Origin of the sequence: Microbacterium sp. (assembly GCF_031178445.1) — a bacterium.
Classification (GTDB): Bacteria; Actinomycetota; Actinomycetes; order Actinomycetales; family Microbacteriaceae; genus Microbacterium.
The window spans coordinates 112,065-169,735 of sequence record NZ_JAPSIY010000008.1; the positions used below are offsets into that span (position 1 = coordinate 112,065).

General features: G+C 69.2%; 51 protein-coding genes (2 of these 51 cut by a window edge). 4 read left to right on the forward strand and 47 right to left on the reverse strand.

Annotated features, from left to right (window positions below; genetic code table 11):
* The 28 genes from RIN43_RS12430 to pyrR all read right to left on the reverse strand — a co-directional run.
* Positions 1 to 696, reverse strand: partial view of an alpha/beta hydrolase gene (locus RIN43_RS12430; RefSeq protein ID WP_309129235.1) — the 5' portion only. 105 nt of this gene lie to the left of the window's left edge; the window shows 696 of its 801 coding nt (coding positions 1-696); the start codon lies at positions 694 to 696; its stop codon lies off the left edge, out of view.
* Positions 697 to 773: 77 nt separating this feature from the next.
* On the reverse strand, positions 774 to 2,222 hold the full coding sequence (gene pyk / locus RIN43_RS12435; RefSeq protein WP_309129236.1) for a pyruvate kinase: 1,449 nt from the start codon (positions 2,220 to 2,222) through the stop codon (positions 774 to 776).
* 58 nt (positions 2,223 to 2,280) lie between these two features.
* Positions 2,281 to 3,747, reverse strand: a complete 1,467-nt coding sequence (locus tag RIN43_RS12440; RefSeq protein ID WP_309129237.1) for a glutamate synthase subunit beta — start codon at positions 3,745 to 3,747, stop codon at positions 2,281 to 2,283.
* A complete protein-coding gene (gene gltB / locus RIN43_RS12445) occupies positions 3,740 to 8,260 on the reverse strand; it encodes a glutamate synthase large subunit (RefSeq protein ID WP_309129291.1) in 4,521 nt (1,506 codons plus the stop codon). The genes RIN43_RS12440 and gltB overlap by 8 nt, the downstream gene beginning before the upstream one ends.
* Positions 8,261 to 8,401: 141 nt before the next feature.
* The gene (gene lgt, locus RIN43_RS12450; RefSeq protein WP_309129238.1) at positions 8,402 to 9,421 is read right to left on the reverse strand and encodes a prolipoprotein diacylglyceryl transferase; all 1,020 of its coding nucleotides are present in this window, start codon (positions 9,419 to 9,421) and stop codon (positions 8,402 to 8,404) included.
* Positions 9,422 to 9,431: 10 nt separating this feature from the next.
* Entirely contained in the window at positions 9,432 to 10,235 is an 804-nt protein-coding gene (gene trpA / locus RIN43_RS12455) for a tryptophan synthase subunit alpha (RefSeq protein ID WP_309129239.1), read from the reverse strand.
* Positions 10,232 to 11,440 carry a tryptophan synthase subunit beta gene (trpB, locus tag RIN43_RS12460; protein ID WP_309129240.1) on the reverse strand — a complete coding sequence of 403 codons (1,209 nt, stop codon included), beginning with the start codon at positions 11,438 to 11,440 and terminating at the stop codon, positions 10,232 to 10,234. Before trpB ends, trpA begins: the two co-directional genes overlap by 4 nt.
* Positions 11,437 to 12,246: an indole-3-glycerol phosphate synthase TrpC gene (trpC, locus tag RIN43_RS12465; protein WP_309129241.1), complete on the reverse strand. Its 810-nt coding sequence runs from the start codon at positions 12,244 to 12,246 to the stop codon at positions 11,437 to 11,439. The genes trpB and trpC overlap by 4 nt, the downstream gene beginning before the upstream one ends.
* On the reverse strand, positions 12,246 to 12,476 hold the full coding sequence (locus tag RIN43_RS12470) for a DUF6704 family protein (protein WP_309129242.1): 231 nt from the start codon (positions 12,474 to 12,476) through the stop codon (positions 12,246 to 12,248). The genes trpC and RIN43_RS12470 overlap by 1 nt, the downstream gene beginning before the upstream one ends.
* Positions 12,477 to 12,519: 43 nt before the next feature.
* Positions 12,520 to 13,110, reverse strand: coding sequence for a Trp biosynthesis-associated membrane protein (locus tag RIN43_RS12475; RefSeq protein ID WP_309129243.1), 591 nt, complete (start codon positions 13,108 to 13,110; stop codon positions 12,520 to 12,522).
* Positions 13,107 to 13,460, reverse strand: a complete 354-nt coding sequence (gene hisI / locus RIN43_RS12480) for a phosphoribosyl-AMP cyclohydrolase (RefSeq protein ID WP_309129244.1) — start codon at positions 13,458 to 13,460, stop codon at positions 13,107 to 13,109. Before hisI ends, RIN43_RS12475 begins: the two co-directional genes overlap by 4 nt.
* Positions 13,457 to 14,218: an imidazole glycerol phosphate synthase subunit HisF gene (hisF, locus tag RIN43_RS12485; protein ID WP_309129245.1), complete on the reverse strand. Its 762-nt coding sequence runs from the start codon at positions 14,216 to 14,218 to the stop codon at positions 13,457 to 13,459. The genes hisI and hisF overlap by 4 nt, the downstream gene beginning before the upstream one ends.
* Positions 14,218 to 15,060 carry an ATP phosphoribosyltransferase gene (gene hisG / locus RIN43_RS12490; protein ID WP_309129246.1) on the reverse strand — a complete coding sequence of 281 codons (843 nt, stop codon included), beginning with the start codon at positions 15,058 to 15,060 and terminating at the stop codon, positions 14,218 to 14,220. The genes hisF and hisG overlap by 1 nt, the downstream gene beginning before the upstream one ends.
* Positions 15,061 to 15,098: 38 nt before the next feature.
* Positions 15,099 to 15,362, reverse strand: coding sequence for a phosphoribosyl-ATP diphosphatase (locus tag RIN43_RS12495; RefSeq protein ID WP_309129247.1), 264 nt, complete (start codon positions 15,360 to 15,362; stop codon positions 15,099 to 15,101).
* Positions 15,359 to 16,063: a ribulose-phosphate 3-epimerase gene (rpe, locus tag RIN43_RS12500; RefSeq protein ID WP_309129248.1), complete on the reverse strand. Its 705-nt coding sequence runs from the start codon at positions 16,061 to 16,063 to the stop codon at positions 15,359 to 15,361. The genes RIN43_RS12495 and rpe overlap by 4 nt, the downstream gene beginning before the upstream one ends.
* A gap of 4 nt (positions 16,064 to 16,067) precedes the next feature.
* Positions 16,068 to 17,498 (reverse strand): transcription antitermination factor NusB, encoded by a 1,431-nt coding sequence (locus RIN43_RS12505; protein WP_309129249.1) that lies wholly within the window; start codon positions 17,496 to 17,498, stop codon positions 16,068 to 16,070.
* Complete coding sequence (gene fmt / locus RIN43_RS12510; protein WP_309129250.1) at positions 17,495 to 18,427, reverse strand: methionyl-tRNA formyltransferase; 933 nt, start codon at positions 18,425 to 18,427, stop codon at positions 17,495 to 17,497. The genes RIN43_RS12505 and fmt overlap by 4 nt, the downstream gene beginning before the upstream one ends.
* Positions 18,428 to 18,451: 24 nt before the next feature.
* Positions 18,452 to 20,398, reverse strand: coding sequence for a primosomal protein N' (locus RIN43_RS12515; RefSeq protein WP_309129251.1), 1,947 nt, complete (start codon positions 20,396 to 20,398; stop codon positions 18,452 to 18,454).
* A gap of 7 nt (positions 20,399 to 20,405) precedes the next feature.
* Positions 20,406 to 21,602: a methionine adenosyltransferase gene (gene metK, locus RIN43_RS12520; protein ID WP_309129252.1), complete on the reverse strand. Its 1,197-nt coding sequence runs from the start codon at positions 21,600 to 21,602 to the stop codon at positions 20,406 to 20,408.
* A 105-nt stretch (positions 21,603 to 21,707) separates the two neighbouring features.
* Complete coding sequence (gene rpoZ / locus RIN43_RS12525) at positions 21,708 to 21,962, reverse strand: DNA-directed RNA polymerase subunit omega (protein WP_309129253.1); 255 nt, start codon at positions 21,960 to 21,962, stop codon at positions 21,708 to 21,710.
* 64 nt (positions 21,963 to 22,026) lie between these two features.
* Complete coding sequence (gene gmk, locus RIN43_RS12530; protein ID WP_309129254.1) at positions 22,027 to 22,935, reverse strand: guanylate kinase; 909 nt, start codon at positions 22,933 to 22,935, stop codon at positions 22,027 to 22,029.
* Positions 22,928 to 23,791, reverse strand: a complete 864-nt coding sequence (gene pyrF, locus RIN43_RS12535; RefSeq protein ID WP_309129255.1) for an orotidine-5'-phosphate decarboxylase — start codon at positions 23,789 to 23,791, stop codon at positions 22,928 to 22,930. The genes gmk and pyrF overlap by 8 nt, the downstream gene beginning before the upstream one ends.
* Entirely contained in the window at positions 23,788 to 27,075 is a 3,288-nt protein-coding gene (carB, locus tag RIN43_RS12540) for a carbamoyl-phosphate synthase large subunit (protein ID WP_309129256.1), read from the reverse strand. Before carB ends, pyrF begins: the two co-directional genes overlap by 4 nt.
* On the reverse strand, positions 27,075 to 28,247 hold the full coding sequence (gene carA / locus RIN43_RS12545) for a glutamine-hydrolyzing carbamoyl-phosphate synthase small subunit (protein ID WP_309129257.1): 1,173 nt from the start codon (positions 28,245 to 28,247) through the stop codon (positions 27,075 to 27,077). The genes carB and carA overlap by 1 nt, the downstream gene beginning before the upstream one ends.
* Positions 28,244 to 28,750: a hypothetical protein gene (locus RIN43_RS12550; RefSeq protein WP_309129258.1), complete on the reverse strand. Its 507-nt coding sequence runs from the start codon at positions 28,748 to 28,750 to the stop codon at positions 28,244 to 28,246. Before RIN43_RS12550 ends, carA begins: the two co-directional genes overlap by 4 nt.
* Entirely contained in the window at positions 28,747 to 30,069 is a 1,323-nt protein-coding gene (locus RIN43_RS12555) for a dihydroorotase (RefSeq protein ID WP_309129259.1), read from the reverse strand. The genes RIN43_RS12550 and RIN43_RS12555 overlap by 4 nt, the downstream gene beginning before the upstream one ends.
* Entirely contained in the window at positions 30,066 to 31,028 is a 963-nt protein-coding gene (locus RIN43_RS12560; RefSeq protein ID WP_309129260.1) for an aspartate carbamoyltransferase catalytic subunit, read from the reverse strand. Before RIN43_RS12560 ends, RIN43_RS12555 begins: the two co-directional genes overlap by 4 nt.
* A complete protein-coding gene (gene pyrR / locus RIN43_RS12565; protein WP_309129261.1) occupies positions 31,025 to 31,555 on the reverse strand; it encodes a bifunctional pyr operon transcriptional regulator/uracil phosphoribosyltransferase PyrR in 531 nt (176 codons plus the stop codon). The genes RIN43_RS12560 and pyrR overlap by 4 nt, the downstream gene beginning before the upstream one ends.
* 169 nt (positions 31,556 to 31,724) lie before the next feature.
* Between pyrR and RIN43_RS12570 the strand changes: the two genes are divergently transcribed.
* Positions 31,725 to 32,318 (forward strand): histidine phosphatase family protein, encoded by a 594-nt coding sequence (locus RIN43_RS12570; RefSeq protein WP_309129262.1) that lies wholly within the window; start codon positions 31,725 to 31,727, stop codon positions 32,316 to 32,318.
* Between the two features lie 79 nt (positions 32,319 to 32,397).
* On the opposite strand, the gene RIN43_RS12575 is transcribed toward RIN43_RS12570, so the two are convergent.
* From RIN43_RS12575 to RIN43_RS12645, 15 genes are all read right to left on the reverse strand, one after another.
* Positions 32,398 to 33,975: a Rieske 2Fe-2S domain-containing protein gene (locus RIN43_RS12575; protein WP_309129263.1), complete on the reverse strand. Its 1,578-nt coding sequence runs from the start codon at positions 33,973 to 33,975 to the stop codon at positions 32,398 to 32,400.
* Between the two features lie 97 nt (positions 33,976 to 34,072).
* Entirely contained in the window at positions 34,073 to 37,327 is a 3,255-nt protein-coding gene (locus RIN43_RS12580) for a DEAD/DEAH box helicase (protein WP_309129264.1), read from the reverse strand.
* 43 nt (positions 37,328 to 37,370) lie between these two features.
* A complete protein-coding gene (gene nusB / locus RIN43_RS12585; RefSeq protein WP_309129265.1) occupies positions 37,371 to 37,781 on the reverse strand; it encodes a transcription antitermination factor NusB in 411 nt (136 codons plus the stop codon).
* Between the two features lie 2 nt (positions 37,782 to 37,783).
* Complete coding sequence (gene efp / locus RIN43_RS12590) at positions 37,784 to 38,347, reverse strand: elongation factor P (RefSeq protein ID WP_309129266.1); 564 nt, start codon at positions 38,345 to 38,347, stop codon at positions 37,784 to 37,786.
* 100 nt (positions 38,348 to 38,447) lie between these two features.
* Positions 38,448 to 38,888 (reverse strand): type II 3-dehydroquinate dehydratase, encoded by a 441-nt coding sequence (locus tag RIN43_RS12595; RefSeq protein ID WP_309129267.1) that lies wholly within the window; start codon positions 38,886 to 38,888, stop codon positions 38,448 to 38,450.
* Complete coding sequence (gene aroB, locus RIN43_RS12600) at positions 38,885 to 39,964, reverse strand: 3-dehydroquinate synthase (protein ID WP_309129268.1); 1,080 nt, start codon at positions 39,962 to 39,964, stop codon at positions 38,885 to 38,887. Before aroB ends, RIN43_RS12595 begins: the two co-directional genes overlap by 4 nt.
* Positions 39,961 to 40,497: a shikimate kinase gene (locus RIN43_RS12605; protein ID WP_309129269.1), complete on the reverse strand. Its 537-nt coding sequence runs from the start codon at positions 40,495 to 40,497 to the stop codon at positions 39,961 to 39,963. Before RIN43_RS12605 ends, aroB begins: the two co-directional genes overlap by 4 nt.
* Entirely contained in the window at positions 40,484 to 41,713 is a 1,230-nt protein-coding gene (gene aroC, locus RIN43_RS12610) for a chorismate synthase (RefSeq protein WP_309129270.1), read from the reverse strand. The genes RIN43_RS12605 and aroC overlap by 14 nt, the downstream gene beginning before the upstream one ends.
* Positions 41,714 to 41,717: 4 nt before the next feature.
* Entirely contained in the window at positions 41,718 to 42,542 is an 825-nt protein-coding gene (locus tag RIN43_RS12615) for a shikimate dehydrogenase (RefSeq protein WP_309129271.1), read from the reverse strand.
* 1 nt (position 42,543) lies between these two features.
* Positions 42,544 to 44,097: an endolytic transglycosylase MltG gene (mltG, locus tag RIN43_RS12620; protein ID WP_309129272.1), complete on the reverse strand. Its 1,554-nt coding sequence runs from the start codon at positions 44,095 to 44,097 to the stop codon at positions 42,544 to 42,546.
* Complete coding sequence (ruvX, locus tag RIN43_RS12625) at positions 44,090 to 44,572, reverse strand: Holliday junction resolvase RuvX (RefSeq protein ID WP_309129273.1); 483 nt, start codon at positions 44,570 to 44,572, stop codon at positions 44,090 to 44,092. The genes mltG and ruvX overlap by 8 nt, the downstream gene beginning before the upstream one ends.
* A complete protein-coding gene (alaS, locus tag RIN43_RS12630) occupies positions 44,569 to 47,229 on the reverse strand; it encodes an alanine--tRNA ligase (RefSeq protein ID WP_309129274.1) in 2,661 nt (886 codons plus the stop codon). The genes ruvX and alaS overlap by 4 nt, the downstream gene beginning before the upstream one ends.
* A gap of 68 nt (positions 47,230 to 47,297) precedes the next feature.
* Positions 47,298 to 47,486 carry a hypothetical protein gene (locus RIN43_RS12635; protein ID WP_309129275.1) on the reverse strand — a complete coding sequence of 63 codons (189 nt, stop codon included), beginning with the start codon at positions 47,484 to 47,486 and terminating at the stop codon, positions 47,298 to 47,300.
* A gap of 129 nt (positions 47,487 to 47,615) precedes the next feature.
* On the reverse strand, positions 47,616 to 48,245 hold the full coding sequence (rpsD, locus tag RIN43_RS12640; RefSeq protein ID WP_309129276.1) for a 30S ribosomal protein S4: 630 nt from the start codon (positions 48,243 to 48,245) through the stop codon (positions 47,616 to 47,618).
* 170 nt (positions 48,246 to 48,415) lie between these two features.
* The gene (locus tag RIN43_RS12645; RefSeq protein ID WP_309129277.1) at positions 48,416 to 49,738 is read right to left on the reverse strand and encodes a replication-associated recombination protein A; all 1,323 of its coding nucleotides are present in this window, start codon (positions 49,736 to 49,738) and stop codon (positions 48,416 to 48,418) included.
* A 99-nt stretch (positions 49,739 to 49,837) separates the two neighbouring features.
* Between RIN43_RS12645 and RIN43_RS12650 the strand changes: the two genes are divergently transcribed.
* From RIN43_RS12650 to RIN43_RS12660, 3 genes are all read left to right on the forward strand, one after another.
* A complete protein-coding gene (locus RIN43_RS12650) occupies positions 49,838 to 50,158 on the forward strand; it encodes a hypothetical protein (protein ID WP_309129278.1) in 321 nt (106 codons plus the stop codon).
* A gap of 162 nt (positions 50,159 to 50,320) precedes the next feature.
* Positions 50,321 to 51,613, forward strand: a complete 1,293-nt coding sequence (locus RIN43_RS12655; protein WP_375163748.1) for a DUF349 domain-containing protein — start codon at positions 50,321 to 50,323, stop codon at positions 51,611 to 51,613.
* A 68-nt stretch (positions 51,614 to 51,681) separates the two neighbouring features.
* A complete protein-coding gene (locus RIN43_RS12660; RefSeq protein ID WP_309129279.1) occupies positions 51,682 to 52,245 on the forward strand; it encodes a hypothetical protein in 564 nt (187 codons plus the stop codon).
* Here the strand turns inward: RIN43_RS12660 and RIN43_RS12665 are convergent.
* The 4 genes from RIN43_RS12665 to yajC all read right to left on the reverse strand — a co-directional run.
* A complete protein-coding gene (locus tag RIN43_RS12665) occupies positions 52,224 to 54,479 on the reverse strand; it encodes a bifunctional (p)ppGpp synthetase/guanosine-3',5'-bis(diphosphate) 3'-pyrophosphohydrolase (RefSeq protein ID WP_309129280.1) in 2,256 nt (751 codons plus the stop codon). The genes RIN43_RS12660 and RIN43_RS12665 overlap by 22 nt on opposite strands.
* A gap of 64 nt (positions 54,480 to 54,543) precedes the next feature.
* Positions 54,544 to 55,533 carry a protein translocase subunit SecF gene (gene secF / locus RIN43_RS12670; protein WP_309129281.1) on the reverse strand — a complete coding sequence of 330 codons (990 nt, stop codon included), beginning with the start codon at positions 55,531 to 55,533 and terminating at the stop codon, positions 54,544 to 54,546.
* The gene (gene secD / locus RIN43_RS12675; RefSeq protein ID WP_309129282.1) at positions 55,533 to 57,257 is read right to left on the reverse strand and encodes a protein translocase subunit SecD; all 1,725 of its coding nucleotides are present in this window, start codon (positions 57,255 to 57,257) and stop codon (positions 55,533 to 55,535) included. Before secD ends, secF begins: the two co-directional genes overlap by 1 nt.
* A gap of 36 nt (positions 57,258 to 57,293) precedes the next feature.
* Positions 57,294 to 57,671 carry the 3' portion of a preprotein translocase subunit YajC gene (gene yajC / locus RIN43_RS12680; protein WP_309129283.1) on the reverse strand. The gene runs 48 nt beyond the window's last position, so only the last 378 of its 426 coding nucleotides appear in the window; its start codon lies off the right edge, out of view; it ends in the stop codon at positions 57,294 to 57,296.

Here is a 57,671-nt window from a genome sequence, read left to right on the forward strand (position 1 = left end):
CTGCGCGTTGTGCGCCCGGCCGGGGATCTCGGCCAGCATGGCCTCACGGGCGGCGGCACGCAGCCGACGGCACCACCCCCGCGTGGCGATCGGGTCTCGGGACCCGCGCACGATGAGCAAGGGCGCCTGAAGGCGCGAGACCCGGTCTTCGATGCGATAGCGGAGCATGTGCCGCAACTGGGCGAGGTACCAGACCGGCCCGCAGCGCAGGTAGTCGGAGAACACGAGCGCATTCGCTCCAGGGGGCTCGCGCAGCGTGTCCAGTGCCAGCAGCGCGGCCTGCCACAGCAGGGTCCGGCGGCGCTCATCCGCGACCGGTCCGATCACGACGACACCGCGGGTCAGGTCACGACGGCGAGCAGCGAGCTCGACCGCCCACTGCGTGCCCATCGACTGTCCCACGACCACGACCGGTCCCGTTCGCAGCTTGTCGAGCAGGCCGGCGAGGGCATCGGCCATCTGCGTCACGTCGAGGTCGTGGGCAGGCTTGGGCAATCCACCGAAGCCCGGCAGGTCAACCGAGACGACAGTGCCGTGCGCGGAAAGCGCAGAGTGCAGTCGCGCCAGATAGCGATGCGACATCCCGATCCCGTGCACGAGCACGAAGGTCACCGCACCCGGGCCGGGCGATGTGAGACTGCGGAGGGTGAGACCGGCGACACGGTGCCTCGTCACTGTCCGCCGGGGCTGCCTCATCCCTGCACGGTACCCCTCATCGAAGACGACAGCACGCAGGGCGGGATCAGGATCCGGCCCTGCGTGCTGTCGATCGATCAGGCGCGGGACTTGTACACCGGCGCTGCTCCGCCGACGGCGTCGCCGACCTTGTGCACGCGGATGTCGTTGGTGGAGCCGATGATCCCGGGAGGCGAACCGGAGATCACCACGACCTTGTCGCCCTCCTTCGCCAGTCCTTCGCCGAGCAGGTTCTCGTCCACCTGGTGGTACATCGCATCGGTGTGTTCGACCATGTCGACCAGCTTCGACTGCAGTCCCCAGGTCAGCGCCATGCGGCGGCGGATGCCGGGCTCGGGCGTGAACGCCAGCATCGGGATGCGGGAGCGAAGCCGCGACAGGCGGCGCGCGGAGTCACCTGACTGGGTGAACACGCAGAGGAACTTCGCCTCGACGAACTCGGCGACCTCGAGGGCCGCGAGCGTGATGGCGCCGCCCTGCGTGCGGGGCTTGTTGGTCAGCGGCTGGATGCGCTCCAGACCGTGCTCCTCGGTGGACTCGATGATGCGAGCCATCGTCTCCACGACCACGACCGGGTAGTCGCCGACGCTCGTCTCACCGGACAGCATCACGGCGTCCGCGCCGTCGAGAACGGCGTTCGCGACATCCGACGTCTCGGCACGAGTCGGCACCGGGCTCGAGATCATCGATTCGAGCATCTGGGTGGCCACGATCACAGGCTTGGCGTTGCGGCGCGCGAGCTCCACCGCGCGCTTCTGCACGATCGGCACTGCCTCGAGCGGGAGTTCGACGCCCAGATCGCCTCGGGCCACCATGATGCCGTCGAACGCGTCGACGATCTCCTCGAGAGCATCCACCGCCTGCGGCTTCTCGACTTTGGCGATGACGGGGACGCGCACGCCCTCCTCGGCCATGATCTCGTGCACGCGCTCGACATCGCTCGCGTTGCGCACGAACGACAGGGCGATGATGTCCGCGCCGGTACGCAGGCCCCAGCGCAGATCGTCCTCGTCCTTCTCGCTGAGAGCCGGCACGTTCACGGCCACACCCGGGAGGTTGATCCCCTTGTTGTTCGACACCGCACCGGCGACGACGACGCGCGTGGTGACCACGGTGCCGTCGGTCGAGACCACCTCGACGCGCACCTTGCCGTCGTCGATCAGCAGGAAGTCGCCCGGCTTCACGTCCTGGGGCAGACCCTTGAAGGTGGTGCCGCAGATCTCGCGGTTGCCGACGATCTCCTCGGTGGTGATCTTGAAGATGTCGCCCACGGCGAGTTCGTAAGGGCCGTTCTCGAAGCGTCCGAGACGGATCTTCGGACCCTGCAGATCCACGAGAACGGCGACCGCTCGCCCCGCGTCCTCTGCGGCACGGCGCACGTTCGCGTAGTTCGCCTCGTGAACCGAGTAGTCGCCATGGCTCAGGTTCAGCCGTGCCACGTCGACACCTGCCTCGATCAGTGCACGGACCGTTTCATAGGTCGAGGTTGCAGGACCGAGCGTGGCCACGATTTTCGCGCGTCTCAACGGCATCTCCAGGGTGAGAGGTGTGGATAGGGGACTTGGCGACGCTGCCGCGCTCAGCCTACGCGGGCTGCACGCTCAGCGCGACATCCGTGGGCGCCACCGGCATGGGCAGCACGGTGGACCCCATCAGGTGCCGATCGATCGAGGCGGCCGCCGCGCGACCCTCGGCGATCGCCCAGACGATCAGGGACTGACCGCGGCCGGCATCGCCTGCCACGAACACGCCCTGCTCGGACGTGGCGTAGTCGGCGTCGCGCACGAACGCGCCCCGGTCTGAGGTCGCAGGCCTGGTGTCGCCGTCGAAGGTGGCAGTCTCCGGTCCTGTGAAGCCCATCGCGATCAGCACGAGGTCGGCCGGGATCTCACGCTCGGTGCCGCTCTTGGGCACACGCCGGCCGTCGACGAACTCGGTCTCGGCCACGCGCACCGCCCGCACTGCACCCGCGGAATCGGCGAGGAACTCGACGGTGGACGCCAGGTAGTGGCGTTCGCCGCCCTCCTCGTGCGCGGACTGCACCTCGAAGAGCGTCGGCATCGTCGGCCATGGCTGGTGCTCACCGCGCTCGGCTCCGGGCTGGCGACCGATCGCCAGGTTGGTCACGCTCAGCGCACCCTGACGGTGCGCCGTGCCGATGCAGTCGGCCCCGGTGTCGCCGCCGCCGATGACGACCACGTGCTTGCCCTCGGCCGTGATCTGGTTCGGGACGTCGTCGCCGGCGACCGCCTTGTTCGATTCGACGAGGTACTCCATCGCGAAGTGCACACCCGGCAGATCGCGACCAGGAATCGGCAGGTCGCGCGGCACCGTCGATCCGGTGGCCAGCAGCACCGCGTCGTAGCGCGCGCGCAGCTCGTCCCAGCCGATGTCGACGCCGATCTGCACACCGGCGCGGAAGCGGGTCCCTTCCGCCTGCATCTGGCGAAGGCGCGCCTCGAGGTGCCGCTTCTCCATCTTGAAGTCCGGGATGCCGTAGCGCAGCAGTCCGCCGATGCGGTCGTCGCGCTCGTAGACGACCACGGTGTGCCCTGCCCTGGTGAGCTGCTGCGCCGCCGCGAGCCCGGCCGGACCGGAGCCGACGACGGCCACCGTCTTACCGCTCAGCCGCTGCGGCGGCTGAGGCTCGACCCAACCGCGGGAGAAGGCCTCGTCGATGATCGAGACCTCGACCTGCTTGATGGTCACGGCGGGCTGGTTGATGCCGAGGACGCACGCGCTCTCGCAGGGGGCGGGGCAGAGCCGGCCGGTGAACTCGGGGAAGTTGTTCGTCGCGTGCAGGCGATCGATCGCAGCGCGGCCCTCGCCGCGCCACGTCAGATCGTTCCACTCCGGGATCAGATTGCCCAGCGGGCATCCCGAGTGGCAGAACGGCACACCGCAGTCCATGCAGCGGCCTGCCTGGCGCTTCAGCACCGCGCGGTCGCCGGGCTCGTAGACCTCTTTCCAGTCCATGATGCGCACCGGCACGGGGCGACGGGCGGGGAGCTCGCGCTCGGTCGTCTTCAGAAAGCCCTTGGGGTCAGCCACCGGTCACCTCCAGGATCCGGTTCCAGACGGCTTCACCGTCGGGGTCGATACCCGCGGCCTCCGCCTCCTGGCGCATGGTGCGCACGGCGGCGAAGTCGCGCGGCAGCACCTTCGTGAATTCGTTCTGAGCTGTGTCGAAGTCCTCGAGGATGGCGGATGCCAACGGCGAAGCGGTGCGCTCCACGTGCTCGACGAGCAGGCTGCGAAGCACTTCGACGTCGGCACGGTCGAGCGGCCCGAGCACGAGCTCGCCGCTCGACAGCGCCTCTGCGTTGACTCTGGCCGAGCTGAGGTCGCGGACGTAGGCGACGCCGCCCGACATCCCGGCACCCAGATTGCGGCCGGTCTCGCCGAGGATCACCGCTGTGCCACCGGTCATGTACTCCAGCGCGTGATCGCCCACCCCTTCGACGACGGCGGTCGCACCGGAGTTGCGCACGAGGAACCGCTCACCGACGACGCCCGAGATGAACATCGTCCCGCTGGTCGCACCGTAGCCGATGACGTTGCCGGCGATCACGTTGCGATGCGGTTCGAACCCGGCGTCGCGCGCGGGACGGATCGTGATGTCGCCTCCGGAGAGACCCTTGCCGACGTAGTCGTTCGCGTCGCCCTCCAGGCGAAGTGCGATACCGGACGGCAGGAACGCGCCGAGCGACTGCCCTGCCGTGCCGTGCAGAGTGACATCGATCGTCTCCCTCGCCAGTCCCTGCGCCCCGTAGCGCTTCGTGACGTGATAGCCGAGCATCGTGCCGACAGCACGCTCGGTGTTGCGGATCGGAAGCTCGATGACGACGGGCGCTCCGCTCTCCAGCGCTTCCGCGGACATCTCGATGAGCGTGGTGTCGAAGTGCCTGCCCAGCTCGTGGTCCTGCTCTCGCGCGCTGCGACGCGGCTCGCCGGCGGGGAACAGCGGGCCTTCGAGGATCGGTGCGAGGTCGAGGCCGTCGGCCTTCCAATGCCGGATGGCGGCATCAGTGCGCAGCAGCTCGGCGCGCCCGATGATCTCGTCGAGCGAGCGATAGCCGAGCTCTGCGAGGATCTCACGCACCTCCTCGGCGATGAACTCCATGAAGTTCACGACGAACTCCGGCTTGCCGGTGAAGCGCTCGCGCAGCAGAGGGTTCTGCGTCGCCACGCCCACCGGGCAGGTGTCGAGATGGCAGACGCGCATCATGATGCAGCCGCTGACAACCAGCGGTGCGGTGGCGAAGCCGAACTCCTCGGCGCCGAGCAGGGCGCCGATGATCACGTCGCGACCGGTCTTGAGCTGCCCGTCGACCTGTACGACCACCCGGTCGCGCATGCCGTTGAGCATGAGCGTCTGCTGCGTCTCCGCGAGACCCAGCTCCCACGGCGTACCGGCGTGCTTCAGCGAGTTCAGCGGGCTCGCCCCGGTGCCGCCGTCGTGGCCCGAAACCAGCACCACATCGCTGAGCGCCTTGGCGACGCCCGCGGCGACCGCCCCGATGCCCGATTGGCTGACCAGCTTGGTGTGGATCCGCGCATTGGGGTTGGCTCGCTTGAGGTCGAAGATCAGCTGCTTGAGATCCTCGATCGAGTAGATGTCGTGGTGCGGCGGTGGCGAGATCAGGCCGACGCCTGGGGTCGCGTGACGTGTGCGGGCGACCCAGGGGTACACCTTCTGCGGCGGAAGCTGCCCGCCCTCGCCGGGCTTGGCACCCTGGGCGAGCTTGATCTGCAGATCGTCGGCCTCGGTGAGGTACTGGCTGGTCACGCCGAAACGACCGGACGCCACCTGCTTGATGGCGCTGCGGCGTTCGGGGTCCACCAGGCGCTCCGGGTCCTCTCCCCCTTCGCCGGTGTTCGACTTCGCGCCGAGGCGGTTCATGGCGATCGCCAGCGTCTCGTGCGCCTCCTGCGAGATCGAGCCGTAGCTCATCGCGCCGCTGGAGAAGCGCTTGACGATGGCGCTCACCGGTTCGACCTCGTCCAGCGGCACGGGGGGTCGCTCCCCCGTGCGCAGCTCGAACAGTCCGCGCAGCGTCTTCAGCTCGCGCGCCTGGTCGTCGACCGACCTGGTGTACTCGCGGAAGATGTCGTACCGGCGGGTGCGAGTGGAGTGCTGCAGCCGGAAGACGGTCTCCGGGTTGAACAGGTGAGGCGAGCCATCACGTCGCCACTGGTACTCACCGCCGGTCCACAGCCGCTCGTGGGCCCGCGCGGCGGAGTCCTCCGGGTAGGCGAAGTCATGGCGCGCCTGGTTCTCGGCGAAGACGTCCTGGATGCCGATGCCGCCGAGCTTGGTCTCGGTGCCGGTGAAGTAGGCGTCGACGAATTCCTGGCTGAGGCCCACTGCTTCGAACACCTGGGCGCCCGCGTACGACGACACGGTCGAGATGCCCATCTTCGACATGATCTTCAGCACGCCCTTGCCGAGGGCGTAGATCAGGTTGCGCACCGCCTTCTCGGGGCTGACACCGGTGATGTACCCGGTGCGCACAAGGTGCTCGACGGTCTCCATCGCCAGGTAGGGGTTAACGGCGGATGCACCGTAGCCGATCAGCGTCGCGACGTGGTGCACTTCGCGCACGTCTCCGGCCTCGACGATCAGACCGACCTTCATCCGGTTCTCGTTGCGGATGAGGTGGTGGTGGACTGCTGCGACCATGAGCAGCGATGGAATGGGGACGAGGTCCTTGTTCGAGTCGCGGTCGGAGAGAATGATCAGTTCCGCTCCGCGCTCGATCGCGGCATCCACCTCGGCGCACATCTCTTCGAGGCGCTCCTGCATGGTGTGCGGGCCCGCATCGAAGTGGTACAGCCCGCGAATGGTCGCGCTGGAGCGTCCGGGCAGGGCACGGTCGATGTGCCGGATCTTGGCGAGCTCGTCGTTGTCGATCACCGGGAAGTCCAGTGTCACGGTTCGGGCGTGGTCCGGCCCCCAGTCCAGCAGGTTGCGCTCCGGGCCGAGGCCGAGCCGCAGGCTGGTGACGACCTCCTCGCGGATCGCGTCGAGCGGCGGGTTCGTCACCTGCGCGAACTGCTGCACGAAGTAGTCGAACAGCAGTCTCGGTCGCTCGCTGAGCACGGCGATCGGGGTGTCGCTGCCCATGGCGCCGAGCGGCTCGGCGCCGTTCTGCCCCATCGGGGTGAGCAGAATGCGCACCTCTTCCTCGGTGTACCCGAAGGTGCGCTGACGGCGCGTGATCGACGCGGCCGGATGCACGATGTGCTCGCGCTCGGGCAGGTCGGCCAGGCGCACCGAACCGGCATCCAGCCACTCCCGCCACGGGTGCATGGTGGCGAGCTCGCGCTTGATCTCGTCGTCCTCCACGATGCGCCCCTGAGCGGTGTCGACGAGGAACATCCGACCGGGCTGCAGGCGCCCGCGGCGCTTGATGCGTTCCGGCTCGAACTCCAGAACTCCGGTCTCACTGCCGATGACGACCAGACCGTCCGTGGTCTCGGTCCAGCGGCCGGGTCGCAGCCCGTTGCGATCGAGGGTCGCCCCCACCTGCGTGCCGTCGGTGAAGATCAGGGCAGCGGGTCCGTCCCACGGCTCCATCTGGTTCGAGTGGTACTCGTAGAAGGCGCGCAGGTCGGGGTCGATGTCGGCCTGCTTCTCCCAGGCCTCCGGCACCATCATCATCACCGCGTGCGGCAGGCTGCGCCCCGTGAGCGTCAGCAGTTCGAGCACCTCGTCGAACGACGCGGAATCGCTCGCTCCCGGGGTGCAGATGGGCAGCAGCGGACGGATGTCGCCGAGCAGCTCGGACGCGAGCTGCGATTGACGCGCGCGCATCCAGTTGCGGTTGCCGCCGACGGTGTTGATCTCGCCGTTGTGCGCGAGCATCCGCAACGGCTGCGCGAGCGGCCACGACGGGAACGTGTTCGTCGAGTACCGGGAGTGCACCACCGCGAGCTCGGAGGCGAATCGTTCGTCCTGCAGGTCGGGGTAGAACGGCTCCAACTGCAGGGTGGTCACCATGCCCTTGTAGCCGAGCGTGCGAGCCGAGAGCGAGACGAAGTACGCGCCGAGCTCGTGGCCCGCCCGCTTGCGCAGGCGGTACGCGATGCGGTCGAGGACCAGCGGCGACGAGGCGTCGCGCGCCCCGCTGCCCGGACGCGTGATGAAGAGCTGCTCGAAGGCCGGGCGCGCCTCGTCGGCGAGCTTGCCCAGGTTCTCGTTGGCGGTGGGGACGACCCGCCAGCCGAGGACGACGAGGCCCTCTTCGGCGGCGATGCGCTCGATGCCGGCCTTCTGCTCGCGGCGAGCGCTCGACTCCCGGGGGAGGAACGCGAGGCCTGCGGCGTACTCGCCGAGGGGCGGGAGGTCGAAGTCCGTCACCGCCCGGAGGAATGCGTCCGGCATCTGCGTGAGGATGCCTGCGCCGTCGCCGGTGCCGGCGTCAGAGCCGATCGCACCGCGGTGTTCCAGGTTGCGCAGCGCTTCGAGCGCCAGCGCGATGATGTCGTGGCCGGGTTCCCCGCGGAGCGTTGCGACCATGGCCAGGCCGCAGGCGTCCTTCTCGTGGGCGGGGTTGTACATCCCCTGCTTCGGGGGGTAGGCGCCGGAGGCGCCGTAGGGAGGCTGGAAGTACACCAGTCACCGTCCTCAGATCTCGATGAACCCGGGGGACGACGTTGGCCCGCTCGTTCAGTGTGATGGTTCTCTCGCGGCGAGAGCCGGCTATCGGGTGCCGCTCTCGCTCGAGGGAGCGGTGCTTGTGGCGGATGCTCCTGCGGCGACCTCGTCGGTCGGAGGCTCGCTCACGTCGACGTAATCGCTGGGATTGTCCTGCGATTGTACATCGTCGCCGGCCGGCAGCCGCCCCGGTACGTACGGCGACGGCTCGACGCCGGTGTGGCGACGCGTCTGCACGATGAGGATCACGATTCCGACGATCACGCCGATGATCGCGGCCCAGACGTTGCTGCGAAGGCCGAGGATGACCTCGCTGGGGTCGATGCGGATCGACTCCCAGAGGATGCGCCCCGCGCTGTACCAGATCAGGTAGACGGCGAACAGTCGGCCCCACTGGAAGTACAGCTTGCGGCTCAGCCAGAGGAGCACGAGCACGCCGAGACCGTTCCAGACGACCTCATACAGGAAGGTCGGGTGGAACAGCGTCCCCTCCTCGAGGCCGGCGGGGAAGGCGGGGTTGGTCGACTCGATCTCGAGACCCCACGGCAGATCGGTCGGGAGGCCGAAAAGCTCGTGGTTGAACCAGTTGCCGAAGCGGCCCATCGCCTGCGCGAGCAGCAGTCCCGGCGCGAGGGCGTCGGCGAACGTCCAGAAGCGGATGCCGGTCCAGCGGCATCCGAGCCAGGCGCCCACCGCACCTCCGAGGAGGGCACCGAAGATGGCGATGCCGCCCTCCCAGATCGCCCAGACCGAACCCGGCTCGAAGGGGTTCCAGGTGTTCTTGCCCGGACCGAAGTAGAAGTTCGGGTGGGTGAGCACGTGGAAGATGCGCGCACCGATGATCGCGATCGGAACGGCGAGGATGGCGATGTCGATCACGACCCACTTCTCGGCTCCGCGCTTGGTGAGCCGGTGGTTCGTGAGCAGCACCGCCGCGATGATGCCCGCGATGATGCACAGCGCGTAGAAGTGGATGCGGAGCGGACCGAGCTCGATGTAGCTGACCGGCGGGCTCGGGATGCTGGTGAGCACGCCCGAGAAGGTGCTGTGAAGCGCGAGGGACATGAGAGTGAGTCTAGTTTCCTGTGTCGAATCGCGCCGACGGCGTGCCGCCGGCGAGTGCTCGGGTGGTTTCGGCGAGGCGATCGAGGCCGCCGTCGCGGAGCGCCCGGACGAGCGCGGTGCCGACGATCGCGCCATCGGCGTAGTCGATGACCCCTGCGATCTGCTCGGCGGTCGAGATGCCGATGCCGACGCAGGCGCGAGCCGCTCCCCTGGCGCGAAGGCGGTCGACCAGTGTGCGCGCCGCCTGATCGAGCGCGGTTCGCTCGCCGGTGATGCCCATCGTCGAGACCGTGTAGACGAACCCGGTCGACGAGGAGATCACCAGGTCGAGGCGCTCATCGGTCGAGGTCGGTGCCGCCAGGAAGATGCGGTCGAGTCCGGTGCGCTCGCTGGCGGCGATCCACTCCCCCGCAGCTTCCGGCGTGATGTCGGGTGTGATGAGGCCTGCGCCGCCCGCGGCGAGCAGGTCGTCCGCGTAGCGGTCCACGCCGTACTGCAGTACGGGATTCCAGTAGGTCATCACCACGACGGGGACGTCGACCTGGTCGCTGATCGCCTTCACCGCGGTGAAGAGATCGCGCATCCGGAACCCGTTCGCGAGTGCCTGCTTGGTGGCCTCCTGGATGATGGCGCCGTCCATCACCGGGTCGGAGTACGGCGGGCCGAGCTCGATGATGTCCACGCCGTTGCGCGCGAGGGTGACGGCGGCCTGGATGCTGGTCTCGAGGTCGGGGAACCCGACGGGAAGATAGCCGATGAACGCGCCGCGACCTTCGGACTGCGCGCGAGCGATCGCGGCCTCGACGCGCGTCATCCGGCGTTCTCCTCGTCGTACAGGTGGAAGTAGCGGGCAGCGGTGTCCATGTCCTTGTCTCCACGGCCCGAGAGGCACACGGCGATGATGCCCTCAGGGCCGAGCTCGCGGCCGAGGCGCACGGCCCCTGCGAGGGCGTGCGCCGACTCGATCGCGGGAATGATGCCCTCGGTGCGGCTGAGCAGGCGCAGCGCCTGCATGGCCTCGTCGTCGGTGGCCGGGACGTACTCGGCGCGACCGATGTCGGCCAGCCAGGAGTGCTCAGGGCCGACCCCGGGATAGTCCAGGCCCGCGGAGATCGAGTGCGACTCGGTGGTCTGACCGTCTTCGTCCTGCAGCACGTAGGTCCGTGCTCCGTGCAGCACGCCGGGCCGACCGCGCTCGATCGACGCCGCGTGCCTCGGAGTGTCGACACCGTCGCCGGCGGCCTCGACGCCGTATAGCTTCACCGCGTCGTCGTCGAGGAAGGCGTCGAACATGCCGATGGCGTTGGACCCTCCGCCGACGCAGGCCACGACTGCATCCGGGAGGCGCCCGGCCTCGGCGAGCAGCTGCTCGCGGGCCTCCTCTCCGATGATCTTCTGGAAGTCGCGCACCATGGCGGGGAACGGATGCGGACCCGCCGCGGTGCCGAAGATGTAGTTGGTGGTCTCGACGGCCGCGACCCAGTCGCGGTAGGCGTCGTTGATGGCGTCCTTCAGGGTGCGCGACCCCGTCGTCACCGCGACGACCTCAGCACCCAGCAGTCGCATGCGCGCGACATTCAGCGCCTGCCGCTCGGTGTCCACCTCGCCCATGTAGATCGTGCAGTCGAGCCCGAACAGCGCGGCCGCGGTGGCGGTGGCGACGCCGTGCTGACCCGCTCCGGTCTCAGCGATCACGCGGGTCTTGCCGAGGCGTTTGGTGAGCAGTGCCTGCCCGAGCACGTTGTTGATCTTGTGCGACCCCGTGTGATTGAGGTCCTCACGCTTGAGGAAGACGCGCGCGCCACCGGCGTGCTCGGCGAAGCGAGGCACCTCGGTGATCGGAGACGGGCGCCCGGCGTAGGAGTGCAGCAGGCTCGCGAGCTCGGAGCGGAACGCCGGGTCAGCGATCGCGTCCTCGTATGCGGCCGTGAGCTCGTCGATCGCTGCGATCAGTGATTCCGGCATGTAACGGCCGCCGAAGTCGCCGAAGAACGGCCCGTGCTGGTCGCGAAGACTCACTTCGATTCCTTCCGTGCTCGCACCGGGGTCGAGCCTGCTTCGAGGAAGCCGTGCAGGGTGGTCACCGGGTCTCCCGTGACCAGCGCCTCGCCGATGAGGACCACGTCGGCTCCGGCTTCGCGGTAGCGACGCACGTCCTCGGGGGCGAGCACGGCCGACTCGGCGATGCGGATCGCGCTGTCGGGGATGCGGTCCGACAGCGTCGCGAACAGATCGCGGTCGAGTTCGAGTGTCTTCAGGTTCCGGGCGTTCACGCCGATCAGCGTGGCACCCAGGTCGACCGCCAGTTCCAGCTCCTCGGCGGAGTGGGTCTCGACCAGGGGCGTCATTCCCAGCTGCAGGATCAGGGCGTGCAGTTCCGCCAGCACGCGTGGCTCCAGGCCGGCGACGATCAGCAGGGCGAGATCCGCTCCCGCCGCCCGTGCCTCGAACACCTGGTACGGCGTGGCGATGAAGTCCTTGCGCAGCACCGGCACGTCGACTCGGGCGGTGACGGCCTCGAGATCGGCCAGACTGCCGCCGAAACGGCGCTCCTCTGTCAGCACGCTGATCGCGGACGCTCCGCCCTGCTCGTACAGCGAGGCCTGCAGCGCGGGATCGGGGATCTCGGCGAGGGCGCCTCGCGACGGACTCGCCCGCTTGACCTCGGCGATGATCTTAACCCGGTCTGCGGGTGCGAGCGCCGCGAGTGCGTCTCGCGCCGCGGGGCGGGAGAGCGCGTCGCGCTCCACGTCGGCCAGAGGGCGGGTCAGCGCCCGTCGTTCGGCGTCTTCGACAGCGCCGGCCGTCAGGTCGGCGAGGACCATCAGTGCGCCTTCGGCGAGTACTTCGGGCCCTTCACTCCGTAGCCGGCCTTCGCGAGCACCACGCCCACGATGGCGCCGACCACGACGACGGCAGCCGAGATCCACACGAGCACCGGCTGCTCGAGGCAGAAGAACACGGTGCCGGCCGTGAAGCCGATCAGCATGATCACAACGGCCGTCCAGGCAGCAGGCGAGTGTCCGTGTCCGGGGTCGGCGATCGGGTTGGCCATGTTCTCCTCCAGGAAGCTCAGCGTCGGGTTCAGTCTATCGGGGTCAGTTCGTCGGGTCGGCGCCGTGGGACAGCTCGTCCCAGGAGTCGACCGGATCCAGGGGGCCGCTGGTGTGGTCGTGTGTCGCGCTCGCGGCCCGGTAGCGGCGCGCGCCGGCCTTCCAGCGGCGCGCTGTGGTCAGCACGAAGACGGATGCCAAAAACAGCACCAGCCAGCAGATCACGGCGACCACGGGCCAGGTCGAGGGCTCGATCCGGTCGACGATGCCTTCGACGGTTCGCTCGCCGGCGAGCCCGGTCGCCTCCGTGACGGTCGAGGCGACCGCCGAGAGCGGCGGGTCGGCGAGCAGGGGGATCGTACCGATCGTCAGGACGAGTGCTGCCCCCGCGCCCAGCGCGGCGATGACGTACCGCAGCACGACACCCGCAATCGCGAGCGCGGCGCCGAGAGCCAGTGCGGCCAGCGACAGCGGAGCGAGCAGCGCGATGGCGTCGGCACCCGGCACGGCGAGCGGGTCGCCGGCGTCGGAGCGGTGCACGGTCAGCCAGGTCTGAGTCGAGGAGATGATCCCCACTCCGCCGGCGAGCAGAAAGCCCAGCACGGCGATGCTCCGCGCCCTCCGGAGCATCCTCATGACTCGCCGGCCTGCAGGGTCAGCTCCCGGCCGTCGAAACAGGTTCGGGTGCCGGTGTGACACGCTGCGCCGTGCTGGTCGACGGCGAGCAGGATCGTGTCGCCGTCGCAGTCGACGGAGACGCCGTGCACCTCCTGCGTGTTGCCCGAGGTGTCGCCCTTGCGCCAGTACTCCTGCCGTGAGCGCGACCAGTACACAGCCCGCCCTCCGCTGAGCGTACGACGCAGCGCCTCGGCATCCATCCACGCGAGCATGAGCACCTCGCGCGTGTCGAACTGCTGCACCACTACCGGCGCGAGGCCGTCGGCGTTCCAGGCGACCCGTGCGATGTCGTCGTCGAGGGTGCTCATCGCACCACCACCCCGGCGTCGCGCAGGGCATCCTTCACGTCGCCGACGGTGAGCTGTCCGCTGTGGAAGACGCTGGCGGCGAGCACGGCATCCGCGCCGGCGTCGATGGCCGGGGCGAAGTGCTCGACGGCGCCGGCACCTCCGGAGGCGATCACGGGGACCGACGACACCTCCCGCATGAGCTGCACGAGCTCGAGGTCGAATCCGTCCTTCGTGCCGTCCGCGTCGATCGAGTTGACCAGCAGCTCGCCCGCACCGCGGGCGATCGCCTCGCGCGCCCAGTCCAGCGCGTCCAGCGTCGTCTCAGTGCGCCCGCCGTGGGTGGTCACGACGAAACCCGAATCGGTGCCGCTCGCGCGCTTGACGTCGAGTGACAGCACGAGCACCTGAGCGCCGAACCGGTCGGCGATCTCGTCGATGAGCGATGGCCGTGCGATGGCGGCGGAGTTCACGCCGACCTTGTCGGCACCGACCGAAAGCAGCCGAGCGACGTCGTCGACGCCACGCACTCCGCCGCCGACGGTCAACGGCACGAACACCTGCTCGGCGGTGCGCTGCACGACATCGTAGGTTGTGGCTCTGGCGTCGACCGTCGCGGTGACATCGAGGAACGTGATCTCGTCGGCGCCCTGCGCCGCATAGTGCGAGGCCAGTTCGACGGGGTCGCCCATGTCGCGCAGGTCCTTGAAGTTCACGCCCTTCACCACGCGCCCGGCGGCGACGTCGAGACAGGGGATGACGCGGGCCGCGAGTGCCATCAGAGCCTCGCCGCGTGGATCTCGGTGACGAGGATGGCCCGCGCGCCGAGCGCGTACAGGTCGTCCATCACCCGGTTCATGCCGCGGCGCGGGATCATCACCCGCACCGCCACCCAGCCGGCGTCGCGCAGCGGTGAGATCGTCGCGGACTCGCGTCCTGGTGAGATCTTCACGGCCTCGTCGACGAGTTCGGCCGGGAGATCGTAGTCGAGCAGCACGTACTGACGCGCGACCATGACGCCGCGCAACCGGCGCAGCAGCGTGTCGGTGCCCTCGGGGTCGCCGGGGCGGCTGATCAGCACCGCCTCCGACTCGATGATCACCGGTCCGAAGATCTCCAGCCCCGCCTGGCGCAGCGTGGTGCCGGTCTCGACGACGTCGGCGATCACGTCGGCGACGCCGAGGCGCACGGCCGACTCCACGGCGCCATCGAGCGGGACCAGCTCGGCATGAACGCCGTGCTCGCGCAGGAAGTCGTCGACCAGGCCCGGGTAGGCCGAGGCGACGCGCACGCCGTGCAGCTCTTCGATCGAGCCGAACCGCCCGGGAGGACCCGCGAAGCGGAAGGTCGAGCGCGCGAAACCGAGCTGCTCGATCTCACGGGCGTCCTCCTGTCGCACATCGCGCAGCAGATCGCGTCCGGTGATGCCGACGTCGAGGGCGCCCGAGGCGACGTAGGTGGCGATGTCGCGCGGGCGGAGGTAGAAGAACTCGACGTCGTTGTCGGCGTCGACGACGTGCAGGGTCTTGGCATCGCGTCGACCGGAGTAGCCGGCCTCCGCGAGCATGTCGGCGGCGGTCTCTGAGAGCGAGCCCTTGTTCGGAACGGCGATGCGGAGCATGAGGGTCTTTCGGATCGAGCGGTCTGGGACGGGACGCGTCACAGATGTCGGTAGACGTCCTCCAGGCTCAGACCCTTGGCGAGCATCATCACCTGCAGGTGGTAGAGCAGCTGCGAAATCTCCTCGGCGGCATTCTCATTTGACTCGTACTCGGCGGCCATCCACACCTCGGCGGCCTCTTCGACGATCTTCTTGCCGATCGCGTGCACGCCGCGGTCCAGCTGCGCCACGGTCCCCGACCCCTCGGGGCGGGTGCGCGCGGTCTCCTCGAGTTCGGCGAACAGCTCGTCGAATGTCTTCACGATTCCAGGCTAGCCGCTCTCGCGCGCTCCCGGAGCCGGGTGACGGCCGCCGCCACGTCGTCCGCGCCGTAGACGGCGGACCCGGCGACGAACGTGTCGGCGCCGGCCTGGGCCGCCTGGGCGATGGTGGCGTCGGAGATTCCCCCGTCGACCTGCAGCCAGACGTCCGAACCGCGGCGACGGGCCTCGTCACGCAGTGCGCGCAGCTTCGGCATGGTCTCGGGCATGAAGCCCTGCCCCCCGAAACCGGGCTCCACCGTCATCACCAGGATCTGGTCGAACTCGTCGAGGATGCCGTACAGCGCCTCCCCCGCGGTCCCCGGCTTGATTGCGACTCCCGCGCGGGCCCCGATGCCCCGAAGCCGCCGTGCCAGCGCCACCGGATCGGCCGCCGCCTCGAGATGGAAGGTGACGCTGGCCGCGCCCAGCTCCGCATATCCCGGTGCCCACCGGTCGGGGTCGGTGATCATGAGGTGCACGTCGAGCGGGATGTGACTGGTCTCCTGGATCCGCTCGACCATCTGCGGGCCGAAGGTCAGGTTCGGCACGAAGTGGTTGTCCATCACGTCGATGTGGGCGAAGTCCGCCGTCACGATGCGTGCCAGCTCGGACTGCATGTTCACGAAGTCGGCGGCCAGGATGCTGGGATTGATGCGCGGCGCCTCGGGCAGCCCTGCGACGCGGTTCACGGAGCCGTTCATGGTGTCATCCTTCCGTCGTGCGGCGCTGCAGCAGCGCCAGGAACATGGCGTCGGTGCCATGACGGTGCGGCCAGAGCTGCACGCGTCCGCCGTCGCCTGCCAGGTCGATCGGCGAGACGGCCACCTCGTCGACGACAGCCTTGGCGTCGAGCTCCACGAGGTCGCCGCGGCGACGCAGCACCTCCTCCACCACCCCGTTCGTCTCGGCGAGGTGCGGCGAGCACGTGACGTAGGCGACGATGCCGCCCGGTGCGAGCGCGTCGACGGCGGAGTCCAGCAGCTGGGTCTGCAGCTCGACGAGCTCGGCGACGTCCGAGGGAGACTTACGCCAGCGGGCCTCGGGGCGGCGGCGCAGGGCACCGAGACCGGTGCACGGCGCGTCGACGAGGATGCGGTCGTATGCGCCGGGATGCTGCGCGGCGAACGCGCGACCGTCCTGCTCGTGCACGGGCACATCGATGGGCAGCGGACGCACGGCATTGCGGACCAGCCCCGCTCGTGCCTGCACGAGCTCGTTCGCCTCGAGCTGGGCGCCGCCCCCGTGAGCGAGGGCGCCGAGCAGTGCGGTCTTGCCGCCCGGCCCCGCGCACAGATCCAGCCACCGCTCCCCCTGCCGCACCGGCGCGGCGGAAGCGAGGGCGAGCGCCACCAGCTGCGAACCCTCGTCCTGGACGCGCACAGCGCCCCCGGCGCGAGCGAGCACCTGACGAGGATCACCGCCCGGCGACGCGAACGCGGTGGGTGCATAGGGACGCGCGGGGTCTCCACGCTCGGCGAGCCCGGGCAACGCGACCAGGGTGACCTCCGGCGAGACGTTGTCGGCCTCGAGGAGGGCGTCGAGCTCATCGGCGCGTCCCTCGGCGGCCAGGGAGCGTCGCAGGGCGCGGATGACCCACACCGGGTGCGCGGTGCGCAGCGCGAGCCTCTCATCGTCGGACCGGGCGGTCTGCTCGATCCGCTGCTGCCACACCTCGGGAGTGTCCCTGCCGATGCGGCGGAGCACGGCGTTCGCGAAGCCCGATGCCCCTCTTCCGACCTCGGATGCGACCAGGTTCACCGCCTCGTTCACGGCTGCGTGCGGGGCGACGCGGGTGGCCAGCAGCTGATGCGCGCCCAGGCGCAGAGCGTCGAGCACCGCGGGGTCGATCTGGTCGACGGGGCGGCCTGCCGCGACAGCGATCACCGCGTCGTAGCTGCCCCTACGGCGCAGGGTCCCGTAGGTCAGCTCGGTCGCGAGGGCGGCGTCCTGCGCCCCCAGCCCCGCCTCCCCGATCAGTGTCGGCAGCAGCAGGTTCGCGTAGGCGTCCGATGCGGAGACGGCCCTGAGCACGTCGTACGCCACCCAGCGCGCTGCCTGCACCTTACGCGAGCGCGACGCGGGCCGCGCATCGCCGTCCGCGCGCCGGCCGTCGCGCGGCGCCCCGTGCGAACTCATGCCTCGTCCTTCCCGGCTCCGAGCACGACGGTATCGCCGGCGCGCAGGCCGCGCCACCAGTCGGTCGCCGCCATCGCTCCCCTGCCTGCCGGCTGCACGCGGGTCACCGCGAGCGGAGATGTGGCCGTGCCGACCAGCAGGGCCTTCCTGTCGACGCGAACGTGACCGGGCTCGAGAGGGCTCGCCTCCGACGGGGCCGCGGCGAGCACTTTCAGCCGTTCACCGCCGACCGTGGTGTGGGCTCCGGGTTCGGGAGTGGCGCCGCGGAACCGGGCGAAGACCTCCGCGAGCGGCCGACTCCAGTCGAGAAGGCCGTCCTGCAGGGTGAGCTTGGGAGCGAGCGTCGGCTCGCCCTCCTGCGGGGCGGCGACCGCCGTACCTTCCGCGATGCCGGCGACGACGTCCCGCGTCACCGCCGCGCCTTCCACCGCGAGTCTCTCGAGCACGTCGTCCGCGGTGGCGTGCGACGGAACCTCTACCACCCTGGAGGCGAACAGATCACCGGCGTCCAGCGCTGGCACCAGCTGGAAGACGCTGACACCCGTCTCGGTGTCGCCGGCTATGAGCGCACGCTGCACTGGTGCGGCGCCGCGCCATCGCGGCAGCAGGGAGAAGTGCAGGTTGATCCAGCCGTGCGCCGGAGCAGAGAGAAGCGGTTCGCGCACCAGGCCTCCGTAGGCGACGATGACGCCCAGCTCGGCACGCAGCGCGGTGATGCGCGCTGCAGCGTCGTCGTCGAGGCGCGTGGCCTTGATGACGGGCAGTCCGAGCTCTTCCGCGGCGGCGGCCACCGGGGAGGGCGTGAGCACCCGCTTGCGTCCGAGCGGCGCGTCGGGTCGGGTGACGACCGCGGCGACCTCGTGCGCGGCGGTGAGGGCGCGCAAAGTGGGCACCGCGACGGCGGGGGTCCCGGCGAAGACGAGGCGCATGAAGGTACTCCGGAAGGTCGGGTGTCAGATGTCTGGTTCGAGGATATCCAGATGCACCGAGAGCGACACACGGGGACGTCCCCTGCCCCTCCGGCTCTGCGCGGCATCCGCCACGACCTCGGCGCGCAGCGCCGCAGCCACAGCGTTGCCCTGCGCATAGCCGAAGCGCACGAGGGCCCTGACGCGCCCATCATCGCCGTCAAGAGGAACAGGGCCGAGCACCGCGTCCCCCGCAATGCCGAGCGGCTTGAGGGCGTCCAGCGCGCGCCTCACGGATGCCGGAATCCCCTCGACCTGAGCGACGCGCGCGGTCGGCGGCATGTGCAGCGGAGCGCGTGCGTCCAGCTCGCCTCGCGCGTACGCGGAGTGGCTCCATGTCGCGAGCGCCTTCGCGACCGGACCGTTCACGCCGACGAGGTGCACGGGGGCGCCCGGCGCCGCGAGGGCCGCCGCGTTCGACCACCAGCGCAGGCAGGACTCGCCGATGCGCAGCTCCGGCGCCTGCAACATCCGCGCGCCGTCGAGCAGGATCACCGCCCTGTAGCCGCCCCCTGCCAGGGGCTCCGCGCCGCGTGTGGCGACGACGAGCGCCGGCTTGTCATCGACGTGCTGCAGAGGGTGCGCTCCGTCCGAGACGATCACCCTGACGCCGGGGAACGCCCGTCCCAGCTCGTCGGCTGTGCGTTCAGTGCCCGACGAGGCGAGACGCACCTGCGTCGACGAGCACTCCCCGCAGTGCCACGAGTTCGCCGACCGGCCGCACCAGCCGCACACCGGGACGGCGCCGCGGCGACGCGCGCCGAGAGGTCCGCCGCAGTGCGCGCAGCGTGCAGGATTCCTGCACTGCGCGCACACCAGCGTCGGCGCGAACCCCGGCCGTGCCACCTGCACCAGGACGGGGCCCTCCATCGCCGCCGCGCGGGCTGCTGCGAAAGCGCTCGACGGCACGCGCTGAGTTGTGTGCTCGAGCTCCTGCGGAGTGCTCAGCAACACCCTCGGCAGGGTGCGTCTGGCGGCGGTGACGTCGGTCAGCCACCCATGTTGCACGAGTCGCTCGGTCTCGCTGGTGCGAGTGTGACCGACCAGCAGCAGCGCGCTGCCCTCCTGCTCCTGCCGCACCAGGGCGGCGTCGCGGGCGTGCACGTACGGCGCCAGAGGCTCGGCGAGGAGAGGATCCCCGTCGTCCCAGAGCGCGATCAGGCCGGCGTTCACCGGCGAGTAGACGGCCGAGCGGTTGCCGATCACGACGCATGGCGCGGCGTCGAGAGTGCGCAGGAACGCCCGATACCGATCGGGATTGGGCTGGCGGGCATCGAGGCGCACGAGCGCGTCGGCGGGCAGCAGCCGCTGCAGAGCGGTCAGCAGCAGCTCCTGATCGCGGTAGTCCGGCACCGCGAGGATGCTGGAGCGCCCCTCGGCGAGCATCGTCGTGGCGGCGGAGGCCAGCAGGTGCGTCCAGTGCGGCAGCCCCGCGTCCAGACCCGGCACTGCTTCCACGGCGGCGCGGCCGCCCTCGTCCAGCTGCTCGAGCAGGCCGCCGTACTGCGCGAGCACCCCGCGAGCCGAACCGACCGACGCGGCATCGGGTCGCGGTGCCGCCTCGACGGCACGCCAGGCCTTCTCGACCCTTACCTGCCTTTTGGGGATCACCAGTCGCAGGATGTCCGACGCGGCGCCGGCCGCGCGGTCGGCGGTCCTGCGCGCGAGGCGGTACAGCCTGTCCGGCAGCACCTGCACGCTCGACACCACCGCCTCGATCTCGGAGAGCGTGCGCGCGGCGTCCTGCTCCTCGTCGATCTCGACGATGTAGCCGTCGATCACGCGTCCCGCCGTGCGCAGCGGTGCTTTGACACGCACACCGCTGGGCACCTCTCCGAACGCTTCAGGAAGCACGTAGTCGAACAGGCGGTCCAACTGCGGCAGTGGCGAGTCGATGAGCACACGCGCGATGCGCCGGCCCCCGGCGGTCATGTCCGCCTCAGAGCCCGGCTGCGCGGCGCAGGTCCTCGGCGCGGTCCGTGCGCTCCCACGTGAAGTCGGGCAGATCGCGACCGAAGTGGCCGTACGCGGCGGTCTGGGCGTAGATCGGGCGCAGCAGGTCGAGCTCCTCGATGATCGCCTGCGGTCGCAGGTCGAAGACCTCGGTGATCGCCTGGGTGATCGTCTCCTCCGACACGCGTCCGGTCCCGAACGTCTCGACGTAGAGGCCGACGGGCCTGGCGACCCCGATCGCATACGCGACCTGCACCTCAGCGCGGTCGGCGAGCCCGGCGGCGACGACGTTCTTGGCCACCCAGCGCATCGCGTAGGCGCCGGAGCGATCGACCTTCGACGGGTCCTTGCCGCTGAACGCACCGCCGCCGTGGCGCGCGGCCCCGCCGTACGTATCGATGATGATCTTGCGTCCCGTCAGCCCGGCATCACCCTTCGGACCGCCCGTGACGAAGGGGCCGGCGGGGTTGATGTAGTACTTCAGGTCATCCGCGAGGTCCAGACCGGTCTGTGCGAGCACCGGCCCGATGACCTTCTCGCGCACGAGCTCCTTGAGCTCGTCCTGCGAGACGTCGGGGTGATGCTGCGTCGACAGCACCACGGCATCCACGGTCTTCGGAGTGAATCCGTCGTAGCCGAGCGTCACCTGCGTCTTGCCGTCAGGGCGCAGGAACGCGAGTTCGCCGGAGCGCCGCACCTCCGTGAGGCGCTCGGCGATCCGGTGGGCGGTCCACGCCGCCATCGGCATGAGCTGGGGGGTCTCGTTGGTCGCGAAGCCGAACATGATGCCCTGGTCGCCGGCGCCGAGCTCGTCGCGCGGGTCGGTCGAGCCGCCGTCGCGCTGCTCCTGCGCCAGATCCACGCCGTGCGCGATGTCTGAAGACTGCTCCCCCACCGACACGCTCACGCCGCAGGAGGAGCCGTCGAAGCCTGTGTCGCTGGACGTGTACCCGATGCCGTTGACGACGTCGCGCACGATGGTGGGGATGTCGACGTACCCTTCGGTGCGGATCTCTCCCGCGACGTGGACCAGACCGGTGGTCACGAGCGTTTCGACGGCGACCCGCGAACCTCGATCGACGGCGAGCAGACCGTCGAGGATGCTGTCCGAGATCTGGTCGCAGATCTTGTCGGGGTGGCCTTCGGTGACGGACTCGGACGTGAACAGGCGCAGCGCGCTCATCGATGCTCCAACGGTCGGGTTCAGGCGGAGCCGGTGGGCTCGACGCCAGTGTGCAGGAAGCCGCCGACATCCGTTGTCGGACGTCGGCGGCTCACGGTGCGGGTGTCACTCGGCGTGACGGATGCGAAGCTTGTCTTCGTTGATCTCGTGCAGCGCGATGGTGAGCGGCTTGTCCTCGACGGAGGAATCGACGAGCGGGCCGACGTTGTCGAACAGGTTGCCCTCGTGCAGATCGGAGTAATAGTCGTTGATCTGGCGGGCGCGCTTCGACGCGTAGATCACGAGCTCGTACTTCGACTCGACGCGGTCGAGCAGGTTGTCGATCGGCGGATCGATGATGCCCTGGTTGGTTCCGGCCATGGTGGACCTCCTGATCAGGCGACGGGATCGTCGCTAAGTCGGTGTGTTCGGGCGCGCGAAGCACTCAGCGCGCGGCGACAGAAGACAATTCTACGACCTCGCGGGCGGCGGTGGCGACGTCGGCGTTCACGACGCGGTAATCGAACTCGTTCTGTGCGGCGAGTTCGACCCTCGCCGTGCGCAGTCGGCGTGACCTCTCCTCAGCGTCCTCGGTTCCCCGGCCGACGAGTCGCTGCACCAGCTCGTCCCACGAAGGCGGGAGCAGGAAGACCAGCGTCGCCGACGGCTCGGCCGCACGCACCTGCCGCGCTCCCTGCAGGTCGATCTCGAGCAGGACGGTCCTGCCCTCGGCCAGCGCCGCGTCGACAGGTCCGCGCGGCGTGCCGTACCGGTGCCTGTTGTGCACGACCGCGTGCTCGAGCAGCTGGTCGTCGGCGATGAGCCTGTCGAACTCGGCGTCGTCGACGAAATAGTAGTGGACGCCGTCGACCTCCCCCGGACGCGGGGCACGGGTGGTCGCCGACACGGAGAGGTGGATCTCGGGGCGCTGCGAGCGGATGTGGGCCGCCACGGTGCCCTTGCCGACGGCCGTCGGGCCGGCGAGCACGAGCAGTCGGCTGCGGCCGGCGCGGGGCTTGGCCACGGGGAAACGGCGGTCGAGCCACGACGACAGCGCCTCCAGCTGCCGGACCCCGAGCCCCCCGAGCCGCTTGACCGGCGAGATGGCGAGCTCCTCGAGGATCCGGTCGCGCTTGCCCGCACCGATCGCCGGCAGCGCCATGAGGAAGTCGGTGACCCGCATCGTCGCAGCATCCGAGTCGTGGTCGGTGGTCGCGCGGCGCAGCACCTCCTGTGGCGTGACCACACGCGTCGTCAGGTCGCGCTTGAGGGACGCCCGCGCGCGACGTCTCTGCAGAGCGCGGTGAGCAGCCGCCACACGATCGACCTCGGGGACAACCCGTGTTTCAGCCACCCAGCACCTCCCGATAGCGTGCGGCCCGTTCGTCGATCGTAACCGCGATCCGGTCCGGTCCGGCGGTGAGGATGCTGCGGCTCTCGCTCGCCAGCACGTTGCGGGCGGCGGCGCCGAAGCGCACGAGCAGATCCTCCGGCGTCGCGCCCTGCGCGCCGAATCCCGGCGCGAGGATCGGCGTACCGGTGAGCACGTCGTCGTCCAGGCCCATCTCCAGCCGGTCGACGGTCGCGCCGATGACCAGCCCGACCGGGCCGAGACCGCCGTCGAAGGCCGCAGAGCCGTTCACCCAGGTCACATCGCGCGCGACGCGCTGAGCGACCGTCTGCCCCTCCGTCGCGGCGACGTCGACCGTCCGCGCGGTCTGAAGAGCGGCGGCCTCGGGGTTGCTGGTCGCGGCGAGCACGAACACGCCCTTCTGCGCCCGCACCGCGGAGGTGAGGGTGTCACGCAGCGAATCGGGCCCGAGGTACGGGCTGACGGTCACGGCATCCGCCTCCAACGGGGAGCCCGACCCGAGCCATGCGGAGGTGTAGCCGGCCATCGTGGAGCCGATGTCACCGCGCTTGGCGTCCGCGATCACGATCAGCCCCGCACCGCGTGCGGCCGCCAGCACGTCCTCGAGGGCGGCGAACCCCCGCGAGCCGAAGCGCTCGAAGAACGACACCTGCGGCTTGACGATCCCCGCGCGTCCTGCCGCGGCCTCGACGACAGCCAGGCCGAACGAGCGCACCCCTCCTGCATCCTGGCCGAGACCCCACTGCTCGAGCAGCGCCGCGTGGGGATCGATCCCCACGCACAGCGGACCGTGCTCGTCCATCGCGGCGCGCAGCCGCTGCCCGAAGGATGTCGTCACACCGCGGCCTTCCGGTCGAGTTCGTACTCCTGCAGACTGCGCACGGCGAATCCGGTGCCTGCGGCATCCATGCCCGTCACCGCCGCTCCGAGGGTCGCGATAGTGGTGAACAGCGCCTTGTCCGCGGCGACCGCGGCCGCACGGATCTCATAGCCGTCTGCCCGTGCCGCGCCGCCGCTCGGCGTGTTCACGATCATGTCGATCTCGCCGTCGTTGATCAGATCGACGATGTTGCGCTCCCCCGAGTCGCGCGTCTCGCTGAATTTCGACACCACGGCGGCGTCGATCCCGTTGCGGCGCAGGATCTCAGCGGTGCCCTCGGTGGCCACCAGCGTGAACCCGAGCTGCTGCAGCCGATGGGCCGGCAGGATGACCGCGCGCTTGTCGGCATCCGCCACCGAGATGAACACGGTGCCCGACGTGGGCATGCCGCCGTACGCCGCGGCCTGGCTCTTGGCGAACGCGGTCGGGAAGTCGCGGTCGATCCCCATGACCTCGCCGGTCGAGCGCATCTCGGGGCCGAGCACGGAGTCGACGGTCTTGCCGTCCGCGGTGCGGAACCGCTTGAACGGCAGCACCGCCTCCTTCACGGCGACGGGTGCGTCGAGAGGCACGCGCGAGCCGTCCTGCTCGGGCAGCATCCCCTCCGCGCGCAGTTCGGCGATCGTCGCGCCCGCCATGATGCGGCTGGCGGCCTTCGCCATCGGGATGCCGAGTGCCTTCGAGACGAACGGCACGGTGCGGCTTGCACGAGGGTTGGCCTCGATCACGTAGAGCACGCCGGCGCTGATCGCGAACTGCACGTTCAGCAGTCCACGCACGCCCACACCCTCGGCGATGGCGAGCGTCGCCTCGCGAACCCGGTCGACGTCGGTGCGTCCGAGCGAGACCGGCGGAAGGGTGCAGCTGGAGTCGCCGGAGTGGATGCCGGCCTCCTCGAGATGCTCCATGACACCGCCGATGAACAGGTCGGTGCCGTCGTACAGCGCGTCGACGTCGAGCTCGATGGCGTCGTCGAGGAACCGGTCGACCAGCAGCGGCTTGCCCTGTTCGATGATCACCTCGCCTGCGGTGCGCACGAAGTAGTCGCGCAGCGCAGGGGTGCTGTACACGATCTCCATGCCGCGCCCGCCGAGCACGAAACTGGGGCGGACGAGAACCGGGTAGCCGATCTCCTCCGCGATGCGCACAGCGCCCTCGACGTCGATCGCGGTGCCGTTGCGCGGCGCGACGAGACCGGCTTCATCCAGGAGGCGCGAGAACAGTTCGCGCTCCTCGGCCAGATCGATCGCCGCGGGGCTGGTTCCGAGCACCGTGTAGCCGGCGGCCTCGATGCCCTTCGCCAGGCCGAGCGGGGTCTGCCCGCCAAGCTGGCACACGACGCCGAGGATGGTGCCGCTCTGCGATTCGGCGTGCAGCACCTCCAGCACGTCCTCCAGAGTGAGCGGCTCGAAGTACAGCCGGTCCGACGTGTCGTAGTCGGTCGAGACGGTCTCCGGGTTGCAGTTGACCATGACGGTCTCATAGCCGGCATCCGACAGTGCGAATGATGCGTGCACGCACGAGTAATCGAACTCCACGCCCTGGCCGATGCGGTTGGGGCCTGAGCCGATGATGACGACCTTCGTTCGCTCGGAAGGCGCGACCTCGGTCTCGCTGTCATAGCTCGAGTAGTGGTACGGCGTCAGCGCGGGGAACTCCCCCGCGCAGGTGTCGACGGTCTTGTACACGGGGCGGATGTCGAGCTCGCGCCGGATGCCGCTCGCCTCGGGCTCGGAGATCCCGCGAAGCTGCGCGATCTGCGCATCCGAGAAGCCGTGCTCCTTCGCGTAGCGGATGACGTCGGCGTCGAGCTCGTCCGCGGTGCGCACGACCTCCGCGACCTCGTTGATCAGAACGATCTGGTCGAGGAACCAGGGGTCGATCGCTGTCGCGTCGAACGCCTGCTCGATCGTCGCGCCCTTGCGCAGGGCCTGCTGCAGCGTGACGATGCGGCCGTCGGTGGGCGTCTTCGCGATCTCGAGCAGCTCGTCGACGGTGCGGGTCTCCTCGCCCCAGTGGAAACTCGAACCGCGCTTCTCGAGCGAGCGCAGCGCCTTCTGCAGCGCCGTGGCGTAATTGCGGCCGATCGCCATCGCCTCACCCACCGATTTCATGGTGGTGGTGAGGGTCGCGTCCGCGGCCGGGAACTTCTCGAAGGCGAACCGCGGCACCTTCACGACGACGTAGTCGAGCGTGGGCTCGAAGCTCGCCGGGGTGACCCCGGTGATGTCGTTGGGGATCTCGTCGAGCCGGTAGCCGAGCGCGAGCTTGGCGGCGAGCTTCGCGATCGGGAAGCCGGTCGCCTTCGAGGCCAGTGCCGACGAACGCGAGACGCGCGGGTTCATCTCGATGACGATGATGCGCCCGTTCTCGGGGTTCACCGCGAACTGGATGTTGCAGCCGCCGGTGTCGACCCCGACGGCGCGGATGATGTCGATGCCGATGTCGCGCAGCTTCTGGTACTCGCGGTCGGTGAGCGTCAGCGCGGGCGCGACGGTGATGGAGTCACCGGTGTGCACGCCGACCGGATCGACGTTCTCGATCGAGCAGACCACGACGGTGTTGTCGGCGGTGTCGCGCATGAGCTCGAGCTCGTACTCCTTCCACCCGAGGATCGACTCCTCCAGGAGCACCTCGCTGGTGGGCGAATCGTGCAGGCCGGCACCGCCGATGCGGCGCAGATCCTGCTCGTCGTACGCGAACCCTGAGCCGAGTCCGCCCATGGTGAAGCTGGGACGCACCACGAGCGGGTAGCCGAGCTTCTCGGCACCGGCGAGGAGCTCGTCCATGCTGTGGCAGATCACGGATGCCGCGACATCCGCGCCCGCCTCGATCACGAGCTCCTTGAAGATCTGACGGTCCTCGCCCTTCTGGATCGCCTCGACCTTGGCGCCGATGAGCTCAACGCCGTACTTGTCGAGGATGCCCTGCGAGTGCAGCGCCATGGCGGCGTTGAGAGCGGTCTGGCCACCGAGCGTCGGCAGGATGGCATCCGGCTTCTCCTTGGCGATGATCGTCTCGATGACCTCGGGGGTGATCGGCTCGATGTAGGTGGCGTCGGCGAAGTCGGGGTCGGTCATGATGGTCGCCGGATTGGAGTTGACGAGGATGACCCTGACACCCTCCTCGCGCAGCACGCGACAGGCCTGGGTTCCGGAGTAGTCGAACTCGCAGGCCTGGCCGATGACGATCGGTCCGGAGCCGATGACGAGAACGGAGTTGATGTCGTCGCGCTTGGGCATTACTTGGTGTCCTTCTGTGCGAGGTGTGCGACGACGACGTCGCGGAAACGGTCGAAGAGGTAGTTGGCGTCGTGCGGTCCTGCGGCCGCCTCGGGGTGGTACTGCACCGAGAACGCCGGGATGTCGAGCGCGCGCAGACCTTCGACGACACGGTCGTTGAGCCCGATGTGGCTGACCTCGACCCGGCCGTAACCCGCCGGGCTGTCGAAGGTCTCGTCGAGCGGGGCGTCCACGGCGAAGCCATGGTTGTGCGCGGTGATCTCGACGCGCCCTGTCGCCTTGTCGAGCACCGGCTGGTTGATGCCCCTGTGCCCAAAGGGCAGCTTGTACGTGCCGAGGCCGAGCGCACGGCCGAAAAGCTGATTGCCGAAGCAGATGCCGAAGAACGGCAGCTTCTCGTCGAGCACCTCGCGCAGCAGCGCCACATGCCCGTCGGAGGCGGCGGGGTCTCCCGGTCCGTTGGAGTAGAACACGGCGACGGGATCGATCGCCTTGATCTCCTCGATGGTCGCCGTCTGCGGCAGGACGTGCACCTCGAAACCGCGGGCGGCGAGGTTGTCGATGGTCGCCTGCTTGACGCCGAGGTCGAGTACGGCGAGGTTTCCGATGCGGTCCCCCGCTGCGGGTGTGATGGCCGCGACCTCGACCGACACCTGCGCCGACAGGTTCTGGCCTGCCATCTGCGGCGCCTCGGTGACGATACGCAGCTGCTCCTCGGGCTCCAGTGCGGCATCGGGTCCTGAGAAGATGCCGCCGCGCATGGAGCCGGCCGAACGGATGTGACGGGTCACCGCGCGCGTGTCGATCCCGCTGATGCCGACGATGCCGTCGCGCGTGAGCGTGTCATCGAGTGAAGCGTTCGCCCTCCAGTTCGACACGACGCGCGACGGGTCGCGGACGATGTACCCGGCTACCCAGACGCGCCGCGATTCGGTGTCCTCGTCGTTCATGCCGGTGTTGCCGATGTGGGGTGCCGTCTGCAGCACGATCTGGCCCGCGTACGACGGATCAGTGAGGGTCTCCTGATAGCCCGACATCCCGGTGGCGAACACCACCTCGCCGAGGGTCGTGCCCAGCGCCCCGTACGCACGTCCGCGGTGCCTGGTGCCGTCCTCGAGGACGAGCACGGCCGGCTGGGGCAGGGTGTGAGCTTTCGTGGGCGTGTGGTTCATGCTGGTGTTCCGTTCTCAGGGGCGGAGCTGAGGCGCTCGAGCTCCGGCAGGATCTGGTGAGGCTCGCCCGAGGTGAGCCGCAGGAAGGAGTCGACGACGATGCCGGACGGTTCGCGCCAGACGAGGCGGATGAGTCCGTTCGGCTCGACGACGCGATTCATCGCGACCGTCGCGGCGTCGGCGGTGAGGAGCCTGGACGATGCCAGGAAGACCGTCGGCGAGCCATCCAGGCTGAGTGCCACACCGCGGTCGGTGAGGACGAGTTCGCCGCGCGCCCGATAGGCCAGGGGGCGGATGGCGAGCCGCTCCAGCGGCTGGTCGTGCTTGGTGGTGGCGACGTAGAGCACCGGGTGCCGCGAGGTGACCTCGGCATGCTCAGGCACGCCGAGCGGCGCGCTGAGCCCGGAGTCCCGGCGCAGTCGCGCTCGCCAGGCGAAGAGCATGGAGAGCAGCACGAGCAGCGCCACGGCGCCGATGATGAGGGCGGCGATCTCGCGGGTCATTTCGCGGTGCTCCCCGCAGTGCCTGGGAAGAGGTCGGCCAGTTCGCCGTTCTCCAGCGTGACGGTGCCGCCGTGGATCGTCCACTCGACCCGACCCGGCAGTTCGCGCCCCAGGTACGGCGAGTTGGCGCTCCGCCCGTGCAGGTCGGCCTCAGTGAAGACGCCCTGCGCGCTCGGGTCGTAGAGGGTGACGTGCGCGGGCGCTCCTGCTCCGATGTGTCCGAAGCCCTCGAGGCGACCGATGCGGGCGGGCGCAGCGCTCATCACCCGCGCCACGTCGTCCCAGCCCATCAGACCTGTCGCGACCATCGACTGATGCACGACCCGCAGGGCGCTCTCGAGACCGACCATGCCGTTCGCGGCGGCCTGCCACTCGCACGACTTGTTCTCGGCCGGGTGCGGAGCGTGGTCGGTGGCGACGATGTCGATCGTGCCGTCGGCGAGGCCCTCACGCACCGCGAGCACGTCCTCCTCGCGGCGCAGCGGCGGATTCACCTTGTAGCGGGCGTCGTAACCTCGCACCAGCTCGTCGGTCAGGAGGAGGTGGTGGGGGGTGACCTCCGCCGTCACGGCGATGCCTCGCTTCTTGGCCCATCGGATGATGTCGACCGACCCCGCGGTCGACAGATGGCACACGTGCAGGCGGGAGCCGACGTGCTCAGCGAGCAGCACGTCGCGGGCGATGATCGACTCCTCCGCGACGGCGGGCCAGCCGGTGAGCCCCAGCTCGGCCGAGACCGCGCCCTCGTTCATCTGCGCGCCTTCGGTGAGGCGGGGATCCTGCGCGTGCTGCGCGATGACGCCGTCGAAGGCCTTCACATACTCGAGCGCACGTCGCATGATCAGCGGATCCCAGACGCAGAAGCCGTCGTCGCTGAACACCCGCACGCGGGCACGCGAGGCGGCCATCGCGCCGAGCTCCGCGAGCCGCTCGCCCTTCTGACCGACGGTGACGGCTCCGATGGGCTGCACCGTGGCGTATCCCGCGGCGTCTCCCAGGGCGAGCTCCTGTTCCACGACGCCGGCGGTGTCGGCCACCGGCGAGGTGTTCGGCATGGCGAAGACCGCCGTGAAGCCGCCCGCCGCGGCAGCGCGGGTGCCTGTGAGCACCGTCTCGGAGGCTTCGAAGCCCGGCTCGCGCAGGTGCGTGTGCAGATCGACGAGTCCTGGCAGCGCGAGCAGCCCGTCGGCGTCGATGACGCGAGCCCCTGCGCGACTGAGTCCGGCTCCGACCTCGGCGATCACGCCGTGCTCGACGACCAGGTCGATGGTCTCGCCCGCGGCTGACCGCGCGCCCTTGATGACGAGGTTCTCGCTCACTGCACTTCCTCACGTACTTCTCGCTCCCCCGCAAGCAGCAGGTAGAGCACGGCCATGCGCACGGAGACGCCGTTCGCGACCTGCTCGAGCACTGTCGAGCGGGGCGAGTCGGCGGCTTCCGTCGAAATCTCCAGCCCCCGGTTCATGGGTCCGGGATGCATCACGATGGTCGGCTCCGGCAGGCGCGACACGCGCAGCGCGTCCAGCCCCCACAGCCGGGTGTACTCCCGTTCGTTGGGGAAGTACGCGGCGTGCATGCGCTCACCCTGGATGCGCAGCATCATCACCGCGTCCGGCTCGTCAGCCAGGGCGCGGTCGAGGTCGTACAGCACCCGCACCGGCCACTGCGTGACGTTCTGCGGGATGAGGGTCGGCGGGGTGACCAGCGTCACCTCGGCCCCCAGCGTGGTCAGCAGCCAGACGTTGGAGCGCGCGACCCTGGAGTGCAGCACGTCGCCGACCACCACGACACGCAGCCCGGTCAGGTCGCGTCCGCGGCTGTCGGCACCGTAGCGGCGCTTGCGGATGGTGAAGGCGTCGAGCAGGGCCTGCGTGGGGTGTTCGTGCGTGCCGTCTCCGGCGTTCACCACGCCAGCCGAGATCCACCCGCTGGTCGCGAGAGTCTGCGGCGCGCCTGATGCGGAGTGACGCACGACGACGGCATCCGCGCCCATCGCCTGCAGCGTCTGGGCGGTGTCCTTCAGGCTCTCCCCCTTGGAGACGCTCGAGCCCTTGGCTGCGAAGTTGATCACGTCGGCGGAGAGCCGCTTCGCGGCCGCCTCGAACGAGATGCGGGTGCGGGTGGAGTCCTCGAAGAAGAGGTTGACGACCGTCTTGCCCAGCAGGGTCGGCAGCTTCTTGACCTGACGGGACTGGGTGTCGGCCATGTCCTCGGCCACGTCGAGGATCTGCAGCGCGGTGCGGTGGTCGAGGGTGCGGGTGTCGAGCAGGTGCCTCATGCTTCGATCGTCACCTCGTCCACGCCGTCGAGTTCACGCAGGTGAACGTTGACGCGCTCGGTGCGCGCTGACGGGATGTTCTTGCCGACGAAGTCGGGACGGATGGGCAACTCGCGGTGACCTCGGTCGATGAGGATCGCGAGTCGCACCGCGGACGGGCGGCCGATCGATCCGATCGCGTCGAGCGCGGCGCGGATGCTGCGCCCGGAGAAGAGCACGTCGTCGACGAGTACGACGGTCTTGCCGTCGATTCCGCCGTCGGGGATCTCGGTGCGCTTGGGGGCGCGGGTAGGGTGCTTCGCCAGATCATCGCGGAACAGCGTGACGTCGAGTGACCCGACGGGTATCGGCTGCCCTGCGATGCCTTCGATGATCGGTCCGAGCCGATCGGCGAGCGTGACGCCTCGCGTCGGGATGCCGAGCAGCACGAGGCCTTCAGCACCACGGTTGGATTCGAGGATCTCATGGGCGACGCGCGTGAGAGCACGCGCGATGTCGGCTTCCTGGAGCACAGTACGCGCAGTCAAGTGGCCACGTCCCTTCTCCGCCTCTCCGGACGGTGTTAAAGGTGGTGATGGGTACCAGTCTAGCGAGTCCAGCGGACGCTCCGTGCATGCGGCAGGTGCGTCGAGCGCATGGGGCCGGCGGCGGGTCGGCCGCCGGCTGCCGCGGGGACCGGGCCGCTAGCCTGGCGGGATGCCGTCGCTCCCCCGTCGCATCACGCTGGTGCGCCACGCCATGCCGGTCGTCGATGTTGCCGTCGACCCCGCTGCGTGGTCGCTGAGCGCGGAGGGCGCCGCCGCGGCATCCGCTCTGCATCTGGCGACGGATGCCGTCGCCGTGTCAAGTCCGGAGCTGAAGGCCCTGCAGACGGTCGCGCTCGCACGGGGCGTCGCGACCGACGAAGTCGCGGTGGACGCGCGATTCCGCGAAGTCGACCGCGTGGAGGCCGTGCACGACGGCTTCCGGGAGGCGCGCCGGGCGTGGGTGACCGGCGTGCTCGATTCACGGCACGAGGGGTGGGAGCATCCGGATGCCGCCGCCCGCCGCTTTCACGAAGGGCTGCTCGCTCACCCTGCCGAGCATCTCGTCGTCGGAACCCACGGGATGGTGCTGACCGCGTGGATGGTGGCGCGGGGACTTGTCGCGCCTGGCGCGCCGGCTGCCGCGTTCTGGGAGGCGCTGGGGCTGCCGGCGGTCGTCGAACTCGGCGCGGAGCGTCCGCCGGCCGTCATGGACCGGGCAGCGGAGACGCTGGGCGGGGCCGCCCCAGGACAGGAGATTCGCTGAAAACAGGACGAATCACGAGAAACGGTCCTGTTCTTGCGTTTCGTCCTGCTCTCGGTGACGTATCGACGGCAGTTCCGCCTCAGACGGCGGGACGCAGCGCCTCGTCGGTGACCTCATCGACCTTCTTCGCCCGGATCGGGTGACCGCTCGTCGACAGGCAGCGGCCGGTCTTCAGATCCCACTTCCAGTCGTGCATGCTGCAGGTGAGCACGCCGTCCTCGTCGATCTTCCCGGTGCGGGTCAGATCCGCGCGCAGGTGGGGGCACCGGCGTTGTACGACCCAGTCGCCGATCTCGGCATCCTCGGTCTGGTCGGTCTGCTCCTGATACCAGTTCTCGACGTACTCGATCCGGTCGACGGACAGGCACTTGAAGAACGTGTAGATGAACTCGTTGAACTTGCCCTTGCGGCCGGCGGTGAACTGCATCGACAGGAAGATGGAGTTCGACCAGTCGATCTCATGATCGCGGATGTTCGTCGAGACCAGGTCGGCGGGGATCGTGTACCAGAACTCCACGTCCTCCCCGGCGAACTCCCGCACCTTGGCCTTCGGGAAGTCGACGACGAGATCGAGTTCGCCGATGGTCATGCGTACGGGGCCGCCCACACCGAGGCGGATGGTGCGCGACTTCTTCAGCAGCGGCTCCCACCAGGTCTTCAGCGCCTCGAGCATCTCGGCCGGCGGCAGCACCGCGGCGCGTGACGCCTCTTCATCGCGCAGCTCCTGCTGGCGGGTGGCGCGCTGCTCTTCCAGATAGTCCCACTTCTCGTCGAAGATGTGGTCGATCTCGGCCTGGGTGTACAGCGATTGGGTCACCGACAGTTCGCCGTTGCTCATCTCGACCACGGTTCCTGGAATGAACAGCTGCCCGTCGTACTGGGGCGCCTGCTCCTTCAGATGGGCGAGGAACTCCTTCTGATCGGTGAAGATCGAGTCGCCGTCGCGGCCTGTCCCATTGAAGTCGAACAGGTCGTCGCGCAGGAACATCGGGGGCCCCGCCATCGGGAACACGTGCGGTGCGTCCACCTTCTCGATGTAATACATCGCTCGCTTGTTCTGCGCCTCACGCTTGAGGCGCGCGAAGGTCTGCTTGGCGTCCTGAGGCAGGTCGTAGACCATCGGCCACCAGATCGCCCCTGACACCTGGGTGAAGTACGCCTCGGGCTTGCCGAACGCGAGCAGCTTCTCCAGATCCAGCGGATGCGAGTCGTTCTGGTTCAGGATCGACGCCGTGCCGTCGTCGACGCTCAGGGACGAGTCTCCGATGGGCCCGTCGCTCGGTGCGCGCAGCGGCGTGATCATGATCTTCAGCTCGTCACGCTCGATGACCTCGCCGGCGGGCGCGTAGGTGATGTTGTTGTAGCCCAGAGCTCGTATGTCCTGCTCGAGGTCATCGATCGGGTACTCGGGCAGCAGCACCTCGATGTCCTTCGAGATGTACTTCTGGAGCAGTCGCGGGTCGAAGTGGTCGCGGTGCCGGTGCGAGATGTACAGGAAGTCCGCTTCACGACCCAGGCGCTCCCAGTCGAGCCCGCGATTGTCGGGGAACGGGAACCACGAGCCGTAGAAGGACGGGCCGAGCACGGGATCGCAGATGATGTTGCCGCCGCGTGTCTCGATGAACATCCCCGCGTGGCCGAGTCCCGTGATCCGCATGTCTCTCCTCCTGCTGTGAGCAGCCTCGATTCTACCGAGGGGATGCTGTGCGCGACGGGTACGCCGCCACGGATGCGCGGATGCGCGGGCGACGCGCTCAGGTCTCCAGCAGTCCGCGGATGTCGTCGGCGGTGAGCGACTGCGAGAACAACGCATCGTCGTCCATGACCGCGGTGAACAGCCGCGCCTTGCGCTGCTGTAGGGCGAGTACCTTCTCCTCGATCGTGCCCGACGCGATGAGGCGGTAGACGAACACCCGGCTGGTCTGCCCGATCCGGTGGGCGCGGTCGATGGCCTGCGCTTCGGCGGCCGGGTTCCACCACGGGTCGAGGAGGAAGACGTAGTCCGCTTCCGTGAGGGTGAGTCCGAAGCCGCCGGCTTTGAGGCTGATCAGGAAGACCGGCTGATCGCCGCCGCGGAACCCGTCCACCACCTCGCCACGTCGGCGGGTGGAGCCGTCGAGGTGGGCGTATGCGATGCCGGCGGCGGTGAGGCGCTCGCCTGCGAGGTCGAGGAACGAGGTGAACTGGCTGAACACCAGGGCGCGGTGCCCCTCCGCTCGAAGCTCCTCGATGTGCTCGATCAGCACGTCGAGCTTGGTGGACGGTATCGAGCGATCCTCGGCATCGATGAGCTGCGGCGACAGCGCCAGCATCCGGAGCATCGTGAGTGAGCGGAAGACGATGAACCGATTGCGGTCGAGATCGGCGAGAAGACCCAGCAGCTTCTGCCGCTCGCGCTGCAGGACGGTGTCGTAGCGGGCGCGGTGCGCGGGCGCCAGCTCGACCAGCACCTCCTGAACCTGTTTCTCGGGCAGTTCGGCGGCGACCAGCTCCTTGGTGCGACGGAGCATGAGGGGCCGGATGCGGCGCCTCAGGCGCGCGAGGCGACGCCGGCGGTACTCTCCCCCCTCCTCGTTCTCCGGCACCTTGCCCTGTTCGATCGGCTGCACGTACTCCTCGCGGAACCGGCGGGCCGACGGGAACAGCCCGGGGGCGGTGAGCGCGAACAGGGCTCGCAGGTCGGTGAGGCTGTTCTCCAGCGGGGTTCCGGTCACGGCGATCGTCACGCGGGCTCGTAGTGCTGCGATCGCCTTGTGCACCTTCGTCGCCGGGTTCTTTGCGAACTGCGCCTCATCGAGCACGATCGCCGCCCATTCGAGGGCGGAGTACTCCTCCTCGTCGAGACGCAGCAGCGTGTAGGACGTGACGACGATGTCGGCCGTCCTGGCGAGCTCGGCGATGCGCTGGTCGCGGCGGGCGGAGGTGCCGTCGATCACCGCCACCCTCAGGCCGGGGGCGAATCTTCCGGCCTCGCTGCGCCAGGTGCCGAGCACGGACGTGGGCGCGATCACCAGGAACGGGCGGCGTTCACCCTGTTCGCGGGCGTGGACCATCAGCGAAAGCAGCTGCAGCGTCTTACCGAGTCCCATGTCATCGGCGAGGATGCCGCCCAGCCCGTGCTGCCAGAGGAAGGCGAGCCAGTCGAATCCGTGCTTCTGATAGGGCCGAAGGTCGGCCTTCAGGCCCGTAGGGACGGGCGTCGGCGGCACCGAGTCCACGTCGCGCAGCCCCTCTGCGATCGCCCGCCAGGCGACGGCCGGCTCGGCCTGGTCGGCGAGGTCCTCGAAATCGGCCCACAGTGCGGTCTGGTGCCTGCTGATGCGAGGGCCGGTCTCCCACTCGGCCAGCGCTGCCGCCTCGTCGATAAGTTCGCGTAGCGCCTGCAGGGCGGGGTGGGCGAGGGAGAGGTAGCTGCCGTCCGCCAGGAGCAGCTTCGTTCGACGCATGCTGAGCGCGGTGAAGAGGGGCGTGAACGGGATCGTCTTGCCCTCGATCTTCACGATGACCCCGAGGTCGAACCAGTCGGGATCCGATGACTCCATCGTCGACACGGTGATCTCGGGTGCGCCGCTGAGCTCGCGATACCTCTTGCGACGCCCGGTCACGATGACGCGCATGTCGCTGTCTTCGAACGCCGGCAGCACCTGCGCCGCCCACTCCGCCGCGCCGACGCCCTCGAGCACGGCGTGATCGCGGAACGGCTCGGCGGCAGCGGACGCCCAGGTCGCCTCCAGGATCCGCTGCTCGCGCAACTCGCCCTCGGGATCGCGGAACGGCTGCTCGGTCGAGCCGGAAGGCAAGGGTGCGAACGCGACGGCACCGTGGCCCTCGTAGTGCCATTCGAAGCGGTAATCGACGCGGTCGCCACGCTGGAAGTCCACCCGCAGCACCGGCACCGGTGCCACCGGCTGCGGCAGTCGAAGACCGGGTGCAGCAGTCACCGTCGTCTGGCGCGCGATCAGCGGGTACGCCTCGGCGAGGAACGACTCCCGATCCTCTGCGGGAACGGCGATGGGCTCGCCCGCCGTGATCGCCGCGTGCACGGCGGGCGGCAGCGGCACCGCGCCGAGGACGATCTCGATCCGCTCCCCCACGACGTCCCAGCGGTAGACGCCCGTGCGTCCGATCGGGCGCAGAGACCCGGCCGGCGCCGCCTGCTCATCGAGACGGACATCGGTGCTGACGACCAGTCCCCCGTCGTCGGAGGGCGCGACGCTCAACGCCGCGACGACGCTGCCGGCCAGGCGCACAGTGGTGTGCTTCTGCGTGGCGATCACCGGGATGCCGACACCCGCAAGCGTGTCAAGGTGCTGCCACAGCAGCGGCGACTCCACCCGGTCGAGCACGATCCAGTCGCCTGCGGTGCCGGACAGCAGCGAGTCTCGGGCGACAGCGAGGAAGTCGATGAACCATCGCGCCTGCTCGGGGGCGTACCGGTCGCCCGACCGGCGGACGGCATCCCACGTCGCGTCAGCCTGCACCCACCGCCCCGTCGACGCACTGCGCACCAGCGGTCGTACGGCGAGCATCACCTCGCCCTGTTCACGCACCAGCTCACGCGGGGTGGCGGTGTGTGCGGCAGCGGCGCCCCACCGGTCGACGGTGCGCAGGGGCTTCACCCGCAGCTCGACGCCGAGGGCCAGCGGCGACGGGGCCTGCCTGCGCGCGGGAGCCGCCGGGACCAGCTTGCGCCATGCCTGCGTGCGGACGCGGGAGCTGCCCACAGCCGCCGCTTGAGGGCCGACGAGGAGCGCCGCGACCACGTGCTTGCACGCGCGCTGCACAGGGCACGAGCAGATCGAATCGAGGATGGCCCCGCCACGGAAGCGCACGCGACATCGATACGGCGCGGGTGCGCCGCCGAACACCTCCGCGGTCAGCGTCTCCGATCCGTCGTCCCAGGAGCAGCGCAGCACCCTGTCCTGGCGCGCATAGTCGAGACCGCGCTGGTAGGCGTTCTCTCCTGCCAGTGTGCGCAGTTGCTGTGCGCTGGGGCGCGGAGCGGTCATATCGGCATCCTGCCGTCACCCACGGACACCGGTCCGTGACTGGTCAGTTCGCGCGGTCGATGCGTGCGAGCACGCCGTGCACGAAAGCGCCGGAGTCCTCGGTGGAGAGCTCTTTGGCCAGCTCGACGGCCTCGTCGATCGCGACGGCGGTGGGCACCTCCTCGTTGAAGAGGATCTCCCAGACTCCGATACGAAGCAGGGCTCGGTCGACGGCCGGCATCCGCTCGATCTTCCAGTCCCTGCTGTGGGTGGTGATCTGCTCATCGATCTCGTCACGGTGGTCGATGACCCCGTCCACGATGTCGCGGGCGTAGAGCCAGGATGCTTCGCGGGTCGGCTCGTTCGCTGCCCGCTTGGCGGCTGCGGCGAGCACGACCGCCACCTCCTCTCCGCGCACGTCGGCGGAGAAGAGGATGTCGAGGGCGCGCTTTCGCGCCTTTGTGCGAGCGCTCAAGGTCAGTCGTTGACTCGGCCGAGGTAGTCGCCCGTGCGGGTGTCGACCTTGACCTTGGTGCCCTGCTCGAGGAACAGGGGAACCTGGATCTCGTAGCCGGTCTCGAGGGTGGCGGGCTTGGTGCCGGCCGACGAGCGGTCGCCCTGCAGACCCGGCTCGGTGTAGGTGACCTCGAGCACCACGGACGCGGGCAGCTCGATGTAGAGCGGGTTGCCGTTGTTCAGCGCGATCTGCACCTGCTGGTTCTCGAGCATGAAGTTCGCTGCGTCACCGACCGTCGCGGACGGGACGTTGATCTGGTCGTAGTCCTCCTGGTCCATGAAGACGAAGCTGTCGCCGTCGGTGTACAGGTAGGTGAAGTCGCGGCGATCGACGTTCTCGATCTCGATCTTGGTGCCGGCGTTGTACGTCTTGTCGACGGTCTTGCCGGTGACGACGTTCTTCAGCTTGGTGCGAACGAAGGCTCCGCCCTTGCCCGGCTTGACGTGCTGGAACTCCACGACGCTCCAGAGCTGTCCGTCGATCTTGATGACGACGCCGTTCTTGATGTCTGCGGTGGATGCCATGCTCAGAGAGGTCCGTTCGTGTCGGGATGATGGAGCCGGTCGCACGCTCAGCGAGCTGGGCCGACAGTCGATTCTACGGGATGCCGCGGAGGCGGACGGTTCAGAGCTGCGCGACCAGCGCGCGAACCGCCTCGGCGTAGCCGTCGACTCCCCTGCCTATGACTCGCACGGCCGCGACGTCGTGCAGGTAGGAGAAGTGCCGGAACTCCTCGCGGGCGTACACGTCGGAGATGTGCACCTCGGCGAACGGCAGCGACACTCCTGTGAGGGCATCGCGCAGCACGACGGACGTGTGGGTGAGGCCGCCGGGATTGATGACGATCCCCGCGCAGTCCTCGCGCGCCGCGTGGATCGCGTCGATGAGCACACCCTCGTGGTTGCTCTGCTCCGCGCGGATCTCGTAGCCGAGCGTCTCGGCCGCCCCTGCCGTCACCTTCACGACGTCGGTGAGCGTGGCGGTGCCGTACACCTCGGGCTCCCTGGTGCCGAGCAGATTCAGGTTCGGACCGTTCACGAGCAGTAGGCGGCGGGAAGCGGTCACGCTCCGACCTCCTGGTACGCGGCGAACAGCAGCGACTCGTCCGGTGCCTGCAACACGGTGGGCTTGGCGATGTCGTCGAGAAGGATGAAGCGCAGCATCCCACCGCGTGCCTTCTTGTCGCGCTGCATCGTCGCCAGCAGCTGCTGCCACGCGCCTGCCCGATAGGTGATCGGCAGACCCAGCGATTCGAGCACGGAGCGGTGACGCTCGGCGCCTGCGTCCGAGAGCCTCCCGGCCAGGCGCGACAGCTCGGCGGCGTACATCATCCCGATCGAGATCGCCGCGCCGTGCCGCCACTGGTAGCGCTCCGCGTGCTCGATCGCGTGTCCCAGGGTGTGGCCGTAATTGAGGATCTCGCGCAGCCCAGCCTCGCGGAAGTCGTCCGAGACGACCTTCGCCTTCATGTCGATGGCGAGCTCGACAGTGCGTCGGAACTCCTCCGTCGTCGTGTCGATCGCACGCTGCGGGTCGGCCTCGACGATGTCGAGGATCTCGGGCGCCCAGATGAAACCCGCCTTGACGACCTCCGCGTAACCGGCGGTCGCCTCGTTCGCGCTCAGGCTGCCCAGTTCGTCGAGGTCGCCGATCACCGCCCGCGGCGCCCAGAAGGCGCCGACCATGTTCTTGCCCTCGGCGGTGTTCACACCGGTCTTGCCACCGACGGCCGCGTCGACCAGCCCGAGCACCGTGGTAGGCACCTGCACCACCTGCACGCCGCGCAGCCAGGTCGCAGCGACGAAGCCGGCGACGTCGGTCACCGACCCGCCGCCGTAGCCGATCACGGCGTCGGTGCGGGTGAAGTCCGCCTGACCCATGATCTGCCAGCAGAACGCCGCCACTTCGATGCGCTTGCCCGCCTCGGCATCAGGGATCTCGGCCAGCAGCACCTCGAGCCCGCCGTCCCCCATCAGCCGCTCCCGCAGTTCCGCCGCGCGCATCGCCAGAGTCGGCGGGTGCACCACAAGGACCTTCCGCACCGCGGGATCGAGCGCCTCTGCGATGCGGTCGAGGATCCCGCGGCCCACGATGATGTCGTAGGCGCTCTGTCCCGTGACGCTGATGGTCGTCGTGCTCATGCCCGTTCCTTCCTCCATGCGGCGATCTCCTCCGCCAGCTTGCGCATCGGCCGGCGCGATGTGTCGACCGTCAGGTCCGCGACCTGCTCGTACCAGGCGCGGCGCTGCTCGAAGATCGTGCGCCACCGCTCCACCGGGTCCTCCTCGCCTGCGAGCAGGGGCCGCCCGGCACCGCGGATGCGGTTCGCGACGGCTTCCGCGCTCACGGTGAGGTACGCCACCGGATGCTCCGCCAGCAGCGCTCTGGTGGACGGATCGGTCACCGCTCCCCCGCCCAGCGACACCACGCCGCCTTCCGCGACGGCCGCGGCGACGGCTGTGCGCTCCAGTTCACGGAAGTGCGCCTCTCCGTGGGCTGCGAAGATCTCGGGGATCGGGCCGTGCTCGGCGGCGATGCGCTTGTCTGTGTCGACGAAGGTCACGCCCAGCAGCCGCGCGACCTTGCGTCCCACACTGGTCTTGCCCGCCGCCATCGGCCCCACGAGCACGAGTGTCAGCGGCCGGTCCGTTGCAGCGGGATCAGGAGAGCTCATCATGGGCGAGCAGCGCCGCCTCCGAGGCGGGCGCCGTGCGCAGCGCCTCGGGGATCGCCTCGAGGTACGCGTCGAGATTGCGTCGCGTCTCGCGGATGCTGTCGCCGCCGAACTTCTCGAGAATCGAGTTCGCCAGTTCGATCGCGACCATGGCTTCGGCTACGACGCCGGCGGCCGGAACCGCGCACACGTCGGAGCGCTGGTGGTGGGCGGTGGCCGCCTCGCCGGAGGCGACGTCGATCGTGCGCAGAGCGTGCGGCACGGTTGCGATGGGCTTCATGCCGGCGCGCACGCGCAGCACGGTTCCGGTCGTCATGCCGCCTTCGGTGCCGCCGGCGCGATCGGATGCACGTGTGATGCCGTCTGCCGCCACGAAGAGCTCGTCGTGGGCGGCTGAGCCCCGGCGGCGGGTGGTGGCGAACCCGTCGCCGACCTCCACGCCCTTGATCGCCTGGATGCTCATGAGCGCCTGCGCGAGGCGCCCGTCGAGGCGTCGATCCCAGTGCACGTGCGAGCCGACGCCGGGCGGAAGCCCGTAGGCGAGCACTTCCACGATCCCGCCGAGGGTGTCGCCGTCCTTGCGGGCGGCATCCACCTCGGCCACCATCAGCGCTGAGGTCGCCGCGTCGAAGCAGCGCAGCGGGTCGGCGTCCAGCGCCTCGACGTCGTCGGGGCCGGGAAGAGGCGATCCGTCCGGGACCTGCACTGGACCGATCGAGAGGGTGTGGCTGACGAGGCGGATGCCGAGTTCGGAGAGGAACGCGCGCGCGACGGCGCCGAGCGCCACCCGCGCGGCGGTCTCACGCGCGCTGGCCCGCTCGAGAATCGGCCGTGCCTCGTCGAAGTCGTACTTCTGCATGCCCACGAGATCGGCGTGACCGGGCCGCGGTCGTGTGAGGGGGGCACCGCGGCCACGGGACTTCTCGGTCAGCTCGGTGGGCGCAGGGCTCATCACCTCGGTCCACTTCGGCCACTCCGTGTTGCCGACGCGCAGCGCGATGGGGCTGCCCAGGCTCTTGCCGTGGCGCACGCCCGCAGAGATGGTGAGCTCGTCCTGCTCGAACTTCATCCGCGAACCGCGACCGTAGCCCAGTTTGCGACGCTGCAGGTCGGCCTGGATGGCTTCGGCGGTGACGGTGACGCCGGAGGGCAGGCCCTCCATGACGGCGATGAGTTCGGGGCCGTGCGATTCGCCGGCCGTGAGCACGCGGAGCATTGCTCTAGTCTCCCACGGCGGCCGACCGCATGACGGACACGATGACGTCCTCATCGGGAAGCGGCTCGCTCTGCGTGCCGCGCAGGAAGATCCTGATCTGGCGGACGGCCTGGTGCAGCAGCATCTCGAAGCCGGAGATCACGTGCCCGGCGTCCCAGGCGGCCGCGAGGGCGGACGGCCACGGCGAGTAGGCCGCCTCGAAGAGCACTCCGCCCGATGTCGTCAGCGGTGCGGCGACCGGTGCGTCGAGCACCGTTCCGCTGGGCAGCGTCGCTACCGTGGCGTCGACGTCCCCGGCGGGATCGCCGAACGGCAGCACCCGGAACTCGACGCCGAGCTCCTCGGCGATCCTTCCCAGTCGCGCCGCCGCCTCGGGACGCCGCGCGCGTACCTCCACCCGTTTCGCGCCCAGATCGCGCACGGCGACGAGTGCCGACGCCGCCGTGGCGCCGGCGCCGAGGATGCGGACGCTCGTCAATCCGGACACCCCTGCGGATGCGAACGCGTCGCCGATTCCGCCGACGTCGGTGTTGAAGCCGCGTCGCGTCTCGCCGAGCAGGAGCGTGTTGACGGCGCCGGTGAGGCGAGCGTGCGGGTCGAGCGTTTCGGCGGCCGCGTGAGCGACCTCCTTGAGCGGCATGGTCAGCGACAGGCCCCGCCACGTGTCGTCCAGGGAGGCGAGTGCTGCGCCGAACCCGGCAGTGTCGACTCGCCTGCGGTCGTATCGCCAGTCGAGGCCGAGCTGTCGGTATGCCGCCGAGTGCAGGGCGGGCGACCGGCTGTGCCCGATCGGATCGCCCCACACCGCCAGCCGAGTGCCGGCGCTCATGTCAGCAGCCCTTGTAATCGGGGTTGGAGCGGCACCAGGCGCGCATCTTCTCGATGCCCTGCTGGTGCTGGGCGTAGGTCTCGGAGAACTGCGTCTCACCGGTGCTGAAGTCGATCGTCACGAAGTACAGCCACGGACCGTCGGCGGGATGCATCGCCGCATCGATCGCCGCATCGCTCGAGTTGGCGATCGGCGTCTTGGGAAGCCCGGTGATGTAGTACGTGTTCCACTCGTTGGGATCGTTCTGCGCTTCGCTGGAGGTGCTCGCCTTGCCCGCGTGTAGCTCGCCGTACCCGTACTGGGCCGTGGAGTCCATCTGCAGCTTCATGCCCTCATCGATCCGGTTCTGGATCACCCGGGACACCTTTGCGAAATCCGGGGTCCGCGCTTCGCGCTCGATGATCGACGCGATGGTCAGAACGCGCTGCGCGTCGGCATCCGGCACCCCCGCATCCTCAAGCGACTGCCGCGTGCGCTCGACCATCCGGGCGATGATGTCCTTCGCGCTGGACCCGGGGTCGAAGGTGTACACCGCGGGGAACAGCCACCCGTCCAGCCGCTCCGCCTGCACGCCGTACGCTGACGGGTCCTTCACCGCCGCCTGCAGCTCCTCGAGCGGCACTCCGACACCGTCGACGATGCGGGGCAGCGCGGATTCGACGGTACTCCCCTCCGGGATGCGCACGGTGTTCTCCATGCGGTTCGCCGGGTCCTCCAGCGCCTTCAGTGCCGCCGCGGCCGTCATCTTCTTCTGCAGCTTGTACACCCCGGGATAGAACGTGACCGAGGGGTTCTCCTCGATCAGGTAGTCGTAGAACACCCGATCCGTCTTGGTCACGCCGGCCTCGAAGAGCGCGGTGGAGACCGGGGAGCCCGTGTCGCCGGACTTGATGGTGACGAGCGCCTCACCTGAGGCCTGACCCGGCTCGTAGTCCTTGGGCTCACCCCAGCCCATGATCTCGTTGATCCTGTCGCCGTAGGTGTTCATGGCCCAGACGCCGCCGGCCGCGATCCCGCCGAGAATGGCCAGGATCACGATCAGGCCGATCAGGCACCCGCGGCCTCGTCTCTTCTTCGGCACGTGACGATGCTGCTCGGGCGCGAACAGAGCGTCGATGGAGTGCGGGTCGTCCTCGACCGCGAGTCGACCTTCAGCTCTCTCCGGCGCGCCGGCTTCCGTCATACGGCCCGACTGCTGCGAGGAGGCGGCGGCCCCGGACGCGACCGGAGTGACCGCCCAGATTTCCTGCGCCTGATGGCCCGAGGCGCTGGCGGGCTCGGGACGGGCGGCACTGCTCGCGCTGTCGGGACTCGCCGCATCGGAACTCGCCGTATCGGGGCTCGCCGCGGGTGTCGCAGCATCCGGCCCGCTGCCGACCGGCTCCGCGGATGCGGGCCCCCCGGCATTCTGCTGAGCCTCCCGCCTCGCCCGCCGTGACCCGGGGGCCGGCTGATGGCGGCCGTCGCGGGCAGGCAGCGGCGAGGAAGCCGTCGGCAGGTTGGAGAACAGGTCGCCCAACTCCTGCCGCTTCGGGGAGTCGTCCGGGTCAGACATCGGCAGTGGGCTCCTCATCGAGGTCGATCAACGCGCCGGCGGGTGTCCCGGTGCTCTTCTCGGTGTCGACAGCGTGCTGCAGCAGCACCACGGCGGCCACCTGGTCGACAATGCTACGAGACTTCTTCTGGGATCTGCCCGAGGAACGCAGCGCCGCATGCGCGCTCACCGTGCTCAGCCTCTCGTCGACGAGTCGCACGTCGATGCCGGTTCGGACGCCGAGTGCGACGGCGAAATCCCGGGCGTCCGCCGTCGAGGGCGTCTCATCGCCGCGCAGGTTCACGGGGAGGCCGACCACGAACTCGATCGGCTCCCACTCAGCCGCGAGCTCCGCGATCCGATCCACGGAGGCCTCAGAGCGGGGCACCGTCTCCACGGGCACGGCCAGCATCCCGTCCGGGTCGCAGCGCGCCACGCCGACACGCGCCTTGCCGACGTCGATGCCAAGGCGGATGCCGCGACGGAACCCGGTCACGCCGCCGAGAGCTCCGACACGACGGCGGCGAGTGCGGCATCCAGCGCCGACGCGTCGGTGCCGCCGCCCTGTGCGACGTCGTCCTTGCCCCCGCCGCCTCCTCCGAGCACCCCGGCTGCGACACGCACGAGCGCCCCGGCCTTGGCTCCAGCAGCTCGCGCCGCTTCGTTGGTGGCGACGACGACGACAGGGCGACCACCGGCGACACCGCCGAACGCCACCACGGCTGCATCCGATCCCAGGCGTTCGCGCACACTCAGGGCGAGGGTGCGCACGTCGTCGGCCGAGCCGATCTCGCCGAGCGAGGACGCCGCCACCCGGTATGAGCCCACGGTCTGTGCGGACTCGGCCAGCGCGGGCACGCGGCCCTCGCGCTCCTTGGCCTCGAACTGAGAGATCCTCTTCTCGGCCGCCTTCAGGCTGGCCTGCAGCTCCTCGATGCGGGCGGAGAGCTGATCGCGAGGCGTCTTGAGCGCGGCGGTCAGCTGAGAGACCACGGTACGCTCGGCGGCGAGCTCCCGGAAGGCGTCCTGGCCGACGAGAGCCTCGATGCGCCGGTTCGACGCACCGACCGACGACTCGCCGACGACACTGACCAGGCCGATCTCCGAGCTTGACGACACGTGGGTGCCGGCGCACAGCTCACGCGACCAGGGGCCGCCGATGTCGACCATGCGCACCACGTCGCCGTACTTCTCGCCGAACAGCGCCATGGCGCCGGCTTCCTTCGCCTCGTCGAGCGAGACGATGCGGGTGGTGACCTCCAGCGCGTCGTGCACTGCGCGGTTGGTGATGTCCTCGATCTCCGAGCGCGTGTCAGCCGAGAGCGGCTGTGACCAGGAGAAGTCGAAGCGCATGTAGCCGGCGCGGTTCAGCGACCCGGCCTGTGTGGCGCTCGGACCGAGAGTGTCGCGCAGCGCCGCGTGCACCAGGTGGGTGGCGGAATGCGCCTGACGTGCGGCACGGCGGTTCGCGGCATCCACCACAGTGGTGGCGCGATCGTCCAGCGCGACGCTGCCCGAGGATACGAGCACCGTGTGGCTGATCAGGCCGGGCACCGGCCGCTGCACGTCGAGCACATCCAGCTCGAAGCCGGTGCCGATGATGCTGCCCTTGTCGGCGACCTGACCGCCCGATTCCGCGTACAGGGTTGTCTCAGCGAGGACGACCTCGGCGACCTGGCCCTCGGAGGCGGTCTGAGCCGGAGCGCCGTCGACGATCAGGCCCAGCACGCGGGACTCGGTCTGCAGATCGGTGTAACCGGCGAAACCGGTCTCGCCGAGAGCTCGGAACTGCCGGTACACCGACACGTCCGCGAGCTGGCGCTTGCGGTTGCGGGCGTCGGCCTTCGCGCGATCGCGCTGCTCCTGCATGAGGGAGTCGAACGCTGCTCGGTCGACGTCGAGCCCTGCCTCCTCTGCGACCTCCAGGGTGAGGTCGATCGGGAACCCGTACGTGTCGTGCAGCAGGAAGGCCTCGGAGCCGCTCAGCGTGGAGCCGCCGCTCTTCTTCGTCTCGCCGAGTGCGAGATCGAGGATCGTCGAGCCCTGCACCAGCGTGCGGCGGAAGGTCTCCTCCTCGGCGAACGCGGCCGACGAAAGAGTCGCCCAATCGCTCTCGAGCTCGGGGTAGGCCGACTTCATCGCATCACGGGAGGTGGCGAAAAGCTCGGGGAACACGGGCTCGTCGACGCCCAGCAGGCGCATCGCGCGCACGGTGCGGCGCATGAGCCGGCGCAGGATGTAGCCGCGACCCTCGTTGGAGGGCCGCACGCCGTCGGAGAGAAGCATCAGCGAGGAGCGCACGTGGTCGGCGATCACGCGGAAGCGCACGTCGTCCTCGTGAACGGCGCCGTAGCGGCGACCGGACAGCTCCACCGCGCGGTCGAGCACGGGGCGAACCTGATCGGTCTCGTACATGTTCTCGACGCCCTGCTTGAGGAAGGCGACGCGTTCGAGGCCCATGCCGGTGTCGATGTTCTTCTGCGGCAGCTCGCCGACGATGTCGAACTCCGTCTTGCCCCGGATGTTCTCGATGAAGTCCTGCATGAACACGAGGTTCCAGATCTCCAGGAACCGACTGTCGTCGGCTGCCGGTCCGCCGTCCTTGCCGTAGGCGGGACCGCGGTCGAAGAAGATCTCGGAGTCTGGCCCACCCGGGCCGGGCTGACCGGTGTTCCAGTAGTTGTCGGCGCGCCCCAGACGCTGGATGCGCTCGGGCTTGAGGCCGATGATGTCACGCCAGATCGCCTCGGCCTCATCGTCGGTCTCGTACACCGTGACCCAGAGGTCCTTCTCGTCGAACCCGAGTCCGCCGTCGGCCTCGGACGAGGTGAGCAGCTCCCAGGCGTAGCGGATCGCGCCTTCCTTGAAGTAGTCGCCGAACGACCAGTTGCCGAGCATCTGGAAGAAGGTGCCGTGGCGGGCGGTGCGTCCGACCTCTTCGATGTCGTTGGTGCGGATGCACTTCTGCAGGTCGGCGATGCGGGGATGCGGCGCGGGGACCACCCCGGTCAGGTACGGGATCATCGGCACCATGCCGGCCACCGTGAACAGCAGCGACGGGTCGTCGCTGACGAGCGACGCCGAAGGGACGATGAGGTGGTCGTTCTTCTCGAAGTAGTCGAGATAGCGCTGCGCGATCTCCGCAGTTCTCATAGTGCTCGTAGGTGTCCTTGCGTAAGCGGCCGCCCGCGGATGCGCGGGCGGTGAGGTGAGGGCTTGGGTCAGTCGTCTGCGGACTCGGAGAGACGCGCTTCCTGCTGCCTGTACGCGTCGCCGAGGATGGAGGTGAACTCCGAGATGCGCGCATCGACGTCGGCGAGGAGCTCCTGACCGCGCGGGTCCTTGTTCATGAAGTGCGCGGCGACGAACCCGCCGATCACACCGATCAGGAACCACAGCATGTTCTTCATGTCGTCAACCTCGTCTTCCCGCGGGGCGCGGTCTCTCCATCGTATGCGGAATCGTGCCGAGACGACGAGAGGCGCCGGGTGTTCCCCGACGCCTCCCGCCTGGGCTCTTGCGAGCCCGGGATGCTGATATCAGCGAGCCGCGTAGTACTCGACGACCAGCTGCACCTCACAGGTCACGGGGACCTCGGCGCGCTTCGGGCGGCGCACCAGGCGTGCCTGCAGCTTGTCGAGCTCGACCTCGAGGTAGCCCGGAACCGGGGGCAGGACGTCGGCGTGACCGCCGGCGGCTGCGACCTGGAAAGGCTCGAGGCCCTCCGACTTGGGCTTGACGTGGATGAGCTGACCCGGCTTCACGCGGAAGGACGGGCGGTCGACGAGCTGACCGTCGACGAGGATGTGACGGTGCACGACCAGCTGGCGGGCCTGCGCGGTGGTGCGGGCGAAGCCGGCACGCACGACGAGGGCGTCGAGACGCATCTCGAGCAGCTCGACCAGGTTCTCACCGGTCAGGCCGTCCTTGCGGCGAGCCTCGTTGAACGCGATGCGCAGCTGCTTCTCGCGGATGCCGTACTGCTCGCGCAGACGCTGCTTCTCGCGCAGACGGACGGCGTAGTCGCTGTCGGCCTTGCGCTTGGTGCGGCCGTGCTCTCCGGGAGCGTAGGGACGCTTCTCGAGGTAGCGGGCGGCCTTCGGGGTGAGCGGGATTCCCAGCGCGCGGCTGAGGCGGACCTTGCGGCGGTCCTGAGACTTCGTGACCACGAAGCATTCCTTCCATGACGCGGCCGTGTCTTTCACGACTCGCGGGCGTATCGCCTCCGCCCCGCCCGTCCGCAGCGCACGCCGAGGCGCAGCAGAAGGTGATTCAGGAGTGGAGAGATGCCCGAAAACTCGGTTTCGAGCCGCTCCATCCTAACAGACGGCGGCGAGCGTCATCGGTCCCCCAGGATGCGACGGATCCGCTCGAGCCTCGCAGCGACGTCGCGCTCGGCGCCGAGCGTCTTCGGTTCGTAGTATCGCTTCCCCTCGAGCTCGTCCGGCAGGTACTGCTGCGGCAGGATGCCCGCATCGCTGTCGTGCGGGTAGCGGTAGCCCTTGCCATGGCCGAGGCGCTTCGCTCCGGCGTAGTGCGCATCGCGCAGATGCAGTGGTACGCGTCCGAACCCGCCGGCGCGCACATCCGCTATGGCCTGGTTGATGGCCGTGTAGGCGGCGTTGGACTTCGCCGTCGTCGCGAGGTAGACCGTCGCCTCAGCGAGCGGGATGCGCCCTTCCGGCATACCGATGAAGGCGACGGCATCGGCCGCCGCCGTCGCGATGACCAGGGCCTGCGGATCGGCGAGACCGATGTCCTCCGCGGCCGAGATCACCAGGCGCCGGGCGATGAAGCGCGGGTCCTCCCCCGCCTCGATCATCCGCGCGAGGTAGTGCACGGCGGCGTCGGGGTCCGAGCCGCGGATCGACTTGATGAACGCGCTGATGACGTCGTAATGCTCGTCGCCCTGACGGTCGTAGCGCAGGAGTGCGCGGTCGACCGCCTGCGCGACGTCGTCGGGGTTGACCTCCGCAGCGTCCTCGCGGGACAACGCGACCGCGGCCGCCGCCTCGAGGCCGGTGAGCGCGCGGCGCGCGTCACCGGATGCCAGGCGGATGAGTGCGCCACGCGCCTCGGCACTCAGCGTGACGGCACCGGCGAGACCGCGGGCGTCGACCACGGCGCGGTCGACGAGCACTCCGACGTCCTCGTCGGTGAGCGGCTGCAGGGTCAGCAGAAGCGAGCGTGACAGCAGCGGCGATATCACCGAAAACGACGGGTTCTCGGTCGTGGCCGCGATGAGGATGACCCAGCCGTTCTCGACCCCGGGCAGCAGCGCGTCCTGCTGCGCCTTGGTGAATCGGTGGATCTCGTCGAGGAAAAGGATGGTGGTCTGTCCGTAGAGATCGCGCTGAGTGATCGCCTCCTGCATCACCTCGCGGACGTCCTTCACTCCGGCGGTGATGGCGGACAGCTCGACGAAGCGCCGGCCGGAGGAGCGGGCGATGGCCTGAGCGAGCGTCGTCTTGCCCGTGCCGGGCGGACCCCACAGGATGATCGACACCGCTCCCGGTGCGGCGGCGTCGGGGTCTGCCAGCGCGACGATGGGCGACCCTGCGCGCAGCAGATGCCGCTGCCCGGCGACCTCGTCGAGCGACACCGGCCGCATGCGCACGGCGAGCGGGGTCTGTCCCGACATGAGCGAGGCGGCGGAGGTCATGTGACCAGGCTAATGCGGGGCGGCGACACTGCGACGGCGACGGTAGGCTCGCAGATGGCTCGCGGGAGGACCGGAGCCCGACTGTGGAGAGGACGGACGATGGCGGCACGCGGTTCCCGACAGCGCGCGAAAACCGAGGCGGAGCGCGCTCGGCTCTACGCGGCCCGTGCCAAGTGGCACGAAACACAGGTCCGTCGCCGTCACCGCGACACGATGATCGCCGTCATCGCGGGCGCCCTCGTCGTGATCGGCGCCGTCGTCAGCCAGACGCTGCATGCCCAGATCACGGCCCCAGCGCCCTCTCCGTCTCCGTCCGCCCCGGCGTCCGACACCCCCGCGCCGGAGACGCCGACGCCGACGCTGACCAACCCTCCGCTGGATTCTCCGACACCGGTGCCCACTCAGACGCCCGGCGAGTGAGCTCCGCTTCGATGCGGCCGCTCGCCCCACACACCGAGCCGCGGATTGACTAGGCTGGTCGTCGTCCTTTCCCCCTCCCGCGGACTGCCGCGCAAGGAGCACACCGTGTCTACTGATGACAACGCCCCCAAGCCCACCCCTCCCGTGCCGATGCCGCCGCGCATGCCGATGCCGCGCAAGGCCGCCGCTCCCGCTGCGCCCATCGTGCCGGCGGCACCTGCGGTCTCCGATGCCGCCGAATGGGGTCGTGTCACAGAAGACGGCACCGTCGAGGTGCGCGAAGGAGAGGGCTGGCGAGCCGTCGGGCAGTACCCGGACGGCACCCATGAGGAGGCGCTGGCGTACTACGCCCGCAAGTTCGACGACCTGGCCTTGAAGCTGGGCACCCTCGAGACTCGCGCACAGGGCGGCGGAGCATCGGCGTCCGATCTGACGAAGCAGGCGACGCACCTCCTCGCAGAGGTCACGGATGCGGCGGCCGTCGGAGACCTCGCGGGCCTCCGCGAGCGGGTGCAGGCTCTGATCGAGTCGCTCTCCGAGGCGACCGCCAAAGAGGCAGAAGCCGCGAAGGAGGCTCTCGACGCAGCCATCGCCGAGCGCACCGGCATCGTCGAGAAGGCCGAGGCGATCGCAGCCCGCGACCTGGCGAAGGTGCAGTGGAAGCAGGTCACCGCCGAGATGACCGAGCTGTTCGACGCCTGGCAGTCGCATCAGCAGAACGGCCCGCGCCTGCCGAAGGGTGTGGCCCAGCAGCTGTGGAAGCGCTTCCGCGACGCGCGCTCGACGGTCGACAAGGCTCGCCGGGCGTTCTTCTCCGAGCTCGACGACGTGCACCGCGCAGCGCGCGACGTGAAGTCGCGCCTGGTCGAGCGCGCCGAGGCCCTCGCATCGCGCGGCGTCGACGGCATCCCGGCGTACCGGGGTCTTCTGGACGAGTGGAAGGCTGCGGGACGCGCCGGCCGCAAGGCGGACGACGCCCTGTGGGCGAAGTTCAAGGCCGCCGGTGACGCGCTGTACGCCGCGCGGGCCGAGCAGTCAGCCGCGGAAGAGGCCGAGTCCGCTCCGAGGATCGAAGCGCGCGAGGCCCTCCTGGTCGAGGCGAAGGCCGTCGCCGACGAGCGCGACCTCAAGCGCGCCCGTGCTCTGCTGACCCGCATCCAGCGCCAGTGGGACGAAGTGGGCCGCATCTTCCCGCGCGAGAAGGAGCGCGCCCTCGACGACCGGCTGCGCACGATCGAGCAGGCGCTCAAGTCGCGTGAGGACGTCGACTGGAAGAAGAACAACCCCGAGACGAAGGCACGCGCGAATGACATGAGCTCGCAGCTCCTCGAGGCGATCGAGAAGCTCGAGGCCGAGCTCGCCGCCGCTGAGAAGGCCGGCGACGCGAAGGCAGTCAAGGAGGCGACCGAGGCGCTGTCCGCTCGTCGCGCCTGGTTGAACGCCCTTGGCGGCTGACCCGGGGGTTCTCCACAGTCTGAGCCGTGCTCGCCCCTCGACGGACGGCACGGCTCACACTGTTAAGCGTGCATCCCGCTCTGCTGTATCTGCCTGGCGACCGGCTCACGCTCGCAGAGCTCGGCTCGGCCCGCCTCGACGGGCACGTCTTCGAGGTCGGCGAGGGTTTCATGCCGGCCGATACCGTCGAGACGAGTGCCGCACGGGCTGCCAGTCTGGCTGCGATCGTGCCGGATCGCGCCGCCGCGTGCGGGCCGACAGCCGCATGGGTGCATGGGGCCGGAGACCTGCCCCCGACGGTGCACCACGTGCGTCGTCGCAGCATCCGCCGGTTCCGTCCTTCCCTGCCGCCGCACGTCGTGTACCACGACGGGCTGACGGGCGAGGGCGACGTGAGGATGATCGCGGGGGTCGGTGTCGTCGACGAGCTCCCCACCGCTCTGGAGCTGCTGTTCGCCGCGCCCGCCGACCCGACCGCCGAGCGCTGGCTGCGAGCCCTGCTGCCGGTGAGCGAGGGGTTGGTTGACGGCGCGCGAGCGCGCTTGGAGCAGCTGAGCCGCCGCCCCGGCCGACGATCGGCGATGCGGATGCTCGAACGGATCGCGGCTGATCAGGACGTGGTTACGCGGTAGACGTCGTAGACGGCGTCGATCCGCCGCACCGCGTTCAGCACCCGATCCAGGTGCACGGCATCGCCCATCTCGAAGACGAAGCGACTCAGCGCGAGCCTCTCGTTCGTGGTCGAGACGGTCGCGGAGAGGATGTTCACATGATGCTCGCTGAGCACCCGTGTGACATCAGAGAGCAACCCTGACCTGTCGAGCGCCTCGACCTGGATCTGGACGCGGAAGACGCTCTTCGTCGTCGGCGCCCACTCCACCTCGACGAAGCGGTCGGGGCTGTCGCCGAGGGCCTTCACGTTGACGCAGTCGGTACGGTGCACCGAGACGCCGCTTCCGCGGGTGACGAAGCCGACGATCGGGTCACCAGGCACAGGGGTGCAGCAGCGCGCGAGTTTGACGAGGATGTCGGCGGCACCGCGTACAAGGATGCCGGAGTCCCCCGTACGGGCCTCCCGCGCCGGTGCGCGGCCGGGCAGCTCGATCGCGCCCGTGCTGGTGTCCTCTTCGACGGAGACGAGCGCCGTCACCTTCTCGAGCACCGACTGCGTGGAGACGTGCCCCTCGCCGACGGCCGCGTACAGTGCTGAGACGTCCTCGTAGCGCAGCTGGTGGGCGACCTCGGCGAAGGACTCCTGGCTCATCAGGCGCTGCAGCGGCAGGTTCTGCTTGCGCATGGCCCTGGCGATCGACTCCTTGCCCTGCTCGATCGCCTCCTCGCGCCGCTCCTTCGTGAACCATCCGCGGATCTTGTTGCGTGCGCGGGTGCTTCTGACGAAGCTCAGCCAGTCCTGGCTGGGGCCTGCATCGGGGTTCTTCGAGGTGAAGACCTCCACCACATCGCCGCTCTTCAGCTCGGTCTCGAGCGGAACGAGACGACCGTTCACCTTCGCGCCCATGGTGCGGTGGCCGATCTCGGTGTGCACGGCGTACGCGAAGTCCACCGGGGTCGCGCCGGCCGGCAGGCCCACCACGCGACCCTTGGGCGTGAAGACGTAGACCTCTTTGGCGCCGATCTCGAAGCGCAGCGAATCGAGGAACTCGCTGGGATCGGCGGTCTCCGCCTGCCAGTCGGAGATGTGCGCGAGCCAGGCCATATCGGTGTCGGACGCGGAGCGGGCGTCGACCTTGCCGCCGTTCATCCGCTCCTTGTACATCCAGTGCGCCGCGACGCCGAACTCGGCCTGCTGATGCATCTCGTTCGTGCGGATCTGAATCTCGACCGTTCGGCCCCCCGGCCCGATCACGGTGGTGTGCAGCGACTGGTAGAGGTTGAACTTGGGTGTGGCGATGTAGTCCTTGAAACGTCCGGGCAGCGGCGTCCAGCGGGCATGGATGGCGCCGAGCACCGCGTAGCAGTCCCGCACCGAGCCGACCAGCACCCGGATGCCGATCAGGTCGTAGATGTCGTCGAACTCGCGACCGCGCACCACCATCTTCTGATACACCGAGTACAGCTGCTTGGGGCGTCCGACCACCTTGCCGCGGATGCGCAGCTCGCGGAGGTCGGCGTCGATGGCCTCGATGACCTGCTGCAGGTACTTCTCGCGCTGCGGGGTGCGCTGCGCGATGAGGCTGTTGATCTCGGCGTAGATCTTGGGATGCAGCACCGCGAACGACAAGTCCTCGAGCTCGGACTTGATCGTCTGGATGCCGAGTCGGTGAGCGAGCGGAGCGTATATCTCCAGCGTCTCTTTGGCCTTCTTCGTGGCCTTCGCGGGTGGCACGAAGCCCCAGGTGCGGGCGTTGTGCAGCCGGTCCGCGAGTTTGATCAGCAGAACGCGGATGTCCTTCGACATCGCCACGATCATCTTGCGCACGGTCTCGGCCTGCGCACTCTCGCCGTACTTCACCTTGTCGAGCTTCGTGACGCCGTCGACGAGCATGGCGACCTCGTCGCCGAACTCCGCCGTCAGTTCGGCCAGGGCGTACCCGGTGTCTTCGACGGTGTCGTGCAGCAGGGCGGCGGCGATCGCCCGCGGTCCGAGACCGAGCTCGGCGAGGATCTGCGCAACCGCGAGCGGGTGGGTGATGTACGGCTCGCCGCTCTGGCGGAACTGACCGGAGTGCTTCTCGCGGGCGACCGTGTAGGCGCGCTCGATGATGGGCAGGTCACCGCGCGGATGGTTCGCGCGCACCGTGCGGATCAGGTTGTCGAGATCGTTGACCCGCGGCGCGCGCGAGAAGATGCGCGGCACCAGCCGTCGCAGGCTCGAACCCTGCGAGGTGGTCTGCGAATCCGCCATCTGTGCTCCCGTCGCCGATCAGACAATCCTACGCGGGGCGCGGTCCTCCCGACCCCGCGTGGAGTCAGGCGTCGACCGTGGAACGCTGGCGCGCCTCGAGCACCTTGGCGTCGCGTTCGGCGATCGCCGGCTCCTTCTCACGGAACAGCGAGTAGAGCGGGGCCGCGACGAACAGCGTCGAGTAGGTGGCGACGATGATGCCGACGAAGATCGACAGCGAGATGTCGGTGAGCGTCTCCGCACCGAGCCAGAACGCGCCGATGAACAGAATCGCGCCGACGGGAAGCGCCGCGACGATCGACGTGTTGATCGAGCGCACCAGCGTCTGGTTCACAGCCAGGTTCACCGATTCGCCGAAGGTGCGCGTGGTCTGATCGCCGTCCTCCGTGGTGTTCTCGCGGATCTTGTCGAACACGACCGTGGTGTCGTACAGCGAGTACGCGAGGATGGTGAGGAAGCCGATCACCGCCGCCGGCGAGATCTCGAAGCCGGCCAGACCGTAGACCCCGACGGTGATCACGAGCACGTCGAGCAGACCCAGGATCGCTGCGGCGGACATCTTCCAGGTGCGGAAGTAGATCGCCAGGATCAGGAAGGTCAGAGCGAGGAAGATCACCAGGCCCCACAGCGACTGGCGCGTCACGTTCTCACCCCACGCGGGGCCGATGAACGAATTGGTGACCTCGTCTGCCTGAACGCCGTACGCCTCCGCAAGGGCGGCGGTGACGTCCTGCGTCTCGCCGGCCGTCATCTGGTCGGTCTGCACGCGGACGTCCTGACCGCCGACGACGACGACCTTCGTGGCGGCATCGTCCACGACCGATCGCACGGCTTCCGTCGCGAGAGCCTGATCGGTCGACTGCGGCGCCTGTACGGTGAACTGCGATCCGCCCGTGAACTCGATCGAGAACTGGATGGGCCGCAGCAGCGGCACCAGGGCGGAGGCGACCACGAGGGCGATGGCGATGATGAACCACAGCCGCCGCTTGGTGACGAACGGGAAGGAGAGTTTCCCGGTGTAGAGCTTGTTGCCGAACTCGTTGAAGGAGAACATCAGGCGTCGGAGTCCTTCCCGGCATCCTTGGATCCCTGATTGGCGAGTGCCGCGGCGCGCTTGCGTTCGGCGATGGTCTGACGCTTCTCGGCCTCACCGCGGGCGCCGCGGTTGCGCGCGACGCGACCGGACGAGCCGATCTGCGCCTCGCGGAACTGCGATCGACCGCGGTACACGGCGCCGAGCGCTTCGGGGTCGAGCCCCGACAGCCTGTGCCCGCCGCCGAAGAAGCGCGTGCGCACGAGCAGCTGCATCACGGGGTGGGTGAAGATCACGAAGATGAACACGTCGATCAGGGTGGTCAGACCCAGCGTGAAGGCGAAGCCCTTCACCGTCGCGTCGGCGAGGATGTAGAGCACCACCGCCGCCAGCACGTTGATCGACTTGGAGATGTAGATCGTGCGCTTCGCGCGGCCCCAGCCGTCTTCCACGGCCGCGGTGACGGCCTTGCCATCGCGCAGCTCATCCCGGATGCGCTCGAAGTACACGATGAACGAGTCGGCGGTGAAACCGATCGACACGATCAGACCGGCGACCCCGGCGAGCGACAGGCGGAAGCCCATGCGCCAGGCCAGGATGCACACGATGATGTACGTGAGCACACCCATCACCGCGATCGAGGCGATGATCACCCACCCCAGCGCGCGATAGCTCAGCAACGAGTAGACCGCGACGAGGCCGAGCCCGATCAGGCCGGCGATCAGGCCGATCTGCAGCTGCTGAGATCCGAGGGTGGCCGAGATGGTGTCGGAGCTCTCGACGTTGAAGCTCAGCGGCAGGGCTCCGTAGCGCAGCTGGTCGGCCAGCGCCTTGGAGCTGTCCTGGTCGAACGTGCCCGAGATGCTGGGCTTGCCGTTCAGGATCGCGGCCTGCATGACGGGGGCCGAGATGACCTTGCCGTCGAGCACGAAGGCGAACTGATCGCGCGGGCTGAGACCGGCGAGACGATTGGCGTTCAGGCGCTGGCTGATGTCACCGAACACCTCGGTGCCGTGAGCGTCGAGTTCGAGGTTGACCGTCCACGCGCCCGACTGCTGGTCCCGGCCGGCGGTGGCGTCGTCGATCACGGTGCCGTCGAGTTCCATCGGACCGAGCAGGTACTTGGCCGTGCCGTCCTGGTCGCAGGCGATCAGCGGCTCACCGGCCGGTGCGTTGGAGTCGTGCTCGGCCGAGCAGTCGTACGCGAGCAGCTCCGCCTGGAGCTTCTCGGTGACCCAGCTCGGGTCGGAGCCGTCGGTCGGCTCGGCCGTGGGGGTCGCGTTCAGCGTCTCAGCCGGAGTCGGATAGGGGGTGTTCTTCCCGTCCTCTCCGATCACTGAGTTCGAGGGGGCCGTTGCCAGCAGCACGGCGCGGAACTCCAGCTTCGCACTGGCGTTGATACGGTCGCGCGTCTCCTGGTCGACGGCACCCGGCATCTGCACGACGATGTTGCTGCCGCCCTCGGTGGTGATGTCCGCCTCGGCGACGCCTGAGGCATCGACGCGCTGGCGGATGATCGCGGCGGCCTGGTCGAGCTGCTCCTGCGTGGGGTCGGCGCCGTCCTCAGTCTGCGCGCTCAGGATGATCTGCGTCCCGCCCTGCAGGTCGAGGGCGAGCTCAGGGGCCCACGAGCTCTTCTGGAAGCCGTACACGCCGACGGCGTTGATGCCGAACAGCACGGCGGTCACGATGAGCAGCCCGAGGAGGACCCGCCGGGCACGGCCGGCCGGAGATGATGAAGCCACGAAGTTCCGCTTTCCGCGTGAGAAGAAGGACGAGCGTCAGTTGCTGTCGCCGTTGCGCTCCAGGCGCGCGCGAGTCTCTTCCGGGGTCTCGATGTGGTTCGGGTCGGGCATGTCGTCGACCTTGACCTCGTCGGCGGTCGCAGGCTCGGCGGGAGCCTCGGCATCCGTGTCGGCAGCGTCCTCGACGACCTCCGTCGGCTCCACGATGCGCAGGATCGCCTGGCTGTGCACCTCGATGACGACGCCGGGGGCGATCTCGACGCGGGCCGGGCGGTCGAGATCCTGCGAGTCGTACTCGACGATCGTGCCGTAGAGGCCGCCCTGCATGAGGACCTTGACGCCCGGGAGGGTCTTGGCTGCCTTCTCCTCCTGCTCGGCCTTCATCTGCTTCTGGCGCTTGCGGGTGTTCACGAA

What these genes read in the sequence shown, in the direction of transcription:
- gltB (WP_309129291.1), bottom strand. Translation starts at nt 8,260, where the DNA reads ATGTACAACCCCGCCCACGAGAAGGACGCCTGCGGCCTGGCCATGGTC.
- lgt (WP_309129238.1), bottom strand. Translation starts at nt 9,421, where the DNA reads ATGTCCCTCGCGCTTCACAGCACCTTCTCGGGCGTGCTCACCAGCATC.
- trpA (WP_309129239.1), bottom strand. Translation starts at nt 10,235, where the DNA reads ATGACGCGCGTCGAGGCCGCGATCGCTCGCGCGCAGTCCGAAGGTCGC.
- trpC (WP_309129241.1), bottom strand. Translation starts at nt 12,246, where the DNA reads ATGGTCCTCGCCGACCTGACGGCCGGCGCTGTCGAAGACGCCGAACGA.
- RIN43_RS12470 (WP_309129242.1), bottom strand. Translation starts at nt 12,476, where the DNA reads ATGGCCAACCCGATCGCCGACCCCGGACACGGACACTCGCCTGCTGCC.
- RIN43_RS12475 (WP_309129243.1), bottom strand. Translation starts at nt 13,110, where the DNA reads ATGAGGATGCTCCGGAGGGCGCGGAGCATCGCCGTGCTGGGCTTTCTG.
- hisI (WP_309129244.1), bottom strand. Translation starts at nt 13,460, where the DNA reads ATGAGCACCCTCGACGACGACATCGCACGGGTCGCCTGGAACGCCGAC.
- hisF (WP_309129245.1), bottom strand. Translation starts at nt 14,218, where the DNA reads ATGGCACTCGCGGCCCGCGTCATCCCCTGTCTCGACGTCGCCGCCGGG.
- hisG (WP_309129246.1), bottom strand. Translation starts at nt 15,060, where the DNA reads ATGCTCCGCATCGCCGTTCCGAACAAGGGCTCGCTCTCAGAGACCGCC.
- rpe (WP_309129248.1), bottom strand. Translation starts at nt 16,063, where the DNA reads ATGAACGGCTCCGTGAACCGCGTCGCAGGGCTGCCCGAGGCGCCGCGC.
- RIN43_RS12505 (WP_309129249.1), bottom strand. Translation starts at nt 17,498, where the DNA reads ATGAGTTCGCACGGGGCGCCGCGCGACGGCCGGCGCGCGGACGGCGAT.
- fmt (WP_309129250.1), bottom strand. Translation starts at nt 18,427, where the DNA reads ATGCGCCTCGTCTTCGCCGGGACCCCCGCCGTCGCGGTGCCCACTTTG.
- RIN43_RS12515 (WP_309129251.1), bottom strand. Translation starts at nt 20,398, where the DNA reads ATGACCGCCGGGGGCCGGCGCATCGCGCGTGTGCTCATCGACTCGCCA.
- metK (WP_309129252.1), bottom strand. Translation starts at nt 21,602, where the DNA reads ATGAGCGCGCTGCGCCTGTTCACGTCCGAGTCCGTCACCGAAGGCCAC.
- rpoZ (WP_309129253.1), bottom strand. Translation starts at nt 21,962, where the DNA reads ATGGCCGGAACCAACCAGGGCATCATCGATCCGCCGATCGACAACCTG.
- carB (WP_309129256.1), bottom strand. Translation starts at nt 27,075, where the DNA reads ATGCCCAAGCGCGACGACATCAACTCCGTTCTCGTCATCGGCTCCGGA.
- carA (WP_309129257.1), bottom strand. Translation starts at nt 28,247, where the DNA reads ATGAACCACACGCCCACGAAAGCTCACACCCTGCCCCAGCCGGCCGTG.
- RIN43_RS12550 (WP_309129258.1), bottom strand. Translation starts at nt 28,750, where the DNA reads ATGACCCGCGAGATCGCCGCCCTCATCATCGGCGCCGTGGCGCTGCTC.
- RIN43_RS12560 (WP_309129260.1), bottom strand. Translation starts at nt 31,028, where the DNA reads ATGAGGCACCTGCTCGACACCCGCACCCTCGACCACCGCACCGCGCTG.
- RIN43_RS12570 (WP_309129262.1), top strand. Translation starts at nt 31,725, where the DNA reads ATGCCGTCGCTCCCCCGTCGCATCACGCTGGTGCGCCACGCCATGCCG.
- RIN43_RS12575 (WP_309129263.1), bottom strand. Translation starts at nt 33,975, where the DNA reads ATGCGGATCACGGGACTCGGCCACGCGGGGATGTTCATCGAGACACGC.
- RIN43_RS12580 (WP_309129264.1), bottom strand. Translation starts at nt 37,327, where the DNA reads ATGACCGCTCCGCGCCCCAGCGCACAGCAACTGCGCACACTGGCAGGA.
- efp (WP_309129266.1), bottom strand. Translation starts at nt 38,347, where the DNA reads ATGGCATCCACCGCAGACATCAAGAACGGCGTCGTCATCAAGATCGAC.
- aroB (WP_309129268.1), bottom strand. Translation starts at nt 39,964, where the DNA reads ATGAGCACGACGACCATCAGCGTCACGGGACAGAGCGCCTACGACATC.
- RIN43_RS12605 (WP_309129269.1), bottom strand. Translation starts at nt 40,497, where the DNA reads ATGAGCTCTCCTGATCCCGCTGCAACGGACCGGCCGCTGACACTCGTG.
- aroC (WP_309129270.1), bottom strand. Translation starts at nt 41,713, where the DNA reads ATGCTCCGCGTGCTCACGGCCGGCGAATCGCACGGCCCCGAACTCATC.
- RIN43_RS12615 (WP_309129271.1), bottom strand. Translation starts at nt 42,542, where the DNA reads ATGAGCGCCGGCACTCGGCTGGCGGTGTGGGGCGATCCGATCGGGCAC.
- mltG (WP_309129272.1), bottom strand. Translation starts at nt 44,097, where the DNA reads ATGTCTGACCCGGACGACTCCCCGAAGCGGCAGGAGTTGGGCGACCTG.
- alaS (WP_309129274.1), bottom strand. Translation starts at nt 47,229, where the DNA reads ATGAGAACTGCGGAGATCGCGCAGCGCTATCTCGACTACTTCGAGAAG.
- RIN43_RS12635 (WP_309129275.1), bottom strand. Translation starts at nt 47,486, where the DNA reads ATGAAGAACATGCTGTGGTTCCTGATCGGTGTGATCGGCGGGTTCGTC.
- RIN43_RS12645 (WP_309129277.1), bottom strand. Translation starts at nt 49,738, where the DNA reads ATGACCTCCGCCGCCTCGCTCATGTCGGGACAGACCCCGCTCGCCGTG.
- RIN43_RS12650 (WP_309129278.1), top strand. Translation starts at nt 49,838, where the DNA reads ATGGCGGCACGCGGTTCCCGACAGCGCGCGAAAACCGAGGCGGAGCGC.
- RIN43_RS12655 (WP_375163748.1), top strand. Translation starts at nt 50,321, where the DNA reads ATGCCGATGCCGCGCAAGGCCGCCGCTCCCGCTGCGCCCATCGTGCCG.
- RIN43_RS12665 (WP_309129280.1), bottom strand. Translation starts at nt 54,479, where the DNA reads ATGGCGGATTCGCAGACCACCTCGCAGGGTTCGAGCCTGCGACGGCTG.
- secF (WP_309129281.1), bottom strand. Translation starts at nt 55,533, where the DNA reads ATGTTCTCCTTCAACGAGTTCGGCAACAAGCTCTACACCGGGAAACTC.